The organism is Kocuria sediminis, from assembly GCF_009735315.1.
Lineage (GTDB): Bacteria > Actinomycetota > Actinomycetes > Actinomycetales > Micrococcaceae > Kocuria > Kocuria turfanensis.
The window spans coordinates 227,439-283,552 of sequence record NZ_WOGU01000001.1; the positions used below are offsets into that span (position 1 = coordinate 227,439).

General features: G+C 73.9%; 54 protein-coding genes and 2 tRNA genes (2 of these 56 cut by a window edge). 39 read left to right on the forward strand and 17 right to left on the reverse strand.

The genetic code is table 11. The features are described from left to right. The 4 genes from rho to GMA12_RS19375 form a co-directional block, all read left to right on the forward strand. Positions 1–274, forward strand: partial view of a transcription termination factor Rho gene (gene rho, locus GMA12_RS01030; RefSeq protein WP_162459309.1) — the end only. The gene continues 1,985 nt to the left of window position 1, outside the view; the window shows 274 of its 2,259 coding nt (coding positions 1,986–2,259); the start codon falls outside the window, past its left edge; it ends in the stop codon at positions 272–274. A 125-nt stretch (positions 275–399) separates the two neighbouring features. Continuing rightward, positions 400–1,482: a peptide chain release factor 1 gene (gene prfA, locus GMA12_RS01035; protein WP_156266354.1), complete on the forward strand. Its 1,083-nt coding sequence runs from the start codon at positions 400–402 to the stop codon at positions 1,480–1,482. Between the two features lie 16 nt (positions 1,483–1,498). Then, positions 1,499–2,389 carry a peptide chain release factor N(5)-glutamine methyltransferase gene (gene prmC / locus GMA12_RS01040; protein ID WP_156266356.1) on the forward strand — a complete coding sequence of 297 codons (891 nt, stop codon included), beginning with the start codon at positions 1,499–1,501 and terminating at the stop codon, positions 2,387–2,389. A 4-nt stretch (positions 2,390–2,393) separates the two neighbouring features. Beyond that, positions 2,394–3,425, forward strand: a complete 1,032-nt coding sequence (locus GMA12_RS19375) for an L-threonylcarbamoyladenylate synthase (protein ID WP_162459310.1) — start codon at positions 2,394–2,396, stop codon at positions 3,423–3,425. Positions 3,426–3,534: 109 nt separating this feature from the next. Here GMA12_RS19375 and GMA12_RS01050 read toward each other — a convergent pair whose 3' ends face one another. After that, positions 3,535–4,506: an NAD-dependent epimerase/dehydratase family protein gene (locus GMA12_RS01050; protein ID WP_162459311.1), complete on the reverse strand. Its 972-nt coding sequence runs from the start codon at positions 4,504–4,506 to the stop codon at positions 3,535–3,537. 170 nt (positions 4,507–4,676) lie between these two features. On the opposite strand from GMA12_RS01050, the gene GMA12_RS01055 reads away from it, so the two are divergent. From GMA12_RS01055 to murA, 15 genes are all read left to right on the forward strand, one after another. Next, entirely contained in the window at positions 4,677–5,588 is a 912-nt protein-coding gene (locus GMA12_RS01055) for a glycosyltransferase family protein (protein ID WP_156266360.1), read from the forward strand. After that, complete coding sequence (locus GMA12_RS01060; RefSeq protein ID WP_370829794.1) at positions 5,585–6,430, forward strand: glycosyltransferase; 846 nt, start codon at positions 5,585–5,587, stop codon at positions 6,428–6,430. The genes GMA12_RS01055 and GMA12_RS01060 overlap by 4 nt, the downstream gene beginning before the upstream one ends. A 68-nt stretch (positions 6,431–6,498) precedes the next feature. Next, positions 6,499–8,409 (forward strand): polysaccharide biosynthesis protein, encoded by a 1,911-nt coding sequence (locus GMA12_RS01065; RefSeq protein ID WP_156266362.1) that lies wholly within the window; start codon positions 6,499–6,501, stop codon positions 8,407–8,409. Next, complete coding sequence (locus tag GMA12_RS01070; RefSeq protein WP_370829798.1) at positions 8,406–9,518, forward strand: MraY family glycosyltransferase; 1,113 nt, start codon at positions 8,406–8,408, stop codon at positions 9,516–9,518. The genes GMA12_RS01065 and GMA12_RS01070 overlap by 4 nt, the downstream gene beginning before the upstream one ends. After that, positions 9,515–9,985 carry a hypothetical protein gene (locus tag GMA12_RS01075; protein ID WP_156266364.1) on the forward strand — a complete coding sequence of 157 codons (471 nt, stop codon included), beginning with the start codon at positions 9,515–9,517 and terminating at the stop codon, positions 9,983–9,985. Before GMA12_RS01070 ends, GMA12_RS01075 begins: the two co-directional genes overlap by 4 nt. Further along, positions 9,972–10,382 (forward strand): AtpZ/AtpI family protein, encoded by a 411-nt coding sequence (locus tag GMA12_RS01080; protein WP_240898536.1) that lies wholly within the window; start codon positions 9,972–9,974, stop codon positions 10,380–10,382. Before GMA12_RS01075 ends, GMA12_RS01080 begins: the two co-directional genes overlap by 14 nt. A gap of 93 nt (positions 10,383–10,475) precedes the next feature. Then, positions 10,476–11,207 carry a F0F1 ATP synthase subunit A gene (gene atpB, locus GMA12_RS01085; RefSeq protein WP_240898510.1) on the forward strand — a complete coding sequence of 244 codons (732 nt, stop codon included), beginning with the start codon at positions 10,476–10,478 and terminating at the stop codon, positions 11,205–11,207. 117 nt (positions 11,208–11,324) lie between these two features. Continuing rightward, positions 11,325–11,528 (forward strand): ATP synthase F0 subunit C, encoded by a 204-nt coding sequence (atpE, locus tag GMA12_RS01090; protein WP_017833261.1) that lies wholly within the window; start codon positions 11,325–11,327, stop codon positions 11,526–11,528. A gap of 47 nt (positions 11,529–11,575) precedes the next feature. Continuing rightward, on the forward strand, positions 11,576–12,127 hold the full coding sequence (locus GMA12_RS01095) for a F0F1 ATP synthase subunit B (RefSeq protein WP_047802197.1): 552 nt from the start codon (positions 11,576–11,578) through the stop codon (positions 12,125–12,127). Then, a complete protein-coding gene (locus tag GMA12_RS01100) occupies positions 12,127–12,939 on the forward strand; it encodes a F0F1 ATP synthase subunit delta (RefSeq protein WP_156266368.1) in 813 nt (270 codons plus the stop codon). Before GMA12_RS01095 ends, GMA12_RS01100 begins: the two co-directional genes overlap by 1 nt. A gap of 148 nt (positions 12,940–13,087) precedes the next feature. Further along, a complete protein-coding gene (gene atpA, locus GMA12_RS01105; RefSeq protein ID WP_047802195.1) occupies positions 13,088–14,713 on the forward strand; it encodes a F0F1 ATP synthase subunit alpha in 1,626 nt (541 codons plus the stop codon). 60 nt (positions 14,714–14,773) lie between these two features. Beyond that, positions 14,774–15,685, forward strand: a complete 912-nt coding sequence (locus GMA12_RS01110) for a F0F1 ATP synthase subunit gamma (protein ID WP_062734759.1) — start codon at positions 14,774–14,776, stop codon at positions 15,683–15,685. 54 nt (positions 15,686–15,739) lie between these two features. Beyond that, positions 15,740–17,206 carry a F0F1 ATP synthase subunit beta gene (gene atpD, locus GMA12_RS01115; protein ID WP_062734758.1) on the forward strand — a complete coding sequence of 489 codons (1,467 nt, stop codon included), beginning with the start codon at positions 15,740–15,742 and terminating at the stop codon, positions 17,204–17,206. 2 nt (positions 17,207–17,208) lie between these two features. Beyond that, positions 17,209–17,481 carry a F0F1 ATP synthase subunit epsilon gene (locus tag GMA12_RS01120; RefSeq protein WP_062734757.1) on the forward strand — a complete coding sequence of 91 codons (273 nt, stop codon included), beginning with the start codon at positions 17,209–17,211 and terminating at the stop codon, positions 17,479–17,481. Between the two features lie 127 nt (positions 17,482–17,608). Beyond that, positions 17,609–18,886, forward strand: a complete 1,278-nt coding sequence (murA, locus tag GMA12_RS01125) for a UDP-N-acetylglucosamine 1-carboxyvinyltransferase (RefSeq protein WP_156266370.1) — start codon at positions 17,609–17,611, stop codon at positions 18,884–18,886. Positions 18,887–18,964: 78 nt separating this feature from the next. Here the strand turns inward: murA and GMA12_RS01130 are convergent, their stop codons facing one another. After that, complete coding sequence (locus GMA12_RS01130) at positions 18,965–19,168, reverse strand: cold-shock protein (RefSeq protein WP_017833253.1); 204 nt, start codon at positions 19,166–19,168, stop codon at positions 18,965–18,967. Positions 19,169–19,446: 278 nt separating this feature from the next. Beyond that, the gene (gene nucS / locus GMA12_RS01135) at positions 19,447–20,142 is read right to left on the reverse strand and encodes an endonuclease NucS (RefSeq protein WP_162459312.1); all 696 of its coding nucleotides are present in this window, start codon (positions 20,140–20,142) and stop codon (positions 19,447–19,449) included. A gap of 63 nt (positions 20,143–20,205) precedes the next feature. Here nucS and GMA12_RS01140 point away from each other — a divergent pair, with 63 nt between their 5' ends. Further along, on the forward strand, positions 20,206–20,550 hold the full coding sequence (locus GMA12_RS01140; protein ID WP_162459313.1) for an Rv1322 family protein: 345 nt from the start codon (positions 20,206–20,208) through the stop codon (positions 20,548–20,550). Positions 20,551–20,596: 46 nt separating this feature from the next. Here the strand turns inward: GMA12_RS01140 and GMA12_RS01145 are convergent, their stop codons facing one another. Beyond that, positions 20,597–21,826, reverse strand: coding sequence for an AI-2E family transporter (locus tag GMA12_RS01145; RefSeq protein ID WP_156266372.1), 1,230 nt, complete (start codon positions 21,824–21,826; stop codon positions 20,597–20,599). A 224-nt stretch (positions 21,827–22,050) separates the two neighbouring features. Here GMA12_RS01145 and GMA12_RS01150 point away from each other — a divergent pair, with 224 nt between their 5' ends. The 5 genes from GMA12_RS01150 (at position 22,051) to GMA12_RS01170 (ending at position 28,044) form a co-directional block, all read left to right on the forward strand. Beyond that, on the forward strand, positions 22,051–23,010 hold the full coding sequence (locus GMA12_RS01150) for a tetratricopeptide repeat protein (protein ID WP_162459314.1): 960 nt from the start codon (positions 22,051–22,053) through the stop codon (positions 23,008–23,010). A 231-nt stretch (positions 23,011–23,241) separates the two neighbouring features. Then, positions 23,242–24,093 (forward strand): ABC transporter ATP-binding protein, encoded by an 852-nt coding sequence (locus GMA12_RS01155; RefSeq protein WP_156266374.1) that lies wholly within the window; start codon positions 23,242–23,244, stop codon positions 24,091–24,093. After that, positions 24,075–25,727, forward strand: a complete 1,653-nt coding sequence (locus tag GMA12_RS01160) for a hypothetical protein (protein ID WP_206064617.1) — start codon at positions 24,075–24,077, stop codon at positions 25,725–25,727. The genes GMA12_RS01155 and GMA12_RS01160 overlap by 19 nt, the downstream gene beginning before the upstream one ends. A gap of 51 nt (positions 25,728–25,778) precedes the next feature. Next, positions 25,779–26,117, forward strand: a complete 339-nt coding sequence (locus GMA12_RS01165; RefSeq protein WP_156266376.1) for a DUF3039 domain-containing protein — start codon at positions 25,779–25,781, stop codon at positions 26,115–26,117. Between the two features lie 124 nt (positions 26,118–26,241). After that, entirely contained in the window at positions 26,242–28,044 is a 1,803-nt protein-coding gene (locus GMA12_RS01170; RefSeq protein ID WP_162459315.1) for a DEAD/DEAH box helicase, read from the forward strand. Positions 28,045–28,125: 81 nt separating this feature from the next. Here GMA12_RS01170 and GMA12_RS01175 read toward each other — a convergent pair whose 3' ends face one another. Then, positions 28,126–28,737 carry an isochorismatase family protein gene (locus GMA12_RS01175; protein ID WP_156266378.1) on the reverse strand — a complete coding sequence of 204 codons (612 nt, stop codon included), beginning with the start codon at positions 28,735–28,737 and terminating at the stop codon, positions 28,126–28,128. A gap of 76 nt (positions 28,738–28,813) precedes the next feature. Further along, entirely contained in the window at positions 28,814–30,163 is a 1,350-nt protein-coding gene (locus GMA12_RS01180; RefSeq protein ID WP_370829821.1) for a nicotinate phosphoribosyltransferase, read from the reverse strand. A 55-nt stretch (positions 30,164–30,218) separates the two neighbouring features. Between GMA12_RS01180 and clpS the strand changes: the two genes are divergently transcribed. The 8 genes from clpS (at position 30,219) to GMA12_RS01220 (ending at position 36,190) form a co-directional block, all read left to right on the forward strand. Continuing rightward, positions 30,219–30,557: an ATP-dependent Clp protease adapter ClpS gene (gene clpS, locus GMA12_RS01185; protein ID WP_156266380.1), complete on the forward strand. Its 339-nt coding sequence runs from the start codon at positions 30,219–30,221 to the stop codon at positions 30,555–30,557. Then, a complete protein-coding gene (locus tag GMA12_RS01190; protein ID WP_162459316.1) occupies positions 30,558–31,118 on the forward strand; it encodes a DUF2017 domain-containing protein in 561 nt (186 codons plus the stop codon). A 139-nt stretch (positions 31,119–31,257) separates the two neighbouring features. Further along, a complete protein-coding gene (gene murI, locus GMA12_RS01195; RefSeq protein ID WP_156266382.1) occupies positions 31,258–32,202 on the forward strand; it encodes a glutamate racemase in 945 nt (314 codons plus the stop codon). 58 nt (positions 32,203–32,260) lie between these two features. After that, positions 32,261–33,088, forward strand: a complete 828-nt coding sequence (locus tag GMA12_RS01200; protein WP_156266384.1) for an MBL fold metallo-hydrolase — start codon at positions 32,261–32,263, stop codon at positions 33,086–33,088. A 56-nt stretch (positions 33,089–33,144) separates the two neighbouring features. Next, a complete protein-coding gene (gene rph / locus GMA12_RS01205; RefSeq protein WP_156266386.1) occupies positions 33,145–33,930 on the forward strand; it encodes a ribonuclease PH in 786 nt (261 codons plus the stop codon). Then, entirely contained in the window at positions 33,923–34,573 is a 651-nt protein-coding gene (gene rdgB / locus GMA12_RS01210; RefSeq protein ID WP_162459317.1) for an RdgB/HAM1 family non-canonical purine NTP pyrophosphatase, read from the forward strand. Before rph ends, rdgB begins: the two co-directional genes overlap by 8 nt. Before the next feature lie 26 nt (positions 34,574–34,599). Continuing rightward, the gene (locus tag GMA12_RS01215; protein WP_156266388.1) at positions 34,600–35,466 is read left to right on the forward strand and encodes a phosphotransferase family protein; all 867 of its coding nucleotides are present in this window, start codon (positions 34,600–34,602) and stop codon (positions 35,464–35,466) included. Positions 35,467–35,488: 22 nt separating this feature from the next. Continuing rightward, the gene (locus tag GMA12_RS01220; protein ID WP_370829830.1) at positions 35,489–36,190 is read left to right on the forward strand and encodes an exonuclease domain-containing protein; all 702 of its coding nucleotides are present in this window, start codon (positions 35,489–35,491) and stop codon (positions 36,188–36,190) included. Here GMA12_RS01220 and GMA12_RS01225 read toward each other — a convergent pair. Further along, entirely contained in the window at positions 36,162–37,262 is a 1,101-nt protein-coding gene (locus GMA12_RS01225; RefSeq protein WP_156266390.1) for an ADP-ribosylglycohydrolase family protein, read from the reverse strand. The two genes, GMA12_RS01220 and GMA12_RS01225, sit on opposite strands and share 29 nt — an antisense overlap. Positions 37,263–37,439: 177 nt before the next feature. On the opposite strand from GMA12_RS01225, the gene GMA12_RS01230 reads away from it, so the two are divergent. Continuing rightward, positions 37,440–38,504, forward strand: a complete 1,065-nt coding sequence (locus GMA12_RS01230; protein WP_156266392.1) for an MIP/aquaporin family protein — start codon at positions 37,440–37,442, stop codon at positions 38,502–38,504. Positions 38,505–38,673: 169 nt separating this feature from the next. After that, positions 38,674–39,981 carry a hypothetical protein gene (locus GMA12_RS01235; protein WP_156266394.1) on the forward strand — a complete coding sequence of 436 codons (1,308 nt, stop codon included), beginning with the start codon at positions 38,674–38,676 and terminating at the stop codon, positions 39,979–39,981. 42 nt (positions 39,982–40,023) lie between these two features. Here the strand turns inward: GMA12_RS01235 and GMA12_RS01240 are convergent, their stop codons facing one another. The 3 genes from GMA12_RS01240 to GMA12_RS01250 all read right to left on the reverse strand — a co-directional run bounded on the left by GMA12_RS01240 (position 40,024) and on the right by GMA12_RS01250 (position 43,217). Further along, complete coding sequence (locus GMA12_RS01240) at positions 40,024–40,809, reverse strand: MBL fold metallo-hydrolase (RefSeq protein ID WP_156266396.1); 786 nt, start codon at positions 40,807–40,809, stop codon at positions 40,024–40,026. Beyond that, on the reverse strand, positions 40,806–41,927 hold the full coding sequence (locus tag GMA12_RS01245) for an S-(hydroxymethyl)mycothiol dehydrogenase (protein WP_156266398.1): 1,122 nt from the start codon (positions 41,925–41,927) through the stop codon (positions 40,806–40,808). The genes GMA12_RS01240 and GMA12_RS01245 overlap by 4 nt, the downstream gene beginning before the upstream one ends. 201 nt (positions 41,928–42,128) lie before the next feature. Beyond that, entirely contained in the window at positions 42,129–43,217 is a 1,089-nt protein-coding gene (locus GMA12_RS01250; protein WP_156266400.1) for a YihY/virulence factor BrkB family protein, read from the reverse strand. A gap of 173 nt (positions 43,218–43,390) precedes the next feature. On the opposite strand from GMA12_RS01250, the gene GMA12_RS19465 reads away from it, so the two are divergent. Beyond that, complete coding sequence (locus GMA12_RS19465) at positions 43,391–44,221, forward strand: transglutaminase-like domain-containing protein (RefSeq protein ID WP_156266402.1); 831 nt, start codon at positions 43,391–43,393, stop codon at positions 44,219–44,221. A 14-nt stretch (positions 44,222–44,235) separates the two neighbouring features. Here GMA12_RS19465 and GMA12_RS01260 read toward each other — a convergent pair whose 3' ends face one another. From GMA12_RS01260 to bcp, 6 genes are all read right to left on the reverse strand, one after another. Next, the gene (locus tag GMA12_RS01260; RefSeq protein WP_162459318.1) at positions 44,236–44,670 is read right to left on the reverse strand and encodes a MarR family winged helix-turn-helix transcriptional regulator; all 435 of its coding nucleotides are present in this window, start codon (positions 44,668–44,670) and stop codon (positions 44,236–44,238) included. Positions 44,671–44,911: 241 nt separating this feature from the next. Continuing rightward, the gene (locus GMA12_RS01265) at positions 44,912–48,061 is read right to left on the reverse strand and encodes an efflux RND transporter permease subunit (protein ID WP_162459319.1); all 3,150 of its coding nucleotides are present in this window, start codon (positions 48,059–48,061) and stop codon (positions 44,912–44,914) included. A gap of 205 nt (positions 48,062–48,266) precedes the next feature. Further along, positions 48,267–49,751 (reverse strand): malate:quinone oxidoreductase, encoded by a 1,485-nt coding sequence (locus GMA12_RS01270; RefSeq protein ID WP_162459320.1) that lies wholly within the window; start codon positions 49,749–49,751, stop codon positions 48,267–48,269. Between the two features lie 118 nt (positions 49,752–49,869). Further along, the gene (locus tag GMA12_RS01275) at positions 49,870–51,468 is read right to left on the reverse strand and encodes an ABC transporter substrate-binding protein (RefSeq protein ID WP_156266404.1); all 1,599 of its coding nucleotides are present in this window, start codon (positions 51,466–51,468) and stop codon (positions 49,870–49,872) included. A 111-nt stretch (positions 51,469–51,579) separates the two neighbouring features. Continuing rightward, positions 51,580–51,663: transfer RNA gene (locus GMA12_RS01280), tRNA-Leu, on the reverse strand. A 35-nt stretch (positions 51,664–51,698) separates the two neighbouring features. Next, positions 51,699–52,172 carry a thioredoxin-dependent thiol peroxidase gene (bcp, locus tag GMA12_RS01285; RefSeq protein WP_156266406.1) on the reverse strand — a complete coding sequence of 158 codons (474 nt, stop codon included), beginning with the start codon at positions 52,170–52,172 and terminating at the stop codon, positions 51,699–51,701. Between the two features lie 215 nt (positions 52,173–52,387). Here bcp and GMA12_RS01290 point away from each other — a divergent pair, with 215 nt between their 5' ends. Continuing rightward, on the forward strand, positions 52,388–52,939 hold the full coding sequence (locus GMA12_RS01290) for a MarR family winged helix-turn-helix transcriptional regulator (protein WP_240898511.1): 552 nt from the start codon (positions 52,388–52,390) through the stop codon (positions 52,937–52,939). A gap of 296 nt (positions 52,940–53,235) precedes the next feature. Here the strand turns inward: GMA12_RS01290 and GMA12_RS01295 are convergent. Continuing rightward, positions 53,236–53,311: transfer RNA gene (locus tag GMA12_RS01295), tRNA-Lys, on the reverse strand. A gap of 573 nt (positions 53,312–53,884) precedes the next feature. Here GMA12_RS01295 and GMA12_RS01300 point away from each other — a divergent pair. Both GMA12_RS01300 and ilvN read left to right on the forward strand, forming a co-directional pair. Continuing rightward, positions 53,885–55,777, forward strand: a complete 1,893-nt coding sequence (locus tag GMA12_RS01300; protein ID WP_156266408.1) for an acetolactate synthase large subunit — start codon at positions 53,885–53,887, stop codon at positions 55,775–55,777. 2 nt (positions 55,778–55,779) lie between these two features. Next, positions 55,780–56,114 carry the 5' portion of an acetolactate synthase small subunit gene (gene ilvN, locus GMA12_RS01305; RefSeq protein ID WP_062734729.1) on the forward strand. Its footprint extends 175 nt past the window's final position, so the window shows 335 of its 510 coding nt (coding positions 1–335); its start codon is at positions 55,780–55,782; the stop codon falls past the right edge of the window.

Genomic DNA, 56,114 nt, shown 5'->3' on the forward strand with positions numbered 1-56,114 from the left:
CAACATGGAGCTGCGCCTGTCCCGCTCGCTCGCGGACAAGCGGATCTACCCGGCCGTGGACGTCAACTCCTCGGGCACCCGCCGCGAGGAGAACCTGCTCTCGCCCGACGAGATCAAGATCATGTGGAAGCTGCGCCGGGTGCTCTCCGGCCTGGACCAGCAGCAGGCGCTCGAGCTGCTCACGAACAAGCTGCGGGACACCCAGTCCAACACCGAGTTCCTGCTCCAGGTGCAGAAGACCACGCTGTCGGCCCGCTCCGAGAGCGACCGCTAGCGCACCCGCTGCCGCCGCGGCCCGCACCGGTCACCCGGTCGGGGCCGCGGCGGCGTCGTCGTGTCCGGGCCCCGCGCCCGCGGCCCGGCGCCCGTCGTCCCCGCCGCCCGAAGAAGGAGCGTCCCATGCCGGACCCGATCCAGTCCCTGCTCGACGAGCACGCCGAGCTGCAGCGCCAGCTCGCCGACCCCGCGGTGCACGCCGAGCCAGGCAAGGCCCGGAAGCTGGGACGCCGCTACGCCGAGCTCAACGGGATCGCCGAGACCCACCACCGGGTGCGGCGTCTGGAGGAGGACCTCGGGGCGGCCCGGGAGCTCGCCGACGAGGAGCCGGAGTTCGCCGAGGAGATCCCCGCGCTGGAGGAGCAGCTCGCCGCGGCCCGGGAGCGGCTGCGACGGCTGCTCGTGCCCCGGGACCCGGACGACGGGCGCAACGTCATCCTGGAGGTCAAGGCGGGGGAGGGCGGGGACGAGTCCGCGCTCTTCGCCGGGGACCTGCTGCGGATGTACCTCAAGTACGCGGAGGCCCGCGGCTGGAAGACCGAGTTCATCTCCACCAACGAGTCCGACCTCGGCGGCTACAAGGACGTCCAGGTGGCCATCAAGTCCTCCGCCACGGACCCCGCCGAGGGCGTGTGGGCCCGCCTGAAGTACGAGGGCGGGGTGCACCGCGTCCAGCGGGTGCCCGTCACCGAGTCTCAGGGCCGGATCCACACCTCGGCGGCCGGGGTGCTGGTCTTCCCGGAGGTCGACGAGCCGGAGGAGGTGGAGATCAGCCAGAACGACCTGAAGATCGACGTCTACCGGTCCTCGGGCCCCGGCGGGCAGTCCGTGAACACCACGGACTCCGCGGTGCGCATCACCCACCTGCCCACGGGCATCGTGGTGGCCATGCAGAACGAGAAGTCGCAGCTGCAGAACCGCGAGGCCGCGATGCGCGTGCTGCGCGCCCGCATCCTGGCCCACCAGCAGGAGCAGGTCGACGCGGAGAACGCCGCGCAGCGCCGTTCCCAGGTGCGCACCATGGACCGCTCCGAGCGGATCCGCACCTACAACTTCCCGGAGAACCGGATCAACGACCACCGCACCGGGTACAAGGCCTACAACCTCGACCACGTGATGGCCGGGGACCTCGAACCGGTGGTGCAGTCCGCGATCGAGATGGACGAGAAGGCCCGGCTCGAGGCCATCGGCCGGCAGGACGGCTGAGGGCGGGGGAGCGGGCATGCACAGGTCGCTGGGCCAGGCGGTGCGCTGGGCGGAGCAGGTCCTCGCCGAGGCGGGGATCGACTCCGCCCGCACGGACGCGCTGCTGCTGGCGGGCCACCTGCTGGGCCTGTCCCGCGGGGAGGTCGAGGCGCGCGCCATCATCGGCGGGGACGAGCCGGCGGGCTACGCCGAGCTGGTCGCCGAGCGGGCCCGCCGGGTCCCGCTGCAACACCTCACCGGCGTCGCGCACTTCCGCTACCTGACGCTGTCCGTCGGACCCGGTGTCTTCGTGCCCCGGCCCGAGACGGAGACCGTGGTGCAGACCGTCGTGGACGAGCTGCGCGGGCAGCTGGCCGCCGGGGTGCACCGGCCCCGGGTGGTCGACCTGGGCACGGGCTCCGGGGCGATCGCCGCCTCGGTCGCCCACGAGGTGCCGCAGGCCCGGGTGCACGCCGTGGAGCTGTCCGAGAGCGCCCACGCCTGGGCCGCGCGGAACCTGCGCGGCACCCGCGCCGAGCTCGTCCGGGGCGACCTGCGCACCGCCTTCCCCGAGCTCGAGGGCCGCTGCGACGTGGTGGTCTCCAACCCGCCCTACATCCCGCCCGGCGCGCTCCCGCGGGAGCCGGAGGCCCGCGAGCACGACCCGGAGCTCGCCCTGTACGGCGGCGGCGAGGACGGGCTCGAGCTGCCGCGGGCCGCCCTGGCCTCGGCCGTGCGGCTGCTGCGCCCGGGCGGGTTCTTCGTCATGGAGCACGCCGAGGTCCAGGCGGAGCCCGTCGCCCGCGCCTTCCGGGAGGCCGGCCTGGTGGACGTCGTGGGCCACCAGGACCTCACGGGGCGGGACCGGGCCACGGCCGGGCGGATCCCGGACCCCGCCGCGCCGGCCCGGCAGGAGATGGGAGAATGACACCGTGAGCCACACCGTCTACGACTGCAGCAGCATCGCCCAGCGCACCGCCGGGCTCAAGCACGCCGCCCGGGCGCTGGCCGCGGACGCCTGCGTGGTGCTGCCCACCGACACCGTCTACGGCATCGGCGCCGACGCCTTCTCCGCCCGCGGCGTCGCGACCCTGCTCGCGGCCAAGGGCCGCTCGCGGGCGATGCCCCCGCCCGTGCTCATCGCCCACGCCGGAGTGCTGGACGGGCTCGCGGACGAGGTGTCCGACGACGCCCGCGCGCTCGCCGCGGCCTTCTGGCCGGGCGGGCTGACCCTGATCCTGCACGCCCACCCGTCCCTGGGCTGGGACCTCGGCGAGACCCACGGCACCGTGGCCCTGCGCGTGCCCGACGACGAGCTGGCGCAGGCGCTGCTCATCGAGAGCGGTCCGCTGGCCGTCTCCTCGGCGAACCGCACCGGCCACCCCGCCGCCCTGAGCGCCGAGGCCGCGGCCGGGATGCTCGGCGACGCCGTGGAGGTCTACCTCGACGACGGCTCGCGGCCCGCCGGGCGGCCCGGCACCCCGGAGGGCGACCCCGTGTCGTCCACGATCGTCGACTGCACCGGGGAGACCCCGCTGCTCGTGCGCCACGGTGCCGTGAGCCTGGCCCGGCTGCGCGCCGTGGTGCCCGCGGTGACGCCTGCGGACGGGGACGAGGAGCTCGAGGACGGGCCCGCGGCGGCCCCCGGTGAGCCCGCGGACCGGCCCGAGGGCTCCGGCTCCCACGCGGTGCGCGAGATTGACCCGGAGGCCGCGCCGGGCCCGGTGCCGGCCCCCGCGCCCGCCCCGGCGGACGGCCCGGCCCCGCCCGCTCCGGCGCAGGCGGCCGCCGCGCAGGGCCTCGCGGCCTCGCTCGTGGCCCGCTCCGTGCCCGGGCCCGCGGCCCGCCCGGCGGTGGACCAGGACCGCACCCGGGCGCAGCACCCGGCCGCGCCCGGGCAGCCCCGGCCCCTGCCCGTCGACGAGGCCGCCCGGCTCGTGGCCCGGGGCCTGGACGGCGCCTGAGGCCGGTCCCCGGCGGACGACCGGGCGGCAGGGCACGAGGGTGCCTGCCGCCGGGCGGCACACCGCGCGGCGGCAGGCGGGACAGGGGCCGGACGGCTCCCGGGCGGGCTCAGCCCCGGCCGACGGCCAGGTGGGCCTGGCGGAGCACCTCGCTGATCCGCGGCTCCGGCAGCTCGCCGTGCTCCTCGGCCCAGCCGCGCACCTGGCGCTGCCCGAACCAGGTGACCTCCAGCCGGCGCACGAGCCCGTGCCAGCGGTTGCCGGCCAGACCGGACAGGCCGAAGCCGGTGTCCACCGCGGCCCGGCACAGCAGCGCCGGGAGGTGCCGCGGCTCCCGGCGGCCGGCGTCCCGCAGGATCGAGGCGGTGGTGGCCCCCTCCCAGGGCTGCAGCAGGACCGGGGGCAGCTCTGCGGGGTGGCGCCCGGCGCGGGAGACGAACTCGGCCAGGGCGTGCACGGAGGTGACCGGCGTGGGCGCGGAGCCGTCGCCGGCCACGGAGCTCAGCCAGGAGGACGCGAAGCGGGCCAGGCGCTCGGTGGTGCGCCGGCCCGTGCCCTGCACCGAGGTGGCCCGCAGCGCCGTGAGCACGGGGGATCCCGGCTCGGCGGCCCAGTCCCGGCGCAGCTTCAGCAGGGCGCTCTCCCCGAGGGCCTTGGAGAACGAGTAGGGGGAGAAGGGCCGCACCGCGGGCGTCTCGTCCAGGACGTCGATGTCGCCCTGGACGGCCGACGTGCTGATGTGCACGACCCGGCGCACGCTCGTGCGGCGGGCGGCGAGGGCCACGAGCACCGGCAGCAGCGCGTTGGCGCCGAGCAGCGACTCCTCGTGCGTCTGGTTCGGGGCGGCGAGGCCGGCGGCGTTGACGACCACGTGGGCCCCCGCGAAGGACTCGGCGAGGTAGTCGATCACCGACTCCAGGCGCCCGGCCTGCTCCAGCAGGTGGTGGACGGTGTGCGCGCCGGACGCCAGGCGGGGTGCGGAGACCGGGACCACCGTCTGGCCGTCCGCCTGCAGCCGGGCCACGGTCGCGGAGCCCACGAACCCCGTCGCTCCCAGGACTGCCCACGTCGTCGATGTCACGGTGCTTCCTTCCCGCCGGTCTGCGCCGGTCGCCGTCGTCCGGGCCGGAGCCCCTGGGCTCATCGTACAGACCGGCCCCGGCCGCGCCCGCTTGCTAGACTCGGCACGATCCGGCGCCCACCCCGGCACCCCGCCGCGCCGGAGCCCGCTACCGCACCTGGAGGATCCGCATGCCGTCCGACCCCACGCCCACGGTGGCGGTGGCCTGCGTGACCCAGGACCGGCACGAGGACGTCCTGACCCTGGTGGCGGCGCTGCGGGCGCAGACGGTGCCCGTCGCGTCGCTGTGCCTCGTCGACGCGGGCCGCGAGGCGGTGCCCCGCGACGCGCTCGAGGCGGCCGTCGGCGGCCGGTTCGAGCTGCACCACGTGCGGTCGCTGGCCAACCTGGGCGGCGCCGGCGGGTTCTCCCTGGCGATCCTCACCGCGCTGGCCACGGGCGCGGACCGCGTGTGGCTCATGGACGACGACGCTCACCCGGAGCAGTCCGACTGCCTGGAGATCCTGCTGGAGGAGGCCGCGCGGCGGGAGCTCGCAGTGGTCTCCCCGCTCATCGTCGCCCCGCAGGACCACGCCGCCCTGGCGTTCTCCTACCGGCTGAACGGGCGGATCACCCACGCCCGGGCCGACCTCGAGCCGCTGGGCTTCCTGCCCGGCTACGCCACCTTCTTCAACGGCGCCCTCGTGGCCGAGGACGTGTTCTTCCGGGTGGGGCTGCCGGACCTCAAGCTGTTCCTGCGCGGGGACGAGGTCGACTTCCTGGTGCGCCTGCGCCGCTCGGGCCTGCCGTTCGGCACCACCACCCGGGCCGCCGTGGCCCACCCGCCGGGCTGGGGCGAGGAGCACGTGGTGATCCCGGGCCGGCTCAAGGTCGTGGTGCCCGAGACCGAGTTCAAGCGCGCGCACTTCTTCCGCAACCGCGGCTGGACCACGTGGCGCTACAAGCGGCCGGTGCAGCTCGCGGCCGACCTCGTCGGCTACCCCCTGTACTACCTGGGCCGCCGGGACGTGCGCGGCCTGCTCACGTGGGCGGACCGCTACGTCGGCGGGATGCGCGGCCGGGGCTTCGGCGGTCCGCGGTGACGGCGGCCCCCGCGGCGGTGCCGGAGTTCTCGGTGCTGATGCCCGTCTACCGCGGCGACACCCCCGAGCGGCTGCGCCGGGCCGCCGAGTCCAGCACGGTGGAGCAGCAGCGCCGGCCGGCCGAGCTCGTCGTCGTGCGCGACGGCCCGGTCCCCGCGCCCCTGGCGGCGGAGCTGGACCGGCTCGCCCGGGAGCTGCCCGTGCCGGTGGTGCGGGTCGACCTCGAGCGCAACGAGGGGCTCACCGCGGCCCTGACCGTGGGCCTGGCCCGGTGCCGGCACGACGTCGTGGCCCGGATGGACGCCGACGACGTCTCCTACCCCCGCCGCTTCGCCGTGCAGCTGCCGGTGATCGAGGCGGGCGCCGACGTGGTCGGCTCCTCGATGCACGAGATCGGCGACGACGAGACCCGCCCGCTCGCGCTGCGGCAGGCCCCGGTGGGGCCGGGCCGGATCCTGGCGGTCTCCCGGCGGCGCAACCCGCTGAGCCACCCCTCCGTGGTGTTTCGTCGCTCCGCCGTGACGGCGGTGGGGGGCTACGAGGACGTGCCGCTGGGGGAGGACTACTGGCTGTGGGTCCGGCTGCTGCAGGCGGGCGCCGACGTGCGCAACGTGGCCGAGCCGCTGGTGGGCTACCGCGTCTCCTCGGGGGCCTACGAGCGCCGCGGCGGGATGCGGATGTTCCGCGCCGACCTGGCCCTGCAGGCCCGCCTGCTGCGGGCCGGGCACGTGGGCTTCCTACAATGGGCAGTGAACGTCGGGGTCCGCGCGGGCTACCGCTTCGTCCCCACCCGGTTCCGGCGGCCGGTCTACCGGGCCGTGTCCGGGACCGGCCGACGCTGATCACCGGCCCTGCGCCCCGCCCGCCGGAGCCGACCGTGAGCGGCCCCGACCACGAAAGGAACGACTCGATGAGTGGTGAGCCCGAGCGCACCCCCCGCGCCGGGGCGTCCGCGCTCCCGGCCCCGCCGGGGTCCCCGGAGAAGCCGGTGGCGTGGCTGTGGATCCAGATGTTCCTGGACTCCGCCGCCTGGATCGTGGCGCTCGTGCTGGCCCTGGTGCTGCGCTACGAGATGGCCCTCCAGTTCATCTCCGTGCCGGGACTGCTGGTCGTGGCCGCCGTCGCGGTGGCCGCCCAGCTCGTCGTGGGCTTCTCCTTCGCCCTGTACAAGGGGCGCTACTCCTTCGGCAGCTTCGACGAGGCCAAGCTGCTCGTGGTCGTCACGCTCATCGTCACGGCGCTGCTCCAGGTGCTGCTCCTGGTGGTGGGCACGAGCATCGGCATCCCCCGCTCCACGGCCCTGATCGCCTTCCCGTTCGCCTGCCTGTTCATGGCCGCCTTCCGGTACCTGAAGCGGATGTACCAGGAGGCCTCGGCCCGGCCGGGCGCCGCCGCCCAGCACGTGGTGATCTACGGCGCCGGCTACCTCGGGACGTTCCTGGTGCACCGGATGATGCAGGACCCGAACTCCGACTTCCTGCCCGTGGCCCTGCTCGACGACGACCCGGCCAAGAAGCACCTGCGGATCTCGTCGGTGCCGGTGCTCGGCACCCTGCACGACGTCCGCGACGTCATGGCCCGCACGCGGGCCTCCGTGCTGATCGTGGCGATGTCCAGCCCCGAGCCCCGGCTCATGCACCGCGTCGCCGACGCCGTGGCCGGCACCGGCATCCGGGTCATGACCATGCCCCCGCTGGGGGAGGTGCTCACCGCCAAGCACAAGGCCGTGGACTTCCGCGACATCAGCATGGAGGACCTCATCGGCCGCCGCCCGGTGGACATCGACCTCGAGGAGATCGCCGGCTACGTCACGGGCCGGCGCGTCCTCGTCACGGGAGCGGGCGGCTCCATCGGCTCGGAGCTGTGCCGCCAGCTGGTGGGCTTCGAGCCCGCGGAGCTGATCATGGTGGACCGCGACGAGTCGGCGCTGCAGGGCACGCAGATCTCCATCACCGGCCGCGGCCTGCTCGACGGCCGAGACACGGTCCTCACCGACATCCGCGACCCCGAGTCCGTCGGGGCGATCTTCCGCGACCGGCGCCCGGAGGTCGTCTTCCACGCGGCCGCCCTCAAGCACGTGTCGCTGCTCGAGCAGTACCCGGACGAGGCGTGGAAGACCAACGTCCTGGGCACCCTCAACGTGCTGCAGGCCGCGGAGGAGGCGGAGGTCGAGGTGTTCGTGAACATCTCCACGGACAAGGCCGCCAACCCCACCACGGCGCTGGGCCACTCCAAGCGCGTGGCCGAGAAGCTCACCGCCTGGATGGCGGACCGGACCGGGCGCCGGTACGCGTCCGTGCGCTTCGGCAACGTCTTCGGCTCCCGCGGCTCGATGCTGCCCCTGTTCACCGAGCAGATCCGGCAGGGCGGCCCGATCACGGTGACCGACCCGGCGGCCACCCGGTACTTCATGACCATCCCGGAGGCCTGCCAGCTCGTCATCCAGGCCGGGGCGATCGCCCGGGGCGGGGAGGTGCTGATCCTGGACATGGGCGAGCCCGTGCGGATCATGGACATCGCCGAGCGGCTGCGCGTGATGAGCGGGCGGGAGGACGTCGAGATCGAGATCACGGGACTGCGCCCCGGGGAGAAGCTGCACGAGGACCTGATCGGCCTCGGCGAGACGGACGAGCGGCCGTTCCACCCCAAGATCTCCCACGCCCGCGCCGACCGCCTCGACCCGGCCCAGCTGGACCGGCACACCTGGAAGGTGCGCGGCGGGATGGTCTACACCGGCACCATCCCCGTGGTCCGGCCCGCCACCCAGCCGCCGCCCACCTCCGTGCAGCGCCCGCGCAGCCCCTCGGGGAGGGCGTCGTGAGCGCCGCGCCGCTGCCCGTGCTGCGGCCGGCCGGGCTGGACCTCACCGACCCCGGAGCCGCCCCGGACCCCGAGGAGCTGCGCCGGCTCGGCGAGCTCGCGCTGACGGTCGGCGCCCCCGCCCTCGTGCTGAGCCTCCTGCTGCCCCTGGTGGTCAAGCCGCTGCTCGCGCGCTGGGGCGTGCTGGACGTGCCCAACGAGCGCTCCTCCCACCAGCGCACCGTGGTGCGCGGCATGGGCCTGGCGGTGGCCGTGGCCGTGCTCCTGGCCTACGGGGGTGCCCTGCTGGCCGGGGCGGTGGTCGTCGACCGCTCCGTGGCGCTGGTCGTGCTCGCGGTGGCCGCGCTGTGCGCGGCCCTCGGCTGGGTCGAGGACTACCGGGGGGTGTCCGTGCGGGGGCGCCTGGCCGCGCAGCTCGGCATCGGGCTGGCCGCCACCGGTGTGCTCGTGGCCGTGCTCGGCACCTCCGTGTGGTGGCTGCCCGTGGGCACGCTCGCGATCGCCGCCTACGTCAACATGGCCAACTTCATGGACGGGATCAACGGGATCTCCGGGCTGCACGGGCTGGCCGCCGGGCTGCTCTACGCCTGGGCCGGCGCCTCCAACGACCTCACCTGGATGGTGGCGGCGGGCCTGGCCGTGGCCGGCGGCTTCGCCGGGTTCCTGCCGTGGAACCTGGGCCGCGGCACCGTCTTCCTCGGCGACGTCGGCTCCTACCTGCTGGGCGGGTCGCTGGCCGGCATCGCGGTGGCCGCGTTCCTCTCCGGCGTCTACGTCGAGTACCTCCTGCCGCCGCTGGCCGTCTACGTCGCCGACACCGCCGTGACCCTGCTCCGCCGCGTCCGGGCGGGGGAGGACTGGTACCGTCCGCACCGCTCGCACGTCTACCAGCGGCTCACCGACGCCGGGCTCTCGCACGTGGGCTCCTCGCTCGTGGTCACGGCCGTCACCGTCCTCGTGAGCGTGGTCTCGGTCCTGGGCCTGCGCACCGGGCCCACGGCCACGGTGCTCGCGGGCGCGTTCGTCCTGGCCGTGCTGGGGCTCTACCTCGTGCTGCCGGAGCTGCTCGCCCGCCGCGGGGCGCGCCGCCGGACCGGGGCCCCGCGGTGAGCGGGGCCGCGCTCAGCGCCCTCGCCGGGGCCGGGCTCATCGCCGCGAGCCACCTGGTCACCCTGCTCGTGGCCCGGGCGACCGCGGGGGCCTCCGGGCCCGTGGCGGCCCCCGCCCTCGCCCTGAGCTACGTGGTGAAGGTGTTCGTGCTCGGCTGGGTGCTGCTCACCGTGCCCGCCCCGCCCTGGCTGTCCCCGGGCTGGCTCGCCGGGGGCCTGCTGGGGGCGCTGGCCGTCTCCCTGGTCCTGGCCGGGCGCACGAGCGCCCGGCGGACCCGCGCGGCCCTCGGGCCGGTGCTGCGCGCCCGCCAGGAGGACCGGCAGCGGGACCTCCACGGGGACCGGGGCCCGGACGTGCCCGAGGACCGGTGGCCGGCCCCGCACGGGGACGGGCACGACAAGTCCGCGGGGGCCGCCGGGGCCCCGGCGCACGACGACAGGAGACCCGAGCGCCATGAGCACGGATGACCGCGACGGCACGGCCGGCGGCCCCGAGGACCCGCCCGGTCCGGACCCGGGAGACGGCCCGGCGGGCGGGACGGGAGACGGCCGGGACGGGCCCGCCCGCGGCCGCGGACTGCGCACCGCGGGGGAGCTCGTGGAGGGTGGCGGACTCTCCGGCGGCCTGGCGACACTCCTCTACGTGGTGATCGGGATGGGGTTCTGGAGTTTGGTAGGGTGGGGTGCGGATCGCGTGCTGGGAACCCGGTGGATCGTGGTCCTGGGAGCGTGCATCGGCGCCGCCTCCGGGATCTACGTCGTGTACCTCCACATGCAGGAGGGGCTCCGTCGCAGCCAGGCCTCCGACGGAGCTGATCCTCACAACCCGCACCAGTCCGGCCCGGACTCGGCGCCCCGACCGTGACCACCGGCCAGAGCACTGCAGAAAGGACCCGCATTGAACGCCGCCCTCAGGCTCCCCGCCACCGGAGGATTCACCGCCCCGACCGTCGATGAGATGCACCTGCCTCCGTTCTTCGAGCTGGGCACCTTCGAGTTCGGCAAGCAGATGCTGCTGATCCTCCTGTCGGTGGTCCTGATCGCCGGATTCTTCATGTGGGCCATCCGCCGCCGCGCGCTCGTCCCCTCGAAGGCCCAGTACCTCGGGGAGAGCGGCTACGGCTTCGTGCGCAACCACCTCGGCCGGGACATCATCGGCGAGAAGGAGTTCCGCCCCTACGTCCCTCTGCTGTTCACCTTCTTCTTCTTCATCCTCGTGAACAACCTCTTCGGGTCCGTCCCGTTCGTGCAGCTGCCGACGCTCTCCCACGCGGGCTCCGCCTACGTGCTGGCCGGCATCGCCTACGTCACCTGGGTGTTCATGGGGATCAAGCGCCACGGTCTCGGCGGGTTCATGGGCAAGATGACCATGCCGCCGGACGTCCCGAAGGCCCTGTACGTCTTCCTGATCCCGATCGAGTTCCTCTCGAACCTGATCATCCGCCCGGTCACCCACGCCCTGCGTGTGTTCGCCACGATGTTCGCCGGTCACCTGGCGCTCATGGTCGCCGCCTCGATGACCGCCTACCTCGTCACCCAGGGCGGGCTGCTGAGCATCGTCTCCGTGGGCTCCACCGTGCTGGGCATCTTCATCTACTTCCTGGAGATCCTCATCCAGGTCCTCCAGGCCTACATCTTCACCCTCCTCTTCGCCGTCTACGTCCAGGGCGCCCTGCAAGAGGGCCACTGATCCCGGCGGAGCACCCGTCCGGCCCCGGCCGGACGCCCCAGGTCCATCCTCCAACTGTTCAGAGCCGACACGGCTACGACGCCCGGCCCCCGGGCACCTAGAAAGGAAACACCCCTCATGACTGGTTCGCTCAGCGCTATTGGTTACGGTCTGGCTGCCATCGGCGGTGGCATCGGCGTGGGTCTGATCTTCGCCGCGTACATGCAGTCCGTCGCCCGCCAGCCGGAGTCGCAGCGCGTGCTGCAGCCGATGCTGTTCTTCGGCTTCGCCGTGGTCGAGGCGCTCGCGATTCTGGGCTTCGTGCTCGCGTTCATCGCCTGAGTGGCGCACCCCGTACAAGTCCTTCCTAGAGAACAGGAATCGCGAACATGACACTGTTGCTGGCAGCCGAGGAAGGGGCGAACCCCCTCTTCCCCAATGTCTGGGAAATGCTGATCACCGGCATCGGGTTCCTGATCCTGCTCTTCCTGGTCGTCAAGTTCGTCGTGCCGGCCTTCGAGCGGGTCTACCAGGAGCGCACCGAGGCCATCGAGGGTGGTCTCGCCAAGGCGAAGGCCGCGCAGGCCGAGGCCGCCGCCGCGCGTGACGAGTACAACCAGCAGCTCGAGAGCGCGCGCCTGGAGGCTCAGAAGATCCGCGAGGAGGCCCGCCTGGAGGGCGAGAAGATCCTGGCCGACTTCAAGGACCGGGCCAACGCCGAGTCCGCGCGCATCACCGAGAACGCGCACCGGACCATCGAGGCGGAGCGCTCGGCCGCCGTGGTCTCGCTGCGCAACGAGGTGGGCGCGCTGGCCACCACGCTGGCGTCGAAGATCGTGGGGGAGACCCTCGACGACGACGCCCGCGCCGGCCGGGTCGTCGACCGCTTCCTCGCCGACCTCGAGTCGGAGCAGCAGCGGAACGCGGGTGCGGCGCGGTAATGACAGACGCAGCGAACGAATACCGTCAGCAGGCCACCGCCGACGCCGAGCGCTGGGCCGGCTCCGCCCGCCCCGCGCTCGCGCGTGAGCTGTTCGCCGTGCTGGCCGTCCTCGACGAGAACGGCCCCGTGCGCCGGGCCCTGGTGGACCCCTCGTACTCGGGGGAGCAGCGGGCCCACGTGGTCCGCCGGCTGTTCACCGGCAAGGTCTCCGCGGACGCCGTGGAGATCGTCGCCGGGATGACCGGCCGGCGCTGGGGCGACGACCGCGAGTTCGCCGACGGCCTGGAGCATGCCGGGGTGGTCCTCACCGCGGCGTCGGCGGAGAACCGCGGCGGGCTGGAGGGCATCGAGGAGGTCGTGGACCAGCTCATCGCCTTCAAGACCGTGCTGGACGGCTCCCACGAGCTGCAGCGGGCGCTCAGCGACCCGCGCGCGGACGTGGAGTCGAAGACGCAGCTCACCCGCCGGCTCAGCCCGGGCGCCTCCGAGGAGGCGCTGCTGCTCCTGGAGCAGGCCGTGCTCTCGCCGCGCGGCGCCCTGGTGGGCCGTCTCGTCGAGCGCTTCGCGGAAGAGGTCGCGGCGCGCCGCCAGCGCTGGATCGCCCACGTGAGCGCCTCCCGCCCGCTGACCGACGAGCAGCGGGCCCGCCTGCAGCACCAGCTCAACACGCTGTACGGCAAGGACCTCAAGCTCACGGTCGACGTCGATCCGGCGCTGATCGGCGGGCTCAAGGTGCAGGTGGGCGAGGAGGTCATCGACGGTTCCGTCGCGGCCCGCCTCGACGCGCTGCGCCAGCGGATCGGCGCCTGAGCCGAGGCTCGCGCGCCGCCGTGGCGGGGGCACCGCCCCGCCGGCCGGACGGCACCGGCCGGTGGACCGGCGCAGCCTTCCGCCACGACAATGGACTCACGGTCACCGCCGACGCAGTGATCACGAACTAGGAGAGCAGGGACAGGACATGTCCGAAGTCACCATCAATGCCGACGACGTCCGTAGCGCGCTGAGCGAATTCGCCGCGTCCTACGAGCCCGGCACCGCAGAACGAACCGAGGTCGGCCGCGTCAGCAGCGCCTCCGACGGCATCGCCCGCGTCGAGGGCCTGCCCTCGGTCATGGCCAACGAGCTGCTGCGCTTCGAGAACGGCGTGCTCGGCCTCGCGCAGAACCTCGACACCCGCGACATCGGCGTCGTGATCCTCGGCGACTTCCGCGGCATCGAGGAGGGCCAGGAGGTGCAGCGCACCGGCGAGGTCCTCTCCGTGCCCGTGGGCGACGCCTACCTCGGCCGCGTGGTCGACCCGCTGGGCATGCCCATCGACGACCTCGGCCCCATCGAGGCCGAGGGCCGCCGCGCCCTGGAGCTGCAGGCCCCCGGCGTGACCATGCGCAAGTCGGTGCACGAGCCGCTGCAGACCGGCATCAAGGCCATCGACGCCATGATCCCGATCGGGCGCGGCCAGCGCCAGCTGCTCATCGGCGACCGCCAGACCGGCAAGACGGCGATCGCCGTCGACGCCATCCTCAACCAGCGCGCCAACTGGGAGTCCGGGGACGTCAACAAGCAGGTGCGCTGCATCTACGTGGCCGTCGGCCAGAAGGCCTCGACCATCGCCGGCGTGCGCCAGACCCTGGAGGACAACGGGGCGCTGGAGTACACCACGATCGTCGCCGCCCCGGCCTCCGAGGCCGCCGGCATCAAGTACCTCGCCCCCTACGCCGGCTCGGCCATCGGCCAGCACTGGATGTACGGCGGCAAGCACGTGCTCATCGTCTTCGACGACCTGTCCAAGCAGGCCGAGGCCTACCGCGCCGTCTCGCTGCTGCTGCGCCGCCCGCCGGGACGCGAGGCGTACCCCGGCGACGTCTTCTACCTGCACTCCCGCCTGCTCGAGCGCTGCGCCAAGCTCTCGGACGAGCTGGGCGCCGGGTCGATGACCGGTCTGCCGATGATCGAGACGAAGGCGAACGACGTCTCGGCCTTCATCCCGACCAACGTCATCTCCATCACCGACGGCCAGATCTTCCTGCAGTCGGACCTGTTCAACGCCAACCAGCGCCCGGCCGTGGACGTGGGCATCTCGGTGTCCCGCGTCGGCGGCGCCGCGCAGGTCAAGGCGATGAAGAAGGTCTCCGGCACGCTGAAGCTGGAGCTGGCCTCCTACCGGTCGATGCAGGCCTTCGCGATGTTCGCCTCGGACCTCGACCCGGCCTCCCGCCAGCAGCTGACCCGCGGCGCGCGCCTGATGGAGCTGCTGAAGCAGAAGCAGTACACCCCGTACCCGGTCGAGGACCAGGTCGTGTCGATCTGGGCCGGCACCAACGGCCACCTCGACGAGGTCGAGGTCGCCGACGTGCTGGACTTCGAGCAGGCGCTGCTGGACCACGTCCGCCGCACCACCAACGTCATGGACTCCATCGTGGGGACCGGCAAGCTCGAGGACGACGCGGTCGCCGCCCTCGAGACCGCCGTGGCCGAGGTCAAGCGGGACTTCCGGGGCACCAAGCACGGCATCGAGCCGGGGCACGAGGAGCACGAAGCCATCGACGCCTCGAAGGTCGACCAGGAACGGATCGTCAGGAAGTAACCGGTCGGTCCGGTGCGCCGCCGCGGCGGCGCACCGGACACGGTGACGAAAGGAAGTCACATGGGAGCGCAGATTCGGGTCTACCGGAACAAGATCGCGTCGACCAAGTCCATGAAGAAGATCTTCAAGGCCATGGAGATGATCGCGACCTCGCGCATCAACAAGTCCCGACAGGGTCTGCTCGCGGCGCGTCCGTACGCGAACGCGCTGACCCGGGCGGTCTCACAGGTCGCCACCCAGCACAACGTCTCCCATGTCCTCACCACGCGGCCCGACGAGGTGCGCCGGGCCGCCGTGGTGATCATGACCTCGGACCGCGGTCTGGCCGGATCCTACTCGTCCAACGTGCTCAAGGAGGCCGAGGGCCTGCTGGAGCTGCTGCACGGGCAGGGCAAGGAGACCAAGGTCTACCTGATCGGCCGCAAGGCCCAGGCCTACTTCGACTTCCGCAGCCGCCCGTACGAGCGCAACTGGACGGGCGACACCGACAACGCCCGCCCGGAGCGGGCGCGGGAGCTGCGCGAGGTGCTGATCGAGGACCTGGAGACCGCGTACGAGGACGGCGGGGTGGACGAGATCCACCTGGTCTACACGTCCTTCCAGTCGATGGTCACCCAGGAGCCCCGGGTGCTGCGCCTGCTGCCGCTGGAGGTCGTGGACGCCAACGCCCTGACCGACGAGGTCGCCCGCGAGTTCGACGAGCTGGAGGAGCCGGACAGCACCTTCGAGTTCGAGCCGAACCCCGAGGAGTTCCTCGACGCGGTGCTGCCGCGCTACATCGACGCCCGCCTGTACGCGAGCCTCTCGCACGCGGCCACGAGCGAGCTCGCGGCCCGGCAGAAGGCGATGAAGGCCGCCGGCGACAACGCCGACGAGCTGATCAAGAAGTACACGCGCCTGATGAACAACGCCCGCCAGGCCGAGATCACCACCGAGCTCACCGAGATCGTGAGCGGCGCCGAAGCCCTGTGACGGGCCGCCCGGCGATCCAGCAACTGACCACCACGAACAAGTGAAGTGAGAGAAATGACTGCCACCATCAGCGAACAGGCCGGGCAGCCGGTCTCGGGCGGCGCCACGGGCCGCATCGCCCGGGTCATCGGGCCGGTCGTCGACGTCGAGTTCCCGGAGCACGCCGTTCCGGAGATCTACAACGCGCTGACCGCCCAGTACGAGCTCAACGGCGAGACGCGCACGATCACGTTCGAGACGGCCCAGCACCTGGGCGAGAACATGGTCCGGGCGATCTCCCTGCAGCAGACCGACGGCCTGGTGCGCGGCACCGAGGTCAAGGACTCCGGCGGGCCGATCTCCGTGCCCGTGGGCGACGTGGTCAAGGGCCACATCTTCAACGTGCTGGGCGACGCCCTCGACGTCGAGACCTCCTCCCTGGAGATCACCGAGCGCTGGCCGATCCACCGCAAGGCCCCGTCCTTCGCGGAGCTCGAGGGCTCCACGGAGATGATGGAGACCGGCATCAAGTCGATCGACCTCCTCACCCCCTACATCAAGGGCGGGAAGATCGGCCTGTTCGGCGGCGCCGGCGTGGGCAAGACCGTGCTCATCCAGGAGATGATCACCCGTGTGGCCCGCAACTTCGGGGGCACCTCGGTGTTCGCCGGCGTGGGCGAGCGCACCCGTGAGGGCAACGACCTCTGGGTCGAGATGGAGGAGGCGGGCGTCCTCAAGGACACCGCCCTCGTGTTCGGGCAGATGGACGAGCCGCCGGGAACGCGCCTGCGCGTGGCCCTGACCGGCCTGACCATGGCGGAGTACTTCCGCGACGTGCAGAACCAGGACGTGCTGCTGTTCGTGGACAACATCTTCCGCTTCACCCAGGCGGGCTCCGAGGTGTCCACCCTGCTGGGCCGCATCCCCTCCGCCGTGGGCTACCAGCCCACGCTGGCGGACGAGATGGGTGTGCTGCAGGAGCGCATCACCTCCACCCGCGGCCACTCGATCACCTCGATGCAGGCGATCTACGTGCCCGCCGACGACTACACCGACCCGGCCCCGGCCACGACGTTCGCCCACCTGGACGCGACCACGGAGCTCTCCCGCGACATCGCCTCCCGCGGCCTGTACCCGGCGATCGACCCGCTGGCGTCGACCTCGCGCATCCTCGACCCGCAGATCGTGGGCCAGGAGCACTACGACGTCGCGATCCGCGTCCGGGCGATCCTGCAGGAGAACAAGGAGCTGCAGGACATCATCGCGATCCTCGGCGTGGAGGAGCTCTCGGAGGAGCAGAAGGTCGTCGTCGCCCGCGCCCGCCGGATCGAGCAGTTCCTCTCCCAGAACACCTACACCGCCAAGCAGTTCACCGGCGTGGAGGGCTCCACGGTCCCGCTCGCCGAGACCATCGAGGCGTTCGGGAAGATCACCGAGGGCGAGTTCGACCACGTCCCGGAGCAGGCGTTCTACAACGTCGGCGGCCTGGACGACGTCATGCAGAAGTGGGACGAGATCAAGACCCGGACCGGCGGCAAGTAGTCATGGCCGAGATGATCGTCGAAATCGTCTCCCTCGAGCGCTCGGAGTGGACCGGCACGGCCCGGATGGTGCGCGTGCGCACCTCCGAGGGCGACATCGGGATCCTGCCCGGGCACGAGGCCGTGGCCGGCCTGCTCCGGCCCGGTGACTTCGCGCTCGACCCGGTGGACGGCGCGCGCGTCGAGGGCACCATCGACTCCGGGTTCGTGTTCGTCGACAACGACCGGGTCACCATCGTGGCGGACAACGTGGAGCTCACCAGCGCCGCCGCCTGATCCGCCCGGCCGCGGGGCCGTCGCCCCGCTCAGCACGCACAGTCGCGGCCTCCGCACCACCGGTGCGGAGGCCGCGGCCGTACCCGGGACCCGGTGGGCACCCGGCCGAGACCGCCCAGGAGAGTGGATGGAAGAGAAGATCGTCGTGCACGGACCGACCGCGGTCGGGGGCACGCTGCACGTCTCCGGGGCGAAGAACAGCGTCCTGAAGCTGATGGCCGCGGCGCTGCTGGCCGAGGGCGAGTCCACGATCACCAACGTGCCGGAGATCCACGACGTGACCATCATGGCGGAGCTGCTGCGCCGCCTGGGCTGCGCGGTGACCTACGACCGGGTCGCGAAGACGGTGCGGATCGACGTCCCGGCCGTGCTGCACCACCAGGCGGACTACGACCTGGTCCGGGCCATGCGCGCGTCGATCTCCGTGCTGGGCCCGCTGGTCGCCCGCTGCCGGGTCGCCGAGGTCGCCCTGCCCGGCGGCGACGCGATCGGCGCCCGCGGCCTGGACATGCACCGGGCGGGGCTCGAGGCGATGGGGGCGGTGCTGCAGATCGAGCGCGGCTACCTGGTGGCCTCCGTCCCGCAGGCCCTGCGCGGGACGCCCTTCCGGCTGGACTACCCCTCGGTGGGGGCCACCGAGAACCTCATGATGGCCGCGACGCTGGCCGAGGGCACCACCGTGATCGACAACGCCGCGCGGGAGCCGGAGATCGTCGACATCGGGCGGATGCTGCAGGGCATGGGCGCCCGGATCGACGGCCTGGGCACGAGCACCGTGACGGTGACCGGGGTCGCCTCCCTGGACCCGGTGGAGCACCGGACGGTGCCGGACCGGATCGTCGCCGGCACGTGGGCCTTCGCCGCGGCCGTGACCGGGGGGACCGTGCGGATCGAGGGCGCGGAACCGGCCCACCTGACCGTGGTGCTCGACAAGCTGCGCGCGGCCGGGTGCCGCGTGGACGCGCACGACGGCGCCCTGGTGGTGGCCGGTCCGCAGCGGCCCCGGGCGATCAACGTCTCCACCCTGCCGTACCCGGGGTTCCCCACCGACCTGCAGCCGTTCGTGGTCGCGCTCAACGCGGTCGCCGAGGGCTCGGGCATGGTCACCGAGAACGTCTTCGAGGCCCGCTGGGGCTTCACCGCGGAGTTGGAGCGGCTGGGGGCCAGCGTGCGGCTCGACGGCCACCACGCCCTCGTCGCCGGGATGCCCGTGCTCTCCGGGGCGCCCGTGGAGGCGAAGGACATCCGGGCGGGCGCGGCCCTGGTGATCGCCGGCATGGCCGCGGTGGGCACCACCGACGTGCACGGCGTGGAGCACGTCGACCGCGGCTACGAGCACTTCGTGGAGCAGCTGGCGGCGGCCGGGGCCGCGGTGGAGCGGCACCTGGCCGGCGCCGCGTCCTGAGCCTCCGGCCGGGAACGGAGGAGCCCCGCACCCGGGAGGGGTGCGGGGCTCCTGCTCAGCCGGTGCGCGGGAAGCGGATCAGATGAGCGTGACGCCGGTCGCCTGCGGGCCCTTCTGGCCCTGGCCGATCTCGAACTCGACGCGCTGGTTCTCCTCGAGGGTGCGGAAGCCGCCCGACTGGATCTCGGAGTAGTGGACGAAGACGTCCGAGTCGGAGTCGTCGGGGGTGATGAAGCCGAAGCCCTTCTCGGCGTTGAACCACTTGACGGTGCCCTGGGCCATGAAATCTCTCCTTGCGAGATGGTGCGAAACGTGTGCACAGGTCGTGCACGGGAGGGCGGTAGGACGAGATGAGCCGAGGACCGTCGTGCCGGCCCCGCGGGGCCGGAGTCGGGATCCGGGTCGAACGTCACGCTCGCTTACCCGTTCTGCGAGCATGCAAAACATGGAACGAAGAACATGTTCAGCTTCACACATCCCCCGGGGGTGGTCAACGTTGTTCGCCTGCTGATCATCCGCGCCGCGGCGGTGTTCGCTGACCGCGTGACGGGACGCCGGGCTCAGAACAGCCGCGCGTCGCTGTCGTCCACCCCGCGCATGCCGTCGTAGTCGAGGGTGAGGCAGGCGATGCCGCGGTCCTCGGCCAGCACCCGGGCCTGGGGCCTGATCAGCTGCGCGGCGTACACCCCGCGCACGGGCGCCAGCAGGGGGTCGCGGTTGAGCAGCTCCAGGTAGCGGGTGAGCTGCTCCACGCCGTCGATGTCCCCGCGGCGCTTGAGCTCCACCGCCACGGTCGCCCCCGCCGCGTCGCGGGCGAGGATGTCCACCGGCCCGATCGCGGTCGGGTACTCCCGCCGCACGAGCGTGTGCCCGGCCCCCAGCAGGTGGATCTGCTCGGCGAGCAGGCGCTGCAGGTCGGCCTCGACCCCGTCCTTCACCAGACCGGGGTCCACGCCCAGCTCGTGCGAGACGTCCTCGTGGATCTCGAAGAGCTGGATGACCAGGCGGTCGTCGCTCTTGGCCGCCTGCACCGTCCACGTCTGCACGACGCCCTCGGCGGCGAGCTCGGCCTCGGGCTCGGCCACGTGCAGCCGGGCCGGCGGGCTCATCCAGTTCAGGGGCTTGTAGCTGCCCCCGTCCGAGTGCACGAGCACGGAGCCGTCGGCCTTCACGAGGAGCAGACGGCGGGCGGCGGGCAGGTGGGCGCGCAGACGCCCTTCGTAGTCGACGGAGCAATCGGCAATGACGAGACGCACGGGCACCAGCCTAACCAACCCCGGGGCCGCCCCGCGCCGGGGGCCGTGTGAGAGGATGACGCCGTGCCCCGCTCCAACCACTCCTCGCGAGGCCGCCGGGCCGGCGGCCCGGCCGCCGGCGCCCGCGCCAGCAAGTGGCAGCGCGCCGCGGCGCGGGAGCCCTGGTCGGTGGAGCGGGTCCTGGAGCCGGCGCCCACGGTGGAGCGCGCCCCGGACGGCGACTGGATGGTCCGCCACGTCCGTCCGGCCAACGCCGTGAAGACCTACGTCTGCCCCGGGTGCGGCCGGTCCATCCCCCCGGGGGTCGCCCACCTCGTCGTCTGGCAGCAGGACTCCCTCCTGGGGGCACGGAGCGCCTTCGAGGACCGGCGGCACTGGCACGAGCGCTGCTGGCGGACCCGCCGCTGAGCACCGCCCAGCCCAGCACCGCCCAGCCGAGCGCTGCCCACGGGCCTCAGCGGTCGTCCTGGCGCGGGACGAACACCTCCCGCACGAGGATGAGGCCCGCCGCGGCCGTGGGGATGGCGATGAGCGCGCCGAGCACGCCCCACAACGCCCCGCCGGCGGCCACGGCGATGACCGCGATGGCCCCCGGCACGGCCACGGCCCGGCGCATGATCCGCGGCGAGACGAAGTAGGCCTCCACCTGCAGGTAGGCGAAGTAGCCGATCGCGTAGGGCACGGCCGTCCCCCAGCCCGCGGTCACCGCCACGAGCGAGACGAGGATCCCGGCCAGCACCCCGCCCACCAGGGGGACGAAGGCGAGCAGCGCCACGACCAGGGACAGCAGCGCCGCGAACGGCACCCCGGTGAGCAGCATCAGGCCCAGCGCCACCGCGGCGTTGAGCAGGGCCACGCACGTCTGGCCCACCACGTAGTTGCCGACCCCGCGCAGCATCCGGTCGCCGAGCTCCTGGACCCGGGCGCGGCGGGAGGCCGGGGCGAGCCGGTAGGCCCACTGCGTCATCAGCGGCAGGGAGGCCAGGAAGTAGAGGGTCAGGGCGAGCACGATCAGGGTCCCCGCCACGGCGTTGAGCACCACCGAGCCCAGACCCACGACCCCGCCGAAGAGCCCGCCCAGCAGCTCGCTGTCCGCCCCGATCCGCCCGCCCAGGCCCTGCAGCCACTGCTCGGTGGAGTCGCGGATCCGGAACCGGGCGTCCAGCTCCGCGAAGCTGCGCGAGGCGAGGAGCCCGTCGACGAGCCGGGGCGCCCGCTCGGCCAGCTGGGCGGCCTCGGCCACGATCCGGGGGACCACGAGGGCGATCAGTGCGGCCAGCGCCCCGGCCAGGCCCAGCACCACGAGGGCCACCGCCCCCGGCCGCGGCACCGACCGCGCCTCGAGCCACCGCACGAGGGGCTCGAGTCCGAGGGCGAGGAACGTGGCCGTGACGACCCAGCCGACCAGCGGCCCGACGTTCGCCAGCACCCACCAGCCGAGCAGCGCCAGGCCCACCCCGACCGTCAGCAGGAACCCGGTCTGCACGGGGCGCAGCAGCCCCGGCGGCTGCGGCGGCCGCGCCGGGCGCTCGCCGCGCTCGGGCGGCACCTCGAAGCGGCGGCGCGGCCGCGCCCCGGGCAGGGGGCGCAGGAAGCGGTCCACGGCCCCGGCGCGGCGCGCGCGGGCCGGCTCCGGGCGGGGCTGCCCGGCCTCCTGCGCGGGCCCGGGCTCGGGTGGCGTCATGGCTGCTCCAGTGCGGTCGGGGGCGCCGTGGGCCCGTTCGCGCCGTCGTCCGGCCGGGCCCCGGTCACGCCGGAAGCGTACACCGGCCCGCGCCGGTGGCCGAGCCGCGGTCGGCCGTCGATAATCGACGGTAGACCCGCGGCGCCCGCCGCGCCGCCGCCCCGGACCCGCCCGGCCCCCACCGGACCGGCCGGTTCCACCGCCGAGTTCCCCAGGAGACGCTTGTGAACGAGTTCCCGCACCAGCAGCCGCGCAGCGTCGCGGAGTCCGCCCCGCAGCCCGAGCCCGCCCTGCCGGCCTCCGTGCGGGGGGCCGTGGACCTGGGGGCCGCGCCCGCACCGGCCGCCGCGCCCGCGGGGCAGACCGGGGAGGCCGCCGCCGGGGGCTACCGCCGCGAGGTGAGCACGGCAGATTTCCAGGAGGTCGCCCAGCTGTCCACGCAGGTCCCGGTCGTCTTCGTCCTGTGGGCGCGCTTCAGCCAGCAGTCGGTGGCCTTCGCCGACACCCTCGAGCAGGTCGTCGACCGCTACCGCGGCCGGATGCTGCTGGCCTCCGTGGACGCCGAGGCGTCCCCGGAGATCGCGCAGATGTTCCAGGCGCAGTCCGTGCCGACCGTCGTGGCCCTGCTGGGCGGGCGCCCCGTCCCGCTGTTCAACTCCACCGTCCCGGCCGAGCAGGCGGGCCAGCTCCTGGACGAGCTGCTGGGCCTGGCCGAGCAGAACGGGATCTCCGGCACCGTGGAGCCCGTGCGCGCCAACGAGCCCGAGCCCCTGCCCCCGCTGCACCAGGAGGCGGCGGACGCCCTCGAGGCGGGGGACCTCGACGCCGCCGAGGCCGCGTATCGCAGGGCCATCGCCGAGAACCCGGGGGACCGGGACGCCAAGCTCGCCCTCGCCCAGGTCCACCTGCTCCAGCGGGTGCTGCCGCTGGACGCCGCCACGGTGCGCGCCGAGGCCGCCGCCGCCCCGGACGACGTCGCGGCGCAGCTGGCGGTCGCCGACCTCGACGTCTCGGGCGGGCACGTCGAGGACGCCTTCCGGCGGCTGCTGGAGCTCGTGCGCCGCACCGCGGGGGAGGACCGCGACACCGTCCGCCGGCGCCTGCTGGAGCTCTTCGACGTGGTGGGCGCCGAGGACCCCCGGGTGGTCACCGCCCGTGGCGCCCTGATGCGCGCCCTCTTCTGAGGCCGGACTCCGCCGCCCGGTGCTGAGGCCCGGCCCCGCCGCCGGACGGCGGGGCCGGGCCGCACGGCCGGATCGTGGGGCCGGGCTCCGCTGCCCGGTTCCGGGGCCGGACCCCGGGCCAGCTCCGGGGCCGGGCTCCGCCGCCCGGGGGAGCCCGCGGCCCCGGAGCGGGCCGGCGGGATCCGTCGTGCGCCGGAGGCGGCCCGGACCCCGCCTGCCTAGGCTGGTGGCATGAGCCACCAGCCGCCCCTGCCCCCCGCCCCGGTCCCGTCCGCGGCACCGGACCGATCCACCCCGGCGCCCGGCGGGCAGCCCGCGCTGAGCGTGCGCGGCCTGGTCCGGGTCTTCGGCCGGCCGGGCACTCCGGACGCCAAGGTCGCCGTGGACCGGGTCGACCTCGACGTGCCGCGGGGGTCCTTCTTCGGCCTCGTCGGCCGCAACGGCGCCGGCAAGACCACCATGCTGTCCATGGCCACCGGTCTGCTGCGCCCCACGGCGGGGGCGGTCCGGGTCGCCGGGGTGGACGTGTGGGCCGAGCCCCGGCGGGCGAAGCAGCTGATGGGCGTGCTGCCCGACGGCGTGCACCTGTTCGACCGGCTCACGGGCCGGCAGCTGGTGACCTACTCGGGCCTGCTGCGCGGGATGGACCGCGAGGTCGTGGCCGAGCGCGCCGAGGACCTCCTGCGGGCCATGGACCTGCTCGGCGACGCCGGCACGCAGGTGCAGGACTACTCCGCGGGCATGACCAAGAAGATCGCCCTGGCGGGCGCCCTCATCCACGCCCCGAGCCTGCTCGTGCTCGACGAGCCGTTCGAGTCGGTGGACCCCGTCTCGGCGGCCAACATCCGCCGGATCCTGCACGGCTTCGTGGCCGCGGGCGGCACCGTGGTGGTCTCCAGCCACGTCATGGACCTGGTGCAGCGGATGTGCGACCACGTGGCGGTCATGGACCGCGGCCGGGTGCTCGCCGCCGGCACGGTCGACGAGGTGCGGGCGGGGGCATCCCTGGAGGACCGGTTCGTGGAGCTCGTCGGCGGCCGCCGCGAGACGGGGGAGGAGCTCTCGTGGCTGCGCCCGGAGTGAGCCCCGGCCTCGCGCCCGCCCCTCACGGGCCCGTGCCCGGCCGCGCCGGTGCGGTGCCGGCGGTCCGCCACCTCGTGGCCCTCAAGGCGCGGATCCTGCTCAACACCCTCACCCGCAGCACCTGGGTGCTCGTGGGCACCGTCGTGGGCGCGGCCTACTTCCTGTTCCTGCTGGTCACCTCGCTCGTGGGGCTGTACCTGCTCGGCCGTGAGGAGCTCTCCCTCGTGCGCACCGTGCTGGTCCTGGCCGGGTCCGCGGCGACCCTGGCCTGGTGGCTGGTGCCCGTCCTCGCCTCCCGCGCCGACGCGACCCTCGACCCGGCCCGGCTGGCCCTGTACCCGCTGACGGTCGGCCAGGTCCAGTGGGGGCAGGCCCTCGGCGCGCTCGTCGGGGTCCCCGGCGCGCTGACGGGGCTCGCGCTGGCCGGGTCGGTGCTCGCCTGGCGGTCCTCGGCGGCGGCCGTGCTCACCGCGATCGTCTGTCTGCCCCTGGCCCTCGCGCTGCTGTTCACCGGCTCCCGCTGCGTCACGGCGCTCGCGATCGGGCTGAGCCGCCGGCGCCGGCTCACCGAGCTGCTGTCGGTGGTCGCGCTCGTGGGCCTGGTCTTCCTCGGCCCCCTGTTCGCCGGGGTGGTCAGCGGGCTGGAGCTCGTGTGGGAGCGGCTCCCGGAGTACACCGGGGCCCTGGCCTGGACACCGCTGGGCGCCGTCTGGGCCCTGCCCGCCGACGTCGCCGGGGGCCGCTGGGCCGCGGCCGCCGCGCGGCTGGCCGTGGCCGTGCTGACCGTGCTCGCCCTCGTGCTGGTCTGGCGGGTCGCCCAGCAGCGGGCCCTCACCAGCACCGCCGGGGAACGGACCGCGGCGGCCGGCGGGAGCGAGGGCGCCGGGCTCCTCGACCGGCTGCCGCCCCGCCCCTGGGCCGCCGTCGCGGCCCGCTGCCTGATCTACTGGGTCCGGGACCCGCGCTACTCGGCGGGCCTGCTCGTCGTCCCCGCGATCGCCGTGCTGCTGTGGCTGGTCCGCGACCCCGGCGGGCCCAACGTCCTGTTCCACGCCCTGGGCCCCATGGTGGCCGTGCTGATGGCCTACACGATCTCCGCCGACGTCTCCTCGGACAACACCGCCGTCCACCTGCACCTGCTTACGGGGCTGCGGGGCGTGCACGACCGCGCGGGGCGGGTGCTCGCGCTGCTGGTGGTCGCGGCGCCGCTCGCGGCCCTCGGCGTGCTGCTGCCCCTGGCGGTGGAGGGCCGCTGGCACCTGCTGCCGGGGCTGCTGGGCGCCACGGTGCTGGCGCTGCTCGGCGGGTGCGGCCTGGCCTCGGTGATGTCGGCCCGCTACACCTACCCGGTGGCCCCACCGGGCTCCTCCCCGCTGAAGACGCCGGAGGGGTTCACGGTGCTCAACGTGCTCGTGCAGTTCGTGGCCCTGGCCCTCATGCTCGTCCTCACGCTGCCCGCGGCCGTGCCCCTGCTCGTGCACGCGGCCGGCGGGAGCGCCGGGTGGGGCTGGGCGGCGCTGGCCGTCGGGCTGGTACTGGGCCCGCTGCTGTGCGGGCTCGGCGTGGTCGTGGGCGGGCGCTGGTACGACCGGCGGGCCCCGGAGCTGCTCCAGGAGGTCTCCCGGTTCCGCTGAGCCGTCGCCGGGGCGCACGCCCGGCGACGGCGACGGGGTAAACTGGCGCCCATGCACTCCTTCCCAGCCTCCACTCCCGGCACCCCGACCAGCGGGCTGGACGACAGCCCCTACGGCACCGATCCGGCGCAGCCGGCGGGCGGCACCACGACCATCGAGCGCGAGGAGACCCGGGAGCTCCAGGAGCCCGGTGACCACGAGCGCTTCGCGCACTACGTGCGCAAGGAGAAGATCATGGAATCCGCCCTCTCCGGCGAGCCCGTGATCGCGCTGTGCGGCAAGGTCTGGGTGCCGGGGCGGGACCCGCAACGGTTCCCCGTGTGCCCCACCTGCAAGGAGATCTACGAGGGCCTGCGCCCGAGCAACGACAGCGGCGACGACCAGGGCTGAGCACGGCCCTGCCGACGAAGCGCCCGCCGCCGGCGGGCGCTTTTGCGTGGCCCGCCGCCGCGCCCCTCCCACCCGCCGCGCCCGTGCTGGGCCGCGGCACCACGAGCGAAAGGACGTCGCCCCCGTGTCCCAGGACGACCAGCTGTCCTTGTTCGGCGCCGCTGCCGCCGATCTCCCCCCGGCCTATCCGGACCGCGCCGCGTGGGGGACGGCCCCCAAGCTGCGCGCCTGGCAGGCGGAGGCGCTGCAGCGCTACTTCGAGGCCCAGCCCCAGGACTTCATGGCCGTGGCGACCCCCGGGGCCGGCAAGACGACCTTCGCGCTGCGGGTGGCCAAGGAGCTCTTCGACCGGGGCGCGGTCAACCGCATCACGGTGGTGACCCCCACCGACCACCTCAAGCGGCAGTGGGCGGACGCCGCCGCCCGCGTGGGGCTGGCGATCGACCCGAACTTCAAGAACTCGGACGGCTCCCACGGCCGGGACTACCTGGGCGCCGCGGTGACGTACTCGCAGGTGGCCATGAAGCCGCTGCTCCACCGCGCGCGCACCGAGGCCGGCCGCACCCTGGTGATCATGGACGAGATCCACCACGCCGGGGACTCGCTGACCTGGGGCGACGGACTGCAGGAGGCCTTCGACCCGGCCGTGCGCCGGCTCGCGCTGACCGGCACCCCGTTCCGCTCGGACACCGCCCCGATCCCCTTCGTGCGCTACGTGGAGGACGGGGACGGCATCCGCCGCTCCAGCGCCGACTACACCTACGGCTACGGGGACGCCCTGAAGGACCACGTGGTGCGCCCGGTGATCTTCCTCGCCTACTCGGGGCAGATGCGCTGGCGCACGAGCGCGGGCGAGGAGATGGCCGCGGAGCTCGGCGAGGGCTTCACCAAGGACATCACCTCGCAGGCCTGGCGCACCGCGCTGGACCCCCAGGGGCAGTGGATCCCCTCGGTGCTGCAGGCCGCCGACCAGCGGCTCACCGAGGTGCGGCGCACCGTGCCCGACGCCGGGGCGCTGGTCATCGCGACCGACCACCAGGACGCCAAGGCCTACGCCGCGCAGCTGCGCCGGATCACCGGGGAGAACCCCACCGTGGTGCTCTCCGACGACAAGGGCGCCTCGGACCGGATCGACGAGTTCTCCGCCGGGGACAGCCGCTGGATGGTCGCGGTGCGCATGGTCTCGGAGGGCGTGGACGTCCCGCGCCTGGCCGTGGGCGTCTACGCGACGTCCACCTCCACCCCGCTGTTCTTCGCCCAGGCCGTCGGCCGCTTCGTGCGCGCCCGCAAGCGCGGGGAGACCGCGTCCGTGTTCCTGCCGTCCGTGCCCGCGCTGATGCAGCTGGCCAACGAGATGGAGGCCGAGCGGGACCACGCCCTCGACAAGCCGGCGGCCGCGGAGACCGGCCTGCCCGCCGACCCGATGGAGGAGGGCTGGGACGACGACCTGCTCGAGGAGGCCAACCGCGAGGAGAAGGCGTCCTCGACCCTCGCGCAGGGCCGCTTCGAGGCCATCGGCTCCGACGCGTCCTTCCACGGCGTGCTCTTCGACGGCGGCGCGTTCGGCGGCGGCGTGGCCGTGGGCTCCGAGGAGGAGGCCGACTTCCTGGGCATTCCCGGGCTGCTCGAGGCGGACCAGGTCTCGGCGCTGCTGCGGGAGCGGCAGTCCCAGCACGCCCGCCGGCGCTCGGGCACGGCCCGGGCCCCGGAGCCGCCGGCGGTGCCCGACCACCGGCGGCTCAAGGAGCTGCGCTCGACCCTGTCCAAGAACGTCTCGGCCTGGGCCTCGCGCACGGGCACCCCGCACGGGATGGTGCACAACGAGCTGCGCCGCGTCTGCGGCGGCCCGCCGGTGGCGCAGGCCAACGAGGAGCAGCTGCAGGCCCGCGTGAAGAAGCTCCAGGACTGGTTCATCGGCCGCAAGTGACCCACCCCATCCCCGCGAGGCTGCGGCTGCCGGCCGCCGGGGCGGCCCGGGCCGCCGGCAGCCGCAACCTCGCGGAGAAGATCAGGGGCGGATGAGCTCGACGCCCGCGTCGGCCATCTCCTGCAGGGCGCGGGCGGTGGACTCCTCGGCGACGCCGGCGGTGAGCCCGACCAGCACCCGGGTGTCGTAGCCGGCCTCGACGGCGTCCAGGGCGGTGGCCCGCACGCAGTGGTCGGTGGCCAGGCCGACGATGTCCACGGCCTCGATCTCGTGCTCGCGCAGCCAGTCGTCCAGGCTGACGTCGGGCTCGTCGTCCACGTCCTCGTCGTCGCCCATCGGCACGTCCGCGTCCGGGGCGAGCAGGCCCTCGAAGCCGGAGTAGGCGGCGTCGTGCTCGCCCTTGCGGAACCACGCCTGGATCCAGTCGGTGTCCAGGTCCGGGTGCGAGTGCGCGCCGGCCGAGTCGGCCACGCAGTGCACGGGCCAGGAGTGCACGTAGTCGGGCTCGTCGGAGAAGTGCGCCCCGGGGTCGATGTGCCAGTCCTGGGTCGCGGCCACGGCGGCGTACTCCCCGTGGTGGTCCTCGAGGTGCTCCGACACGGCGGCGGCCACCTCGGCGCCGCCGGTCACGGGGAGCGCCCCGCCCTCGCAGAAGTCGTTCTGGACGTCGACGACGATCAGTGCGGTCCTCATGGTGCTCCTCCTCTGGTCGGCCGGCTCGGGGGGATGGGCCCGGGCCGGGTCGGTGCGGATCGGTGGGGACGGGGGCTCAGGCGGTGGCCCCCGGCTCGACGACGGTGGGGATCACGGGGTCGCCCTCGCTCAGCCGCCGGGCGGATCGGGGGAGCTCGGCCATCGAGGCGGTGTGCCGGGCCCGCGCCCGCTCCACGCCGGCCGGCCCGGTCCAGCCGTCGAGCAGCTGCCCGTCGCGGACGAAGTCCTCGAGCAGGGACCGGTCGTCGCCGTCGTCGAGCGGGGACCGGCCGATCCCGACCACCTCGTGGGTGGCGGTGCCCCGCTCGTCGCGGCGGCGCAGCGCGTACTTGCGCCCGCCGAGGGAGGCCTTGCCCACGGCGGCCTTGGCCACGGGCTGCAGCGTCCCGGAGGAGTCCTCCCGGGCCACGAGCTTGTAGACCATCGAGGAGGTCGGGGCGCCGGAGCCGGTGACCACGCGGGTGCCCACGCCGAACGCGTCGACCGGGGCGGCGTTGAGGGCGGCGATCGCGTACTCGTCGAGGTCGGAGGTGACGGTGATCCGGGTGTCCGGGTTGCCGAGCTCGTCGAGCAGGCCGCGGACCCACGAGGCCTGGGTGACGAGGTCCCCGGAGTCCAGGCGCACCCCGCCCAGCTCGGGCCCGGCGAGCTGCACGGCCTTGCGCACGGCCGCCTCCACGTCGTAGGTGTCCACCAGCAGCGTGGTGCCGCGGCCCATCGACTCCAGCTGGGCGCGGAAGGCGTCCTCCTCGCTGTCGTGCAGGAGGGTGAAGGAGTGCGCGGCCGTGCCCACGGTCCGGAGCCCGTAGCGGTGGCCGGCCTCGAGGTTGGACGTCGAGTCGAAGCCGCCGATCACCGCGGCGCGCGCCGCCGCCACGGCGGCCTCCTCGTGGGCCCGGCGCGAGCCCATCTCGATGCACGGGCGCCCCGCCGCCGCGCCCACCATGCGGGAGGCGGCCGAGGCCACGGCGCTGTCGTAGTTGAGCACGGACAGGAAGTACGTCTCCAGGACGCATGCCTCCGCGAACGTCGCCTCCACCACGAGCAGCGGCGAGGAGGGGAAGTAGGCCTCGCCCTCGGCGTAGCCGGAGATGGAGCCCGTGAACCGGAAGCCGGCCAGGTAGTCCAGGGTGGAGCGGTTCACCACGCCGGTGCCGGCGAGGAAGCTCAGCTGCTCGTCGTCGAAGCAGAAGCTCTCGAGGCCCTCCAGCAGCCGGCCGGTGCCGGCCACCACGCCGTAGCGGCGCCCGGCCGGCAGGCGCCGGGCGAACACCTCGAACACGCTGCGCCGGTGCGCGGTGCCCGCGTGCAGGGCCGCCTGCAGCATGGTCAGCTCGTAGTGGTCGGTCATCAGGGACGTGGGCGGCGGGGTCCACGGGTGGCTGCGCTGGTTCACGGGCACCACTCTAGCGAGGCCGCCGGTGCACCCGGCCTCCGGGACTCGCTACGATGGACGGACCATGCACTGCACCCTCCCCGCCGCCGTCCGCGCCGCGGCCACCGTTTCCCCGGAGACCGGCACCCGGACCACCGGGGAGACGTCGGTGTCCCCGGCGACCGAGCGCCCCTGGAACGTGGTCGTCTGGGACGACCCGGTCAACCTCATGAGCTACGTGACGTACGTGTTCCGCTCCTACTTCGGCTACCCGGAGGACAAGGCGCGGGCCCTGATGCTGGAGGTCCACCACCACGGGCGCTCCGTGGTGGCCAGCGGCTCCCTGGAGGAGGCCGAGACCCACACGGCGGCCATGCACGGCTTCGGGCTGTGGGCCACCTTCGAGCAGGCGGGGGAGCGCTGAGTGGCACAGGGATTCCGGTCGACCCGCAAGGGCATCACCGCGCGGTTCGAGGACGCGGAGAAGGAGCTGCTGCAAAAGCTCTTCGCGGACGTGGCGCAGACCCTGGCCCCGGAGCAGCCGGCCGCGCAGGACCCGCTGGAGCGGATGCTCGGGGTGTCCGCGGACGCCTCCGCCCCGGAGGACTCCGCGCTGCGGCGGCTGCTGCCCGACGCCAGCCCCGACCCGGAGCGGGCCGCGGAGTTCCGCCGGTACACGGAGCGGGGGCTGCGCGAGACCAAGATGGGCGCGCTCAAGCAGGCCGCCCTGGCCCTGGAGGCCCAGCCCGTGCGCCTGGACCCCGAGCAGGCCCAGGCCTTCGGGCAGGCGCTCAACGACGTCCGGCTGGTGCTGGCCGACCGGCTGGGAATCCGCAGCCAGGAGGACGCCGAGCGGGTCGGCCGCTACGACGACTGGTCCACGATCGAGGACGTCGAGGCGTACATGTCGCTGCTGTACAACTTCGTCTCGTGGCTGCAGGAGACCCTCATGGAGGCGCTGCTGCACGAGCTGCCGCGTCACTGACCCGGGGCTGACCGGCGGCTGACCGGGGACGGGGCATGCGGCAGCCCCCGGGGAGGGGTGGCGGGTGACCGTGATCACACGGCCGCCGCCGCCGTGGGGTTTGGGGCGGCGGCACGCCCGGGACTACGCTCTTGACGATATGCAGGATGACGACGTCTTCGGGTCCGGCGGCCGGGCCGCGCGCGGCCCCAATCCCGGTTCACCCATCGGCGTGTTCGACTCCGGGGTGGGCGGGCTCACCGTGGCCCGCGCCATCATCGACCAGCTGCCGCACGAGGAAATCGTCTACGTGGGCGACACCGCGCACGGGCCCTACGGGCCCCTGCCGATCGCCGAGGTGCGGGCGCACGCCCTGCGGATCATGGACGAGCTCGTCGACTCCGGGGTGAAGCTGCTGGTGATCGCCTGCAACACGGCCTCGGCCGCGGTGCTGCGCGACGCCCGCGAGCGCTACACCCGGGTCTACGGCATCCCGGTGGTCGAGGTGATCCAGCCGGCGGTGCGCCGCGCGGTGGCCTCGACGCGCAACGGCCGGATCGGCGTGATCGGCACCGAGGCCACGGTGGGCTCGCGCGCCTACGACGACACCTTCGCCGCCGCCCCGCACCTGCGGATCGACTCGGTGGCCTGCCCGGCGTTCGTCGACTACGTGGAGGCCGGGGTCACCACCGGCCCCGGGCTGCTCGCGACGGCGCAGGGCTATCTCGGCCCGCTCAAGGACGCGGGCGTGGACACCCTGGTCCTGGGCTGCACCCACTACCCGCTGCTCACCGGCGTGATCTCCTACGTCATGGGCGACACCGTGACCCTGGTCTCCAGCGCGGAGGAGACCGCCCAGGACGTCTACCGGGCGCTCGTCAGCCACGGGCTCGAGCGCGAGCCGGGGGCGCCGGGCGGGTCGGCCCGGCACGAGTTCCTCGCCACCGGGGACGCGGCGTCCTTCGAGGTCCTCGCCCGGCGCTTCCTGGGCCCGGAGGTGGCGCGCGTGCGGCACACCAGCTCCGTGGCGGAGCAGTTCCCCACGGGCTCGCTCGCCCGGATCACCCCGGAGATGATCGGGGGCGCCGGCTCGTCCGCTCCCTGAGCAGCCCCGCGGCCGGTGCGGCCGCCGTCCCACCGGTTCCCCTGGAAGGCCCTCGCCCATGAAACTCACCATCATCGGATGCACCGGATCCTTCGCGGGTCCGGACTCCCCGGCCTCCTGCTACCTGGTCAGCGGCGAGGACGCCGCCGGCCGGGTCTGGCGGATCCTGCTGGACATGGGCAACGGCGCCCTGGGCGTGCTCCAGCGGCACCTGGACCTGCACGACATCGACGCCGTGCTGGTCAGCCACCTGCACCCGGACCACTGCATCGACCTCGCCGGGCTGCACGTGGCCGTCAAGTGGGACCCGCGGGGCTGGGGCGGGGCCCGGATCCCGCTGTGGGGGCCCACCGGGATCCACGACTACCTCAGCGGCACCCACGGCCTGCCGCTCGACCCGGGCATGCACGGGGAGTTCGAGTTCCACTCCTGGGTGCCCGAGCAGCCCGTGCGGATCGGGCCGTTCACGGTCACGCCCTACCTGGTGGAGCACCCCATCCCCGAGCCCTACGCCCTGCGCCTGGACTACGACGGGGTGATGGGGCCCAGCACGCTGACCTACTCCGGGGACACCGACGCCTGCGCAGGCCTCGTGCGCGCCGCCCACGACGCCGACGTGTTCCTGTGCGAGGCCGCCTACCACGAGGGCCGCGACGACGCCCTGCGCGGCATCCACCTCACCGGCCGGCGCGCCGGCGAGGCGGCCCGGGACGCCGGCGCGCGCAAGCTGCTGCTGACCCACCTGCCCGTCTGGAACTCGCCGACGCGGGCCGTCGAGGAGGCCGAGGAGGTCTTCGACGGGCCCATCGGCCTGGCCGAGCCGGCCTACACCTACCGCATCGTCCGGCACAGCAGCGGCCGCCCCGCCGCCGCCGTCGGCCCGTGACCCCCGGCGCCCCGGACGGGACCTCCCGGCCCGGACCGAGGAGTAAGGTGGGGCCCATGGAAACCCCCGTCGACACGACCGCGCAGGCCTCCTCGACCCCGGGGGCGACCCGGGCGGACGGCCGCTCGCCCGACGAGCTGCGGCCCATCACCATCACCCGCGGCTGGTCCCAGCAGGCGGAGGGCTCCGCGCTCATCGAGTTCGGCAGCACCCGGGTGCTGTGCACCGCCTCCGTCACGGAGGGCGTCCCGCGCTGGCTGAAGGGGGAGGGGCGCGGCTGGGTGACCGCCGAGTACGCCATGCTCCCGCGCGCCACCTCCACCCGCTCCGCCCGGGAGTCCGTCAAGGGCAAGATCGGCGGGCGCACCCACGAGATCTCCCGGCTCATCGGCCGGTCCCTGCGCTCGGTGATCGACCTCTCCGCCCTGGGGGAGAACACCGTGGTCCTCGACTGCGACGTCCTCCAGGCCGACGGCGGCACCCGCACGGCCGCGATCACCGGCGCCTACGTGGCACTGGCCGAGGCGGTGAACTGGGCCCGCGCCGAGGGGCTGATCGCCCGGCGCGCCCAGCCGCTGACCGACACCGTCGCCGCCGTGTCCGTCGGGATCATCGACGGGGTGCCGATGCTGGACCTCCCCTACGTGGAGGACGTGCGCGCCGAGACCGACATGAACGTGGTCGTCACCGGCTCCGGCGACTTCGTGGAGGTGCAGGGCACCGCCGAGGGCGCACCGTTCGACCGCGCCGAGCTCGACGCCCTGCTGGACCTCGCGCTCGCCGGCTGCGCCCAGCTGACCCAGATCCAGGTGGAGACGCTGCGGGAGGGCGACGGTGCCTGAGCACGACGGCGCCCGCGTGGTGCTGGCCACCCACAACGCCGGCAAGCTGACCGAGCTGCGGGAGATGATCGCGGCCGCGCTGCCCGGGGCGGACGTGCAGCGGCTCGTGGTGGACGCCGCCGCCGCGGGCGCCCCCGACGTCGTCGAGGACGGCACCACCTTCGCGGCCAACGCCCTGCTCAAGGCCCGCTCCGCGGCCGCCGCCACGGGACTGATCGCCGTGGCCGACGACTCCGGGCTGGCCGTGGACGTCCTCCACGGCGCCCCCGGGATCTTCTCGGCGCGGTGGTCCGGCCGGCACGGCGACGACGCCGCGAACCTGCGGCTGCTGCTCGACCAGCTCGCCGACATCCCCGACGCCCACCGCGGCGCCGAGTTCGTGTGCGCCGCGGCCCTCGCGACCCCCGACGGGCGGGAGCACGTGGAGACCGGGACGCTGCGCGGCACGCTGCTGCGGGAGCCCGTGGGGGAGGGCGGCTTCGGCTACGACCCCGTCCTGCTGCCCGAGGGCTCCGACCGCTCCGTGGCCCAGCTCACCCGCGCGGAGAAGAACGCCGTCAGCCACCGGGGCCGGGCCATGACCGCCCTGCTCCCGCACCTCCTGGCCGCGCTCGGCGCGGACTCCGGCACCGTCCCCGGCTGAGCCCGCCCGGACCGAGAAGACAGCCCATGCCCTGGTCGTCGCTCCAGCACCTTCCCTTCGCCGGCGCCGTCGAGGCCGTCCTGGCCGAGGCGGGCATGCGCGTGGCGCGCAGCGAGTGGGAGGTCCACGCCGGCGGCTCCGCGCACGTGGTGGTGAACGTGGGCCACGTCATCTCGGTGCGGATCGCCAAGAACCCCACCGTCTGCGAGCAGGTGGAGCGGCGCACGGAGGTCCTGCGCCGGCTGCCCCGCTTCTCCTTCGCGATCCCGCGGCCGCTGACGGGCGTGGTGGTCGCGAACGGCTACACCGGGGTGGGGCTGACCTGGCTCCCCGGGCTGCCGCACCCGCCCGGGCACGGTGACCCGGCCGTGCTGCACCGGGTGCTGACCGAGCTCGCGGAGGTCGACGCCTCCGGCTTCGCCCCGTACCTGGACCGGCCCGGCCAGCACTGGGGCGGGCACCGCCGCCGGCACGTGCTCCTCGACGAGGTCATCCCGCGGCTGCTGCCCCGCAACCAGGAGGCGGCCCTGCAGGCCGTGGCCGAGCTCGCGGCGCTGCCCACCGTGACCCCCTCCCTGGTGCACGGGGACCTGATGGGGCACAACATGCTCTGGGACGGGGAGGAGCTCACCGGCATCATCGACTGGGACCACGCCTGTCTCTACGACCCCGCGCACGACGCCGCGTCCCTCGGGCTGTGGTACGGCTGGGACGTGCTGCGGGCCGCCGTGTCCGAGCCGGTCTACGAGCGGGCCCGGCTGCACGCCCGCACCTTCCCGCTGCAGGCGGTCGCGTACGCCATGCACCACGAGCTCGACACCGCCCAGGTCAACCAGGCCATCGCCCGGGCGGACGAGTGGATCGAGACCCACCTGCGCGGCGTCCACGCCTGAGCCGGGGCAGTAGGCTGTTCCGGTGCCGTTCCCCGCTTCCCCCGACACCGACATCGTCACCCCCGCACCGTCCCCCGCCGCGGCTCTCCGGCCGACGCGCGGGACGACCAGCGCCGGGCCCTCGGCGGCCCCGTCCTCCCTCGACTTCACCGCGATCGACTTCGAGACCGCCAACCGCTTCATCGGCTCGCCGTGCGCGGTGGGGCTGGTCCGGGTCCGCGGCGGGGTGGTGGTGGAGGAGCGCTCCGCGTACATGCGGCCCCCGCGCACGCGGGCGGCCTTCGACCCCGGCAACGTCCGCATCCACGGGATCACCGAGCGCACCGTCGCCGACCACCCGGTCTTCGACGAGCTGTGGCCCCGGATCGAGGACTGGATCCTCGCCGACGACGCCGACGAGCTGGTCGTGGCGCACAACGCGGCCTTCGACATGGGCGTGATCCGGGCGGCCTGCGCGGAGACGGGCACCCGGCACGCCCCGCTGGCGTACGCGTGCAGCCTGGCGCTGGCCCGGCGCGGCTACGACCTGCCGTCCTACGCGCTGCCGCGGGCCGCAGAGGCGGCCGGCGTCCCCCTGGAGCGCCACCACGACGCCCTCGAGGACGCCCGGGCCTGCGCCGGGATCGTGGTGGACCTCGTCCGGCGCTCCGGGGCGGGCACGGTCGGGGCGCTGCTCGCCGGCTGCGGCCTGAGCGTCAGGCGCCTGGCGCCCCGACTTCCCTGAGCCAGCGCTCGGCCGCATCGGCCACCGCGTCCCGGGCGTCCAGCAGGGCCAGCCACTCGGGGGGCAGGGCGGCCGTGCCGAGCGCAGCGGCCGTGACGGCGCCGGCGATCGACCCGGTGCCCTCCGGGGCGGCGCCGGAGGCCGTGCCCAGCCCCACCGCGCGGCGGAACACCGACCGCGGCTCCGCGGCTGCCGGGTCCTCGGCCTCGGCGCGGAGGGCCGCCCAGAGCCCCGCCGCCAGGACCACGGGCGCCGTCGATGCCGTGCCGGGGACCCCGGGGCGCCCGTCGGTCAGCGCCCCGGGGTCCTCGGCGCCGGCGGCGCGCACGGCGTCGTCGAGCCGGGCGAGGGTCTCGGCGACCGGGCGGGTGAGGTGCGCGGCGGTCTCGCGGGCGGCCGCGACGGCGGCGGCGACCGGCCGTGCCGTCCCCTCCCGGCGGGCCCGGACGGCGGCGTGGACGGTGAAGCCGTAGACCGCCGCGGCGGTCTGCGCCTCGGGGTGCCCGTGCGTGAGGGCCGCGCCGTTGATCGCCAGCGGCGCGAGCGTGCGCCACCCCACGTGGGGCAGCAGGCCGAAGGGGGCGGAGCGCAGCACGGCCGCGGCGTCCTCGGCCTCCGGCAGCAGCGGGCGCTCCACCTCGCCCATCCGCCCGCTCCGCAGGGCCTCCAGCACCGTGCGGGCCGGGTTCCGGACGGCGTGCAGGACCTCGTGCTCGTCGAGCCGGCGCGGCAGGGGACGCGGCGCCTCCGCCGGGTGGGGCACCCCCTGGGTGCGCAGCCAGCGCAGGTAGGCCAGCCACAGGCAGGCGGTCTCGTCGGCGGGCTGACCGTCGTTGGCCCACTCCACGACCTCCAGGAGGGCGTCCAGCGTGTAGAGGGTCAGCTGCGTGTCGTCGGAGATCAGCAGCTGCTCGGCGCCGCCGTCAGCACCGGTCTGCTCGGCGTCCGCACCGGCCCGGTAGCCGATCGCGTCCCCCAGGGCCCCGCCCAGCAGGGCGGCGCGCACGGAGTCGGCGTACTCGGGGCGGGCGGGATCGTGGCCGGCGTCGGGGCGGAGGAGGGGTCCAGGCATGCGGTCAGTGTAGTCGGGCCGTGCCGCCGGGCCGTGCCGTCCCGCAGTGCGGTCCGGGGCCGCGCGGCGGTGTCTCACCGCTCTTTCAGGTGGCCTGTGGTTCCATGGCACGGGCGTCCGCCGCCCCGACCGCCACGGCGCCCCGTCCGTGTCGACCCGACCCCCCAGGAGAACCCGATGACCGAGAACGTCCGCACGAGCGCCGTGCGCCCCGGCGCCGAGGAACCCGCCCACGGCAGCACAGGCGCTTCCACAGGCACCCTCCCCGGCTCCCGCCCGGGAGCCGGTCCCGAGGACCGCGCCGACGCCGCCGTCCTCGCCGGCCGGCGCGACTCCGAGCCCACCGGCCTCGCGGCCCCGGTGCCCGCGGCCGCGCGCAAGGACCCGGCACCGGCCACCGGGCAGGACGACCCCTCCGCCCCGGCGCGTTGGGCCGCGGAGTTCGCGGGCACGGCGCTGCTCGTCTTCGCCGGGCTGGGCACCGGCATGTTCGCCACCGAGGTCATCGACTCCGCGCTGGGCTTCGGCCTCGGCCTGCTCGCCGCGGTCGTGGCCTTCGGGCACGTCTCCGGCGGCCACTTCAACCCGGCTGTGACGCTGGCCGCCGTGGTCGCGGGCCGGACCGCTCCGGGCTCCGCGATCGGCTACGTGGTGGCCCAGGTGCTGGGCGCCCTGACCGCCGCCGGCGTGCTGTGGGCGGTGCTGATGACCCTGCTGGACTCCGCCACCACCGCCCAGGTGATCGGGGGGATCTCCAACGGCTTCGGGGCGAACTCCGCCTCGCAGGCGGGATGGACCACGGTCCTGCTGGTCGAGTTCGTCGCCACCGCCCTGCTCGCCCTCGTGGTGCTCGGCTCCACCGCGCCCCGGGCCAACGCCGTGCTGGCCCCGGTCGCGATGGCCGCGGCGCTGGCCTTCCTGCTGACGGTCACCGCCCCGTTCGACGGCGGCTCGCTGAACCCCGCCCGCTCCACCGGCGCCGCCGTGGTCGCGGGCTCGTCCCACCTCGGGCAGCTGTGGCTCTTCTGGGTGGCGCCCCTGCTCGGCGGCCTCGTGGCCGGGCTCGCCCACCGCGCGGCCGGCCTCCGGCGCCCGCGGGCCGGCACGGCGGCGGACACCGCCGCCCACGCCGGCACCGTTCACGCCGGCACCGTGCATGACGACACCGTGCAGGACGGCACCGTGCAGGACCCCTCCGCGGATCCCGCCCGCCGGGGAGCTCACCGGGACCCCTCGGCCTGAGCCGCGGACGCGGCCGGCCGCCCCGGCGCGGGCCGCTCCCGGCGTCCCCCGGCCCGCGCCGGGGGACGCCGGGAGCGGCCCGCGGGGCCGACGCTTTCCGTCATCGACCGGGGCCGTGGCTAGGCTGGTGCGTGCCCCGGCCCCCACCGGAAGGAACGGGACCACCCTCGTGAGCAGCACGCGCGCCCCCGAACCGCTCGGCGGGATCAGCATGGCCAGCCGTTCGCCGCTGGCCGACTCCCGCGAGCTCGCCGCCGTCAGCGGCGCGCTCTACCCGGTGCTGACCCTGCTGGTGCGCCTGCCCCAGACCATGGTGCCGCTGGGCGTGCTCACCACGGTGGCCCTGATCTCCGGGTCGCCGGCCCTCGGCACGCTGTGCGCCGGGGCCGTGACCCTCGGCTCGGCCGTGTGCGGGCTGGCCATGGGGGCGGCCGCCTCCTGGCGGGGGCGCCAGCTCGGCCTCGTCCTGCTCACGCTGGCGAACCCGGTGGCGGTCTGGTGGCTGGTCCGGCTGCTGCCGGGGGCCTCCGCCGCCCCCGATCCCAACCCCGTCCGGCTGGTCCTGCCGTGCCTGCTCGCCGGGCTGGTCCTGCCGCAGATGGGTGTGGTCTGCCGGCTGCGCTGGTGGTCGCTGCTCGGCCGGGACGACCGGCAGGACCTCTTCGACACGGCGCTGCGCCACGAGAGCGTGATGGACTCCCTGGCGACCGTCCTGGCCGCCGTGGTCACCGGGCTCGTGGCCGTGACGCTCGGGCCGGCCGCCGTGCTGGCGCTCTCGGCGGCCCTCACCCTGGCCGGCACCACCGTGTTCCTCCTGCACTGCTCGGCGCGGCTGCCGCGTCGGCTCATCCGCTTCCGCGCCCCGGCCGCCGCCGGGCTCACCCGGGCGGCCCGGCTCCGGCGCCGCCGGACCGCGCAGCTGCGCCTGCTCCCGGTGGCGGGCATGGGGGCGCTGGGCGCCCTGCTGGGATCGATCCTGGGCTCCGTCGTCGTCTTCGCGATCTCCGTGGACGCGGTGATCTCGGTGGCCTGGCTGTACGCGGTCACGGGGCTGACCTCGGCCGTCGCGGCGGTGTTCGCCTCCGCCCGCACGGAGGAGCTGCGGCTGTGGAACCGCTGGGTGGGGGCGGCGTCGGGAGCGGTTTTGGCCTCGATGCTGCTGACGGTCCCGGACGACTCCGTGGGCATGGTGCTCGCCCTGGCGCTGGCCGGACTGACCACCGGTCCGTGCCTGGTGGCCGTCTACGAGCTCGCCCGGCTCGTGGCGCCGAGCTCGCGGGTCACGGCCCTCACCACGGTGATGACCGCGGCGATGAGCGTGGGGCTGACCGTGGGACTCGTGCTCTCCGGGTGGCTCGGGGAGACCTGGGGCTACCGCACCGCGGCCCTGGTGCCCGTCGGCTCCGCGGCCCTGTTGCTCGCCGGGGCCCTGGGCTTCGTCCACCGGTGGCGGCGCACCCTCCTCGACGACGCGTGAGTCCCGCCGGGCCCGGCCACCGGGCCCGGCGGAACGGGCGGCTCAGTGGCCGCGGTCGATCCACTCCTGCAGGTGCGGGGCCTCGGCCCCGATCGTGGTGGGATCCCCGTGCCCGGTCAGCACCTGGGTCTCCGGCGGGAGGGTGAGCAGCCGCTCGCGGATCGAGCCGATGATCGTGTCGAAGTCGCTGTAGGAGCGCCCGGTGGCCCCGGGCCCGCCCTGGAACAGGGTGTCCCCGGAGAAGAGGACACCGGACCCGTCCAGCGCCGGGGCGGAGAAGCACACCGAGCCGGGGGAGTGCCCGGGGGTGTGCAGCACCGTCAGGGTCACGCCGCCGACGGCGAACTCCTGTCCGTCGGCGAGCTCGGCGTCGAAGGCGGTGTGCGGGTAGACCTGCTCCCACAGCACGGTGTCGTCCGGGTGCAGGTGGATGTCCGCCCCCACCTGTCCGGCGACCTCCTTCACGGCCCGGATGTGGTCGTCGTGGGCGTGCGTGAGCAGGATGGCGACGACCCGTCGCCCGGCCACGGCCTCCACGACCTTCTGCGGGTCGTGGGCGGGGTCGATCACCACGCACGCGTCGTCGTCGCCGACGATCCACACGTTGTTCTCCACCTCCCAGGTGCCGCCGTCCAGGGAGAACGTGCCGGCGGTGACCAGCCGCTCCACCCGCGCCTGCCCGGCGGCGGGGCGTGCGGGCACCGCACCGGAGTCGTCGGGGTGCGCGCGCCCGGTGTCGGGCAGGGCGTCGCCGTCGACGGCCGGGGCGGCCGGATCGGGCGCGGACGCTCCGGACGCGGAGCCGGGAGTGGGGCCGGGGGCGCTCATCGGGTGGCCTCCGTGCCCGGGGCCGGGGCGATCTCGACGACGGAGCGCAGGACCTTGCCGGCGGTCATCTTCTCGAAGGCCGGCTCCACCTGGTCGATGCCGATCCGCTCGGTGACGAACCCGTCCAGGTCCAGCCGGCCGGCCCGGTACTGGTCCACCAGCATCGGGAAGTCCCGGGAGGGGAGGGTGTCCCCGTACCAGGCGGACTTGATGGACCCGCCGCGCCCGAACACCTGGTCCAACGGGATCTCCCAGGTCGTCCCGGGATCGGGGACCCCGACCAGCACCATGCGGCCGGCCAGGTCGCGGGCCTCGAACGCCTGCTTGAAGGTCGGGGCGATGCCCACCGCGTCGATCACCACGTCGGCGCCGAACCCGCCCGTGAGCGCCTTGACGGCCTCCACCGGGTCCTGGGTGCGGGAGTTGACGGTGTGGGTGGCCCCGAAGGACCGGGCCTGGGCGAGCTTCTCGTCGTCGAGGTCCACGGCGATGATCGTGGTCGCCCCGGCCAGGGCGGCCCCGGCGACCGCCGCGGTGCCGACCCCGCCGCAGCCGATCACGGCCACGGACTCCCCGCGCTGGACGGCGGCGGTGTTGAGCACCGCGCCGATGCCGGCCATCACCCCGCAGCCGAGCAGGCCGACCGCGGCGTACTGGTGGGGTGCGAGCTCGGCCTCGATCTTGGTGCACTGCCCGGCCGCGACCAGGGTCTTCTCGGCGAACGCGCCGATGCCCAGGGCGGGGGAGAGCTCGGTGCCGTCGGCCAGGGTCATCTTCTGGACGGCGTTGTGGGTGTTGAAGCAGTACCAGGGCTGGCCCTTCTTGCAGGCGCGGCACTGTCCGCACACCGCCCGCCAGTTCAGGATCACGGCATCGCCCACGGCGACCTCGGTGACCCCCTCCCCGACCGCGGAGACGATCCCGGAGGCCTCGTGGCCCAGCAGGTAGGGGAAGTCCTCGCCCACCGCGCCGACCTTGTAGTGCAGGTCCGTCTGGCACACCCCGCAGGTGAGCACGTCCACCAGTGCCTCCCCGGGCCCCGGGTCCGGCACCAGGATCGTCTCCAGGGTGGCCGGCTCGTTCTTCGCCTTGACGACGACTCCTCTGACCTCGTGCATGGGGAATGGTCCTTTCTGCGGACGACGTGGCGGTTCCGGTCCGGAACCCTGCTCCCCAGTCTAGGGAAGGACGCCCCGGGCGCACCGGGGCCGCGGTGCGGCCCCGGGAACGCCGCAGCGGCGACCCCGTGGTGTCGAGCCACGGTGCCGCCGCTGCGGAGTCCGCGGAGCCCTAGGAGCTCCGCGGTGCGGTCTGCCGGATCAGGAGGTGGAGCGGTCGGAGGAGTAGTCCAGGTGCTCGTGCTCCAGGCGCAGCTTGCGGCCCTGGTCGACGAGCTTCTCCTCCTTCTTCTCCTTCTTCGCGACCTGGCGGGTGTCTCGGGGCGGGAGCTGGATGGTCTCCTCGGCCTTGATCCCGCCCTGGAGCTGGCGGCCGCGCTCCACCTCGGCGTCGATCTCCGCGCCCAGCAGCAGCACGTTGTTGACGATCCACAGCCCGAGCAGCAGGGCGATGACCGAGCCGATGATGCCGTAGGTCGCGTTGTAGGAGGAGAAGTTGCTGACGTAGAAGGAGAACGCGGCCACGGCGACGGCGGCGATGACCAGCGCCACCAGCGAGCCGAGGCTGATCCAGCGGAACTTCGGCTGCTCCACGTTCGGCGTGAAGTAGTAGAGCACGGCCAGCAGCAGGACCGCCAGGGCGACGACGGCCGGCCACTTGGCGATGTTCCACACCGTCACGGCGGTCTCGCCGAGCCCGACCAGGTCGCCCACGGCCCGGGCGATGTCGCCGGAGATGACCAGCGCCACGAGGATGACGGCCACGATGATCACCAGGGTCAGGGTGACGACGATGTTCATGGGCCGCAGCTTCCAGACGGGGCGGCCCTCCTCCACCTCGTAGATCCGGTTCAGCGCCCGGCCGAAGGCCCCGGTGTAGCCGGAGGCGGTCCACAGGGCGCCGAGGATACCGGTGATCAGGGCGAGCCCGGCGCCGGTCTGCGTGGTCAGGTTGTTGATCGGCCCGGCGAGCAGATCGGTCACCTCCGCCGGGGCGTACTGGCCGAGCCAGGTGGTGATGGCGTTCGTGGTCGCCTCGCCCTGGCCGAACACCCCGAGCAGGGAGACGAGTGCGAGCAGGGCGGGGAAGAGGGAGAGCACCGCGAAGTACGTCAGCGACGCGGCGAGGTCGGTGCAGTCGTCCTTGGAGAACTCCGAGAGGGCGCGCTTGAAGACGTAGCCCCATGCGGGCTTGGTGATCTCGGTCGGGCTGTCCGGCTTGCGCGGGTCCTCGGGGTCGGGCGCCGTCTGCTCCTTGGACCGGCTGTCCTGGGTCGTGTCCTGTGCCATCGTGCACGTCCTTCGGTCGTGGCCCCCGGGCGCGGTGCCTGGGCTCCGTCCGGCGGCGGGGGCGTGTGGGGGAGGTCTCGTGCATCAGTGTACTGATGATCGGTGTCGTGGGCGACAATGGTCCGGGCGGGCCGCGGGTCCGGCCGACATCCCACCTGATCAGGAGGCCCATCGTGCCCACCACCCGGCGCACCGTCTCCGCGGAGGTCGACTTCGCGGCCGAGACCGATCACCTGGCGGTGTTCTCGCTCGCCGCCGCCCGCCTGGGCGGCGGCCCGCACCCCGGGGAGCGCCTGCGGCTGCGCGTGGACGGCGAGCCCCTGCCCCTGGAGCCGGCCGAGGACCTGCACGGCACCCGGCTGCACCTGGCCCGCGTGCCGGGCGGGACGCAGTGCACCGTCTCCTACGAGCTGGTCCTGGACGGCGCCGGCGGCCCGCCGCCGGCCGCGGAGTCCGTGGACGTGGTCCGCTACACCCGCCCGAGCCGCTTCTGCCCGTCCGACGAGATGACCGGCACCGCCGACGCCCTGTTCCCGGGGGCCCGCGGCGGTGGCTACGCGACGCTGCAGCGGGTGCGGGACTGGGTGCACGAGAACCTGGAGTACGTGGCGGGCTCCTCGACGGCCACGGACACCGCCGTGCACACGTACCTGACCCGCCAGGGCGTCTGCCGCGACTACGCCCACCTGCTCATCACCCTGCTGCGGTCCCTCGGGGTGCCGGCGCGGCTGGTGTCCGTCTACGCTCCCGGGCTGTCCCCCATGGACTTCCACGCCGTGGTCGAGGCGTGGCACGACGGCGCATGGTACACCCTGGACGCCACCGGACTGGCTCCCCGGTCGCAGTTCGTGCGGATCGCCACCGGCGCCGACGCCTCGGAGACCGCGTTCCTGACCACCCTGCAGGGGCGGATCGCGCTGGGGGAGATGCGGATCGCGGCGGAGTCCACCGCCGGCGCGCCCGAGGACCCCGGGGCCCGGGTCGTCCTCCCGCTGCCCGCCTGAGCGGGCCGGCCCGCTCAGAGGGAGTTGACGGCCTCCCGCAGGCGGTCGGCCAGCCGGGTGAGGATGCGCAGCTCCTCCGGGTCGAGCCCGGCGGACATCAGCTCGTGCACGTGCACCCGGAACTGCTCGGCGATCTGCGCCTGCATGGCCCGGCCCGTGTCCGTCAGCCGGATCCGCAGGCCCCGCAGGTCCTGGGGGTCCTGCCACCGGTGCACCAGCCCCTTGAGCTCCAGGCGTTCGAGCATCCGGCTGAGGCTGGACTGGGTGAGCAGCACGTACTCGTTGAGCTCGTTGAGCCGCATCCCCGACTCGTCGGAGCGCGACAGGTTGAACAGGACGTCGTACTCGCGGGCCGAGAGCTCCGCGAACTCGGGTTGGCGCTGGAGGCGCCGCATGACCGTCACCTGGGCCCTGAAGAGGGCCTCCCAGGCGTCGGCGCTGTTCTGCACACGGTCTGTTTCTCTGCGGGGCACACGTTAATGCTACGACCGGGTTACATGGCCGGACCGGGCGGGAGTGTCCCCCTTTCGGGGGTCCCCCTGCCGGGGCCGGGCGGAGCCCACCCGGGGACCGCCCGCCTCGTCCGCCGTGACCAGGGACGATGGCGTGGCGGCCTCCGCGGGCGGCCGTGCTGGCTGTGTGCGGACACCGGTATTCCCAAACGCAAATGTCCACGAAAGAGCGCAGGTGTCATGCGCCGGTCAGCGCCGCGATCCGCTCCTCCCGGCGCCGGTGGCGCTCCTCCTTGCGGGCCTCCACGAGCCGGTAGAGCACCGGGACGAGCACCAGGGTCAGCAGGGTCGAGGAGATGAGCCCGCCGATGACCACCACGGCCAGGGGCTGGGAGATGAAGCTTCCCCGACCCGTGACCCCGAGCGCCATGGGCGTCATCGCCAGGATGGTGGCCAGCGCGGTCATCACGATGGGGCGCAGGCGGCGGGTCGCGCCCCGCTCGATGGCGTCCTCCAGCGCCATGCCGTGCTCCCGCCCCCGGTACTGGTTGATGAGGTCGATCAGCACGACCGCGTTGGTCACCACGATCCCCACCAGCATGAGCACGCCCACCAGCGAGGCCAGGCCCAGGGGCACCGCGGAGGCGAGCAGCGCGAGCACCGCGCCCGTGGCCGCGAAGGGGATCGAGACCAGCAGGATCAGGGGCTGGACCAGGGACTTGAACGTCGCCACGAGGATCACGTAGACGATGGCGATGGCCGCGAGCACCGCGAGGCCCAGCTGGCGGAAGGTCGTCTGCTGCTCGGTGGCGGCCCCGCCGAGCTCGGCCGCCGCGCCCTGCGGGAGGTCGAGCCCGGCGAGGGCCTCCTGGACCGCGGCGCTCGTGGCGCCGAGGTCGGCACCCGCCGGGGTGACGGCCACGGTCGCGGTGCGCTGGTCACGGCTCGAGGTGATGGTCTCGACGGTGAGGGTCTCCTCGACCTCGGCCAGGTCGTCGAGGCGAGCCACCCCGCCGGCCGTGGGCACCGGCAGGGCGCGCAGGGCCTCGACGTCCTCCACGGCGCGGCCCTCGCCGATGGTCACGGCCACGGAGTCGGCGTCCAGGTCGATGGACCCGGCCGGGACGGGGTTGACCGTTCCGGCCAGCGCCCCGGTGACCTGCTCCTCGGTCAGCCCGCGCTCGGCGGCGGCGGCCCGGTCGACCGTCACGACCACGGTGGGCTGGGTCGCGGCCAGGTTGCTCGTCACCTGCCCGGCGGAGTCGATGCCGCGCATGGCCTCCACGACGGCGTCGTCGGCCGCGGCCAGCGTGTCCTGGTCCGGGGCGCTGACGGTGATCTCCACGTCGCTGCTGGTGAACCCCTGGGCGCCCTGCACGGAGAAGTCGCCGGCGCCGTCCAGGGCGTCGAGCTCCTCGCCCACGGTGCGGCGCAGCTGCTGCTGGTCGACCTCGGCGTCCGTCGTGACGGAGAAGGTGGCGCTGTTGCTGCCGCTGCCGGGCATGAACGCGGAGAAGCCGCCGCCGGTGCCCATGGTGACCTGGACGTCCTCGATGCCCTCGGTCGAGGAGAGCACCTCCTCGGCGCGGGACGCCTGCTCGGAGGTCACGGCCAGGGCGGTCCCGGCCGGGAGGTCCTGCTCGACCGTCATCGTGTTCTGTCCCGTGTCCCCGAGCAGGTTCGTGGGCAGCACGGGCAGCAGGGCGGCCGTGCCGGCGAGGACCAGCACACTGACCCCGAGCGTCGCCCACGGGTGCCGCTGGGTGCCGCGCAGCACCGGGAGGTAGCCGCGGGCGAGACGGGTCGGCGCCTCGGCGCCGGCGGAGGACCAGGGGGCCGTCCGGGCAGGGGCCGTGCGGGAGCGGCGCCGGGCCAGGCGCGGATCGCGCAGGAACCAGTACGCCAGGACCGGCACGATCGTCAGGGACACCACCAGGGAGGACAGCAGGGCGATGGTCGTGGTGAGCGCGAACGGCCGGAACAGCTCGCCGGTCACGTCGCCCACGAAGGCGATCGGCACGAACACCGCCACGGTGATCAGCGTCGAGGCGGTGATCGCCCCGGCGACCTCGCGCACGGCGGTGAGGATGGCCCGGCGCTTCGCGTTGGCGGGGTCGGTGCGCAGGTCCACCGTCCCGTAGTGGCGCTTGATGTTCTCGATCACCACGATGGAGTCGTCCACCACGCGTCCCACGGACAGCGTGATCGCGGCGAGCGTCAGGAGGTTGAGCGAGTAGCCCAGGGCGCTGATGCCGATGAACGTGGCCAGCAGGGACAGCGGGATGGAGATCGCCGTGACCAGGGTCGAGCGCAGGGAGGCCAGGAACACGAGGATGACGAGGACGGCGAAGGCCAGGCCCAGCAGGCCCTCCACGGTGAGGTCCTCGATGGACTGCTCGATGTAGGGCGCCTGGTCGAAGACGGTGGTGATCCGCGCGCCGTTGCCCAGGTCCTCCTCGAGCTCGGGGACCATCTCCTCCACGGCCCGCGAGATCCCCACGGTGTCCCCGTCCGGGGTCTTCGTGACGGACACGGCGAGGGTCGGCTCACCGTTGGTGCGGGTGATCGAGGTCTGCTCCTGGTCGGCGAGCTGCACGGTGGCCACCTCGCCGATGGTGGTCGTCCCGGCGGCCGCGGGCGCGTCCTCGGAGCGGGGCAGGGGGACGTTGCGCACGGCTTCGAGGGAGTCCAGCGGGGAGCCGGCCTGGACGGGGACGCTCGTGGCGCCGTCCTCGACCGTGCCCACCGGCACGAGCCCGCCGCTCTCCTCCAGCGCGGTGCGGAGGTCGGCGGGGGTGGCCCCGGCGCGGACGAGCTCCGCCTGGTCCGGCAGGACGGACACGACCTGCTCCGGGGCGCCGCTGACCTCGGCCGAGCGCACGCCCTCGATCTTCTGGATGTCCGGGACCGTGAGCCGCTCCAGGTCCGCGGCCAGGGAGCTGAGCTCCTCGTCGGAGGACACGGCGAGGAAGACGATGGGGAAGTCCGCGACGGACCCGGCGAAGGCCGTGGGCTCGACGTCCTCCGGCAGCTGCGCCTCGACGTTGGACACCGCCCGCTCCACCTGGTTGCGGGCGCGGTCCAGGTCGGTGCCGTACTCGAAGCCGAGCTGGATCTCGGACAGCCCGCCGCGCGAGGTGGACGTGGAGCTCTCCAGGCCCTCCACGATGTTCAGGGCCCGCTCCAGCGGCCGGCCCACCTGCTCGTCGACCACCTCTGCGGAGGATCCCGGCATCACCGAGACCACGCTGATCACGGGGATCTCCAGGGAGGGGATGAGCTCCTGCTTCATGGAGCGCATGCTGAGCACGCCGAAGACGGCCACGAAGACCGTGATGAGCACGATCAGGGCGCGGTTGGCCATTGAGGCGCGGGCGAGCAGAAACACGCGTGCTCCTAGGGGAGGGACGGTCGACGGCGCTCCGGGGTGGCCGGGAGCGGGCGCTCCTCAGCGTACCGCCGGAATCCGACAGGTCGCCGGGACCGCCCGTGCCGGGCACCCGACGGTCCCGGGCACCGGACGGTCCCGGGCACGCCACGGGCCCCGGACCGACGGTCCGGGGCCCGTGGCGTGCGTGCCGCGCGGGCGCGGGTCAGTTGATGCCGAGCACCTGGGCGGTGCGGCCCATGACCTCGTCCGCGAGCTGCGGGTGGTCGTTGAGGGTGACGCCGTAGGAGGGGATGAGCTCCTTCAGGCGGCCCTCCCACCCGGAGATCCGCCCCGGGAAGGACTTGGCCAGCAGGTTGAGCATGATGGGCACGGCCGTGGAGGCCCCCGGGGACGCCCCGAGCAGACCGGCGATGGAGCCGTCGGCGGAGGCGATGAGCTCGGTGCCGAACTGCAGCACGCCGCCCTTCTCCTTGTCCCGCTTCATCACCTGCACGCGCTGGCCGGCCTCGACGAGCTCCCACTGGGAGCCGTCGGCGGTCGGGTAGAACTGCTGCAGGGCCTCGACCCGCTGCCCCTTGGTCTTGGCCAGCTCGCTCAGCAGGTACTTCACGAGGTCCAGGTTCGCCAGGCCGGCGCGGGTCATGGGGTAGAGGTTGTGCGGGCGCACGGACAGCGGCAGGTCGAGGAACGAGCCCTGCTTGAGGAAGTTCGGCTTGAAGCCGCCGTAGGGGCCGAAGAGCAGGGCGCGCCGGCCGTGCTCGTACCGGGTGTCCAGGTGCGGCACGGACATGGGCGGCGCCCCCACGGAGGCCTGGCCGTAGACCTTGGCATTGTGCTGGGAGGCCACGTTCTCGTCGGTGTTGCGCAGCCACAGGCCGGAGACCGGGAACCCGCCGTAGCCCTTGGCCTCGCGGATGCCGGACTTCTGGAGCAGGGGCAGGGCGCCGCCGCCGGCGCCCACGAAGACGAACTTGGCCCGGATGAGGCGGTGGCCCTCGGCGTTGAGCCGGTTCTTCACCTCGGCCACCCACGTGCCGTCGCTCTGCCGGTCGAGGTCCACGACCTGCTGGCCGTAGCGGACCTCGCCGCCCCGGGACTGCAGGTGCGCGACCTGCTGCCGGGTCAGCTCGCCGAAGTCGACGTCGGTGCCCTCCGGGGACCAGGAGGCGGCCACCCGTCCGGCACCCCGGCCGTGCATGGTCAGGGGCGCCCACCCGGCGATCCTGTCGCGGTCCTCGGTGTGCTCCATGCGCTCGAAGAGCTTGTTCGGCTTCAGGGCCTCGTAGCGGCGCCGCAGGTAGTCGCTGTGCGCGTCGCCGAAGACCAGGGACATGTGCGGCACGGGGTTGATGAAGGTGCGGGGGTCCTGCAGCTTGCCCTCGGACACGAGGGAGGCCCAGAACTGGCGGGAGAGCTGGAACTGCTCGTTGATGCTCAGGGACTTGGCCGGGTTCACCGAGCCGTCGGCGGCCTGCGGGGCGTAGTTGAGCTCGCACAGGGCGGAGTGGCCCGTGCCGGCGTTGTTCCAGACGTTGGAGCTCTCCGCGCCCACCTGGTCCAGGCGCTCGAGCAGCGTGATGTCCCACTGCGGCTCGAGCTCCTTGAGGAACACGCCGAGGGTGGCACTCATGATGCCGCCCCCGATCAGGAGGACGTCGGTCGATTCCGTTGCCTGAGGTGATGTCACAGTCGATGCTCCCGTAGAACGCCCGGCGCTGACGCTGCGCCGGTGAGTGGTCGGGACTCAGACTAACGCCACGCCCGGACGATTCCCGAATGACACCGGGCGTGCTCGGCGGCCGGGCTCAGCGCGCGGGGTCGAGGCGGACCCGGTTGAACTCCTCGTAGCCGGTGGAGGTCAGCGGGAAGGACGTGACGGAGTCGTCGACGGCCACGGCGGAGATCGGGTGGGCCAGCGGGACGGCCGGCAGCAGCCGGGAGAGGCGGTCGTTGATCGACGCGTAGGCGCGGGTGCGCTCCTCGCCGTCGGGCAGGGCCGCCGCCCGGTCGACCGCCCGGAACAGCGAGGCGTTGTCGATCCCGAACTCGCCGCTGGGGCCGCCGAAGAGCGCCCCCATGAAGTAGTCGGGATCCCGGTAGCCGCCGTTCCAGCCCAGCAGGTGCAGGGCGTGGTCGCCCTCCGGGTCCTGGACCTGCTGCGCGTACCCGTCCGTCCAGTCCACCGGCACGGGCTCGATCACGAACCCCGCCCGGACCAGCTGCGCCGCGATGTCGGCGTAGACCTTCTCGGGCTCCTGCATGTACGTGCGGGAGGTGTGGCGCGGGTAGTAGAAGCGCAGCGGCTCCCCGTCGTAGGAGGACTCCGCGAGCAGCTCCCGCGCCCGCTGCGGGTTGTAGGACGGCACCCGCAGGTCCGTCCCGTCCATCGCGAAGCGGGCCGGGAGGAACTGGTCGGCGACCCGGGTGCCGTCGGGATAGTGCTCGCGCACGATCGCGCCCCGGTCCACCGCGGAGGCGATCGCCTCCCGCACGTCCGGGTCGTCGAGCGGGGGCACGTTCTGGTTGATGCCCAGGTAGGAGACCGAGTACGGGTCCCGCTGGAAGACCTGGACGCCCTCCCGGGCCAGCGGGGCGAAGGAGTCCAGGCCCACCTGGTCGTAGCCGTCCACCTGGCCCAGGCGCAGCGCCACGTAGCGCAGCTCCGGCTCGGCGACGGTGCGGAACTCGAGGGTGCCGATGTCCCCGAGCTCCCCCCAGTAGTCGGGATCGGCGCGGAGCACCACGCCGCTGCCGTCCCCGGACTCGTAGCGGAACGGGCCGGTCCCCACGGGGTGGGTCTCCTGGGTGCCGGCCGCCAGCGCCTCCGGGGAGGCGATGCCGAAGGCCGGCTGCGTCAGCGCCCGCAGCACGGACGTGCGCGCGGCGGTCAGGGACAGCACCAGGGAGGAGGGCGACTCCACGGTGCAGCCCGCGTACAGGGACCCGCCGCCGGCGGCGCGGAAGACCGTGGCGAAGGAGGTCCGCTGCCCGGCGGCGGCCAGGGACTCCCAGCGCTCGAAGTTCGCGCAGACCGCGTCCGCGTCCAGCGCGGTGCCGTCGTGGAAGCGCACCCCGTCGCGCAGCTCGAAGGTGTAGGACCGCCCGTCCGCCGAGCGCTCCCAGGAGGTGGCCAGCGCCGGCACGGGCTCGCCCGTCGACGGGTCGGCCCGCACCAGGCCCTCCAGCATCTGGGCGGCGATCCGCGAGGTCTCCACGGTGCTGGCCGCCGCCGGGTCCAGGGTGGGCGCCGGGGCCGCGTTGGCGAAGACGAACGTGGCCTGCGGCACCGACCGGGAGGCCGTGGGGGCGGGCGATCCGTCCCCGGGCGCGCAGGCGCTCACGGCGAGCAGCCCCGCGCAGAGCGCGAGGGCGGCCGCGGTGCGGGGGACTCGCCTGGGCGCCATGGGTCCTTCGGGGCCGGCCGGTCCGGCCGGCGGGGTGGTCGTGGTCGTGGAGGCCGCCGTGCTGGTCGACGTCGGCCGGGTCGTGCTCGGGCCCCGGGCGGGGCCGTGGGGTGCGCGAGGCGGGACTCGAACCCGCACGCCGGTCAGGGCACAGGAACCTAAATCCTGCGTGTCTGCCAGTTCCACCACTCGCGCCGAGGGGCCCGTCCGGGCCCCCGCCCATCCTAGCCTCAGGCGTCGAGTCCGAGGTCGCGGCGCAGCTTCGCCACGTGTCCCGTCGCCCGGACGTTGTACTGCGCGAGCTCCACGTCCCCCTCGGGGCCGACCACCACGGTCGAGCGCACGAGGCCCTCGTAGGTCTTGCCGTAGTTCTTCTTCTCGCCCCAGGCCCCGTAGGCCTCGGCGACCCGGTGGTCGGCGTCGGAGAGCAGGGGGAACGTCAGGGACTCGGCGTCGGCGAACCGGGCCAGCGCCTCCGGGCCGTCGGGGGAGATGCCGACGACGGCGAAGCCGTCCGCGGCGAAGCGCTCCAGGCTGTCGCGGAAGTCGCACGCCTGCGTGGTGCAGCCGGGGGTGGAGGCCTTCGGGTAGAAGTAGACGACCACACGGCGCCCGCGGTGGTCGGCGAGCGAGACGGGCCGGCCCTGCGCGTCGGGCAGGGTGAAGTCGGGGGCCTTCCGGCCGGGTTCGAGACGTGCCGCCATGAACGGTTCCTCCATCATGCTGTGCTGTGCTGTGCTGTGCTGTGCTGTCGGCGGAGGCGGTGCCCGGACCACGAAGACTACCGGCGTCGGCCGAGGACCCGCCGGCGAGCTCTCCGGGGCACTCCGGCGTCCTGGTGTTCACGCGCCGTGAAATGCTCATAAGTTTGCTTAGCATGATGCTGTAATCCGGGTTCCGGGTCGGTAGACTGCTTTTCATGCCTTTCACCACTCAATGGCCCACCAACAGACTGCTCTCCACGGCGGCACGTCTCGTGGAGCATGCCTGGAACGAGCGCCTGGCCACGCTCGGCGTCACCCATGCGGGCGTCATGGCCCTCGACGTGCTGCAGACCGCGGGGAGCATGACGCAGGCCCAGCTGGCGCACCGCGTCCGGGTGCAGGCGCAGACCATGGGCAAGACGCTGCACCGGCTCGAGCTGCACGGGCACGTCACCCGCTCCAAGAACGTGCGGGACCGCCGCAGCCACCTCGTGTCGATCACTCCGGAGGGGCAGCGCATCCTGGAGGCCGCCACGCAGCTCGAGGACGACCTGGTCGGGGACGGCCTGCTCACCGACGAGAGCCTGCGCCGCACCCTGGCCGACATCATCACCACCCTCGGCGGCGCCCGCTGGAAGCTGCGGGTGGAGCCCGACGGGACCGTCACCGACGCCGGTGCCGCCGGCGCGCCCCCGGCCGCCGCGGAGATCGAGGTGGGGGACGCGGAGGAGCGCGAGACCGTGGTCCAGGGCGACACCGCGCCCTGAGCCGGTCGCTGCCGCCCGCGGTCACCCGCCGGGGAGCGGCGCGACGCGGACGCCGCAGCCTCCGCACTGGCGCGCGCGGGCGGGGCCACGAGGGCGTGGTCCGGCCGAGGACACCCGGGGCACAGCCGTTGCCCCGGGTGCTGTCGTGTCCGGGCCGCCCCGCCCCTGACCGGGTCCGGGGGTGGCGGGAGCCGCCCCGGGCCGGGACGGTGGGCGGCGTCCGGTCCGAGGGCGGTGCGCGGTCCCGGGAACGACGAGAGGCCCTGCCGCGTGCTGACGCGGCAGGGCCTCTGCTGTGGTGCGCCCCCTCGGACTCGAACCGAGAACCCATTGATTAAGAGTCAATTGCTCTGCCAATTGAGCTAGGGGCGCGGGTGCTGCGGCAGAAACAGTAGCACGACCCGGCCCGTGGGCCGAATCGGACCGCCCGGCTTACGCCGTGCTCCGCCTCGCAACGAGAAAGTACTCTACCACTTCACCGCGGCTTGTCCATTTCGCCCGGTGCGCACTGGGGCGCACCAGGCCGCACCGGGTCCGTCGGCCGGCCTGTCCGGCAGTCCCGGTCCGATCGCGTGCCGGTCGAGGACCTGGCCCGGCTCGCCGCGGGCGGCGGCCGCTCCTCAGGCAGCAGGCCGTCGGGCAGGGCCCGCCCCGGACGGGCGGCGAGGACCGTGGCGTGCGCTGTCTCACATCGTGGGACGCGCCGTCCGAAGATTGACACGCCCCGGCGGGCGGCAGAGCATGGAGCCATGCAACTCAGCCACGGTGTCGTCAAGCTCACGGTACGCGTCCTCGTCGGACGCGGGGCCTGAGCCGACGACCGGTCGAGCGCACGGGCCCTGTCGCACCACCCGGTGCAGCGAGGGCCCTTTTTCTTGCCCGGCGCCCTCGGGGACGCGACCGCAGGGATCGGAACAGAACCACCGACACCAGAAGGACAGTGACATGAGCAAGGGACAGCCGATCAGCCCGGCGCTGATGGCCACCAAGCGGGTGGACACCGCCGCCGACCACCGGCCTCCGGGAGCCCGCGAGCACGTCGTCCCGGCAGCTCCGGCCGTCCACGGGCCCGGCAACACCGTGCCGCCCATGCGGATGACCGGCTCCCAGGCCGTCATCCGGTCCTTGGAGGAGCTCGGGGTGACCGACGTGTTCGGCCTGCCCGGCGGCGCCATCCTGCCGACCTACGACCCGCTGATGGACACCGACAAGATCAACCACATCCTGGTCCGGCACGAGCAGGGCGCCGGCCACGCCGCGGAGGGCTACGCCCTGGCCTCCGGCCGGGTGGGCGTGTGCATCGCGACCTCCGGCCCCGGGGCGACGAACCTCGTCACGGCGATCGCGGACGCGCACATGGACTCCATCCCCATGGTCGCCATCACCGGGCAGGTGTCGTCGAAGGTCATCGGCTCCGACGCCTTCCAGGAGGCCGACATCGTGGGGATGACGATGCCGATCACCAAGCACTCCTACCTGGTGACGCAGGCCGAGGACATCCCGCGCGTGCTCGCCGAGGCGTTCCACCTCGCGTCGACCGGCCGGCCCGGTCCGGTGCTCGTGGACATCGCCAAGGACGCCCAGCAGGACACCATGACGTTCTCCTGGCCGCCGCGGATGGACCTTCCCGGCTACCGGCCCGTGACCCGCGGGCACGCCAAGCAGGTGCGGGAGGCCGCCAAGCTCGTCGCGGCCGCCCAGCGCCCCGTGCTCTACGTGGGCGGCGGCACGATGCGCGCCGGCGCGGCGGCCGAGCTCGCCGAGCTGGCGGAGCTGACCGGGGCGCCGGTGGTGACCACGCTGACCGCGCGCGGGGTGTTCCCCGACTCCCACGAGCAGAACCTCGGGATGCCCGGGATGCACGGCACCGTCCCGGCCGTCTACGCCATGCAGCAGGCCGACCTGCTGGTGACGCTGGGGGCGCGCTTCGACGACCGGGTCACCGGCCACCTGGAGACCTTCGCGCCCACGGCCCGGATCATCCACGCCGACATCGACCCCGCCGAGATCTCCAAGAACCGCACCGCCGATGTCCCGATCGTGGGCGACGTGAAGGAGATCATCCCGGACCTGGTCGCCGCCGTGCGCCAGGAGTTCGAGCGCAGCGGCGCGCCGGACCTCTCCGCGTGGTGGACCACGCTGAGCGGCCTGCAGGCCACCTATCCGCTCGGCTACCCGAAGCCCGCCGACGGGCTGGGCTCCCCGCAGCACGTCATCGAGCGGATCTCCGCCCTGACCGGCCCCGAGGCCGTCTACGCGTCGGGCGTGGGCCAGCACCAGATGTGGAGCTCGCACTTCGTGCGCTACGAGCGACCCCGCCAGTGGCTGAACTCGGCCGGTCTGGGCACCATGGGCTTCGCCGTGCCCGCCGCGATGGGCGCGAAGGTCTCCCAGCCGGACCGCGTGGTGTGGGCGATCGACGGCGACGGCTGCTTCCAGATGACCAACCAGGAGCTCGCCACCTGCACGATCAACAACATCCCGATCAAGGTGGCCGTGATCAACAACTCCTCCCTGGGCATGGTGCGCCAGTGGCAGACCCTGTTCTACGACGGCCGGTACTCCAACACCGACCTGAACACCGGCCACGACAGCATCATGGTGCCCGACTTCGTGAAGCTCGCCGAGGCCTACGGGTGCGCCGCCCTGCGCTGCACCCGGGACGAGGACGTGGACGACGTCATCCGCCAGGCCCTCGAGATCAACGACCGCCCCGTGGTGATCGACTTCGTGGTCTCCGCGGACGCGATGGTGTGGCCGATGGTGCCCGCCGGCGTGTCCAACGACCAGATCCAGATCGCCCGCAACATGACCCCCGACTGGGATGAGGAGGACTGACCATGAGCCGACACACCCTCTCCGTGCTGGTCGAGGACAAGCCCGGCGTGCTCACCCGCGTCGCCGGGCTGTTCGCCCGCCGCGCCTTCAACATCGACTCGCTCGCCGTGGGACCCACGGAGCTCGACGGCGTCTCCCGCATCACCGTGGTGGTGGACGCCGAGGGCGAGCTGCTCGAGCAGGTGACGAAGCAGCTGAACAAGCTGATCAACGTCATCAAGATCGTCGAGCTCACCACCGACTCGTCGGTGCAGCGTGACCACATCATGGTCAAGGTGCGCGCCGACGCCGCGACCCGTCTGCAGGTCACCCAAGCCGCAGACCTGTTCCGGGCCAC

Bases quoted from the DNA above. Each gene is read 5' to 3' on its own strand.
- GMA12_RS01250 (WP_156266400.1), bottom strand. From the start codon at position 43,217: ATGGCACAGGACACGACCCAGGACAGCCGGTCCAAGGAGCAGACGGCG.
- GMA12_RS01065 (WP_156266362.1), top strand. From the start codon at position 6,499: ATGAGTGGTGAGCCCGAGCGCACCCCCCGCGCCGGGGCGTCCGCGCTC.
- atpE (WP_017833261.1), top strand. From the start codon at position 11,325: ATGACTGGTTCGCTCAGCGCTATTGGTTACGGTCTGGCTGCCATCGGC.
- GMA12_RS01230 (WP_156266392.1), top strand. From the start codon at position 37,440: ATGACCGAGAACGTCCGCACGAGCGCCGTGCGCCCCGGCGCCGAGGAA.
- GMA12_RS01110 (WP_062734759.1), top strand. From the start codon at position 14,774: ATGGGAGCGCAGATTCGGGTCTACCGGAACAAGATCGCGTCGACCAAG.
- clpS (WP_156266380.1), top strand. From the start codon at position 30,219: ATGCACTGCACCCTCCCCGCCGCCGTCCGCGCCGCGGCCACCGTTTCC.
- GMA12_RS01165 (WP_156266376.1), top strand. From the start codon at position 25,779: ATGCACTCCTTCCCAGCCTCCACTCCCGGCACCCCGACCAGCGGGCTG.
- prmC (WP_156266356.1), top strand. From the start codon at position 1,499: ATGCACAGGTCGCTGGGCCAGGCGGTGCGCTGGGCGGAGCAGGTCCTC.
- atpA (WP_047802195.1), top strand. From the start codon at position 13,088: ATGTCCGAAGTCACCATCAATGCCGACGACGTCCGTAGCGCGCTGAGC.
- GMA12_RS01145 (WP_156266372.1), bottom strand. From the start codon at position 21,826: ATGACGCCACCCGAGCCCGGGCCCGCGCAGGAGGCCGGGCAGCCCCGC.
- GMA12_RS01130 (WP_017833253.1), bottom strand. From the start codon at position 19,168: ATGGCCCAGGGCACCGTCAAGTGGTTCAACGCCGAGAAGGGCTTCGGC.
- rph (WP_156266386.1), top strand. From the start codon at position 33,145: ATGGAAACCCCCGTCGACACGACCGCGCAGGCCTCCTCGACCCCGGGG.
- murI (WP_156266382.1), top strand. From the start codon at position 31,258: ATGCAGGATGACGACGTCTTCGGGTCCGGCGGCCGGGCCGCGCGCGGC.
- GMA12_RS01200 (WP_156266384.1), top strand. From the start codon at position 32,261: ATGAAACTCACCATCATCGGATGCACCGGATCCTTCGCGGGTCCGGAC.
- GMA12_RS01100 (WP_156266368.1), top strand. From the start codon at position 12,127: ATGACAGACGCAGCGAACGAATACCGTCAGCAGGCCACCGCCGACGCC.
- prfA (WP_156266354.1), top strand. From the start codon at position 400: ATGCCGGACCCGATCCAGTCCCTGCTCGACGAGCACGCCGAGCTGCAG.
- atpD (WP_062734758.1), top strand. From the start codon at position 15,740: ATGACTGCCACCATCAGCGAACAGGCCGGGCAGCCGGTCTCGGGCGGC.
- GMA12_RS01080 (WP_240898536.1), top strand. From the start codon at position 9,972: ATGAGCACGGATGACCGCGACGGCACGGCCGGCGGCCCCGAGGACCCG.
- GMA12_RS01275 (WP_156266404.1), bottom strand. From the start codon at position 51,468: ATGGCGCCCAGGCGAGTCCCCCGCACCGCGGCCGCCCTCGCGCTCTGC.
- GMA12_RS01095 (WP_047802197.1), top strand. From the start codon at position 11,576: ATGACACTGTTGCTGGCAGCCGAGGAAGGGGCGAACCCCCTCTTCCCC.
- GMA12_RS01215 (WP_156266388.1), top strand. From the start codon at position 34,600: ATGCCCTGGTCGTCGCTCCAGCACCTTCCCTTCGCCGGCGCCGTCGAG.
- GMA12_RS01155 (WP_156266374.1), top strand. From the start codon at position 23,242: ATGAGCCACCAGCCGCCCCTGCCCCCCGCCCCGGTCCCGTCCGCGGCA.
- murA (WP_156266370.1), top strand. From the start codon at position 17,609: ATGGAAGAGAAGATCGTCGTGCACGGACCGACCGCGGTCGGGGGCACG.
- GMA12_RS01300 (WP_156266408.1), top strand. From the start codon at position 53,885: ATGAGCAAGGGACAGCCGATCAGCCCGGCGCTGATGGCCACCAAGCGG.
- GMA12_RS01240 (WP_156266396.1), bottom strand. From the start codon at position 40,809: ATGAGCGCCCCCGGCCCCACTCCCGGCTCCGCGTCCGGAGCGTCCGCG.
- GMA12_RS01120 (WP_062734757.1), top strand. From the start codon at position 17,209: ATGGCCGAGATGATCGTCGAAATCGTCTCCCTCGAGCGCTCGGAGTGG.
- GMA12_RS01055 (WP_156266360.1), top strand. From the start codon at position 4,677: ATGCCGTCCGACCCCACGCCCACGGTGGCGGTGGCCTGCGTGACCCAG.
- atpB (WP_240898510.1), top strand. From the start codon at position 10,476: ATGCACCTGCCTCCGTTCTTCGAGCTGGGCACCTTCGAGTTCGGCAAG.
- GMA12_RS01175 (WP_156266378.1), bottom strand. From the start codon at position 28,737: ATGAGGACCGCACTGATCGTCGTCGACGTCCAGAACGACTTCTGCGAG.
- bcp (WP_156266406.1), bottom strand. From the start codon at position 52,172: ATGGCGGCACGTCTCGAACCCGGCCGGAAGGCCCCCGACTTCACCCTG.
- GMA12_RS01225 (WP_156266390.1), bottom strand. From the start codon at position 37,262: ATGCCTGGACCCCTCCTCCGCCCCGACGCCGGCCACGATCCCGCCCGC.
- GMA12_RS01290 (WP_240898511.1), top strand. From the start codon at position 52,388: ATGCCTTTCACCACTCAATGGCCCACCAACAGACTGCTCTCCACGGCG.
- GMA12_RS01245 (WP_156266398.1), bottom strand. From the start codon at position 41,927: ATGCACGAGGTCAGAGGAGTCGTCGTCAAGGCGAAGAACGAGCCGGCC.